The following is a 48,886-nucleotide window of genomic DNA, read 5'->3' as shown; positions in this document are numbered from 1 at the left end:
CAACCGGAGTAGGGTTAGCTGGTATTTTGGCATTTGACCCAGCAACAGCTCCAACCTATCCAGTAGGTCAAGTGGTGACATATGAAGGTGGAACTTATATCGTAAATACAGCGCCACCAACTGGCACACCAGATACGTCTCCAGATTATACGTTATTGGCAGCCGCAGGTGTGACAGGCGCCACGGGAGATACAGGAGCGACCGGAGTAACCGGAGCCACAGGTGTAACGGGAGATACGGGAGCGACCGGAGTAACCGGAGCCACGGGTGCAACGGGAGATACGGGAGCGACCGGAGTAACTGGAGTCACAGGTGTAACGGGAGATACGGGAGCGACTGGAGTAACGGGAGCTACAGGTGCAACAGGAGATACGGGAGCGACTGGAGTAACCGGAGCAACTGGCGCTACGGGAGATACAGGAGCGACCGGAGTAACCGGAGCTACAGGTGCAACGGGAGATACGGGAGCGACCGGAGTAACCGGAGCCACGGGTGCAACGGGAGATACGGGAGCGACTGGAGTAACCGGAGCCACAGGTGCAACAGGAGATACGGGAGCGACTGGAGTAACCGGAGCCACAGGTGCAACGGGAGATACCGGGGCAACCGGAGTAGGGTTAGCTGGTATTTTGGCATTTGACCCAGCAACAGCTCCAACCTATCCAGTAGGTCAAGTGGTGACATATGAAGGTGGAACTTATGTCGTAAATACAGCACCACCAACTGGCACACCAGATACGTCTCCAGATTATACGTTATTGGCAGCCGCAGGTGTGACAGGCGCCACGGGAGCAACCGGTGTCACCGGAGATACAGGTCCAACAGGAGCGACCGGAGTCACAGGCGCCACAGGTGTAACAGGAGATACGGGTGCAACAGGGGCTACAGGAACAGGCGCCACGGGAGCAACCGGTGCAACAGGCGCCACAGGTGCGACAGGATCAAGTGCGATTATTCCATTTGCATCTGGTACGCCAGCTGTTTTAACCACAATCGCAGGCGGTCTAGTTGGAACATCTAGCTTGGTCGGATTCGGTAACTCAGCCACTGGTGTCAGTATTGTAGGAGGAATCATTGATTTAACCGGAGCAGCAGGAACATTGTTAAACATGGCATTCTCCGTTCCAAGAGCTGGAACCATTACGTCATTTGCTGGCTATTTTAGCACGACTGCAGCCCTTTCTTTAGTTGGCACGAGTATTACTGTAACTGCTAGTCTGTTTGCTTCACCAACACCAGATAACAGCTTCACTCAAGTAGCGAGCGTTACATTGGCTCCAGCGTTAACCGGTGTTTTAACGATAGGGGCTATTACAAACGGTATCGCTACTGGTTTAAATGTACCAGTCACACCGCAAACAAGATTGCTTGTTGTATTCTCGGCAACAGCTACTGGTCTTTCCTTAGTGAATACTGTAGCAGGCTATGCAAGTGCTGGTTTATCCATCACGTAATAGGCACACAGGGATGACTCAATACTGAGTCATCCTTTTTTGTCTGTGTGAATTTTCTCTTAACTTCATGAGAAAAAATGATATGATTTTCTTAGAGTCTATTCGGGTGAATCTACTGAATTAGGGGTTGTGGCGGTGAGGATGGGCAAAAGGAAAGTCACTTTACAAACAAAAATTTTGGGGTTAATTATTGGTCTTTTGCTTGTTGTTATTGCCTTATTGACCATTTGTTTTGGTTTTTTGCAGACATCAGAAAGGCAGAGTCAAGCTGAACAGCTGGCGGTGCAAACTGCTAGAACGATATCTTATATGCCGCCCATTAAAACATCGGTGGCTACGGGAGATTCGCAAAATGAAGAACAGGCTGTGCTTGAGCAAATGAAAGAGCAAGTAAGAGCGCATGCCATTTTTATCACCAATCAAAAAGGAAAGGTTCTTTTTCATACGAATCATGAGGATGTAGGGAAAACCATCAGTGTGTCGGAAGGAAGAAGTACACTGCTATTTGGAGGAACTTCCATATCAACGGGTGATTCTGATGGTGAAACCGTTGTCAGAGGAAGTGCTCCGATCATGAAAGAAACTGGCAGTTATGAAGAGATTATTGGGACAGTCAGTGTCGAATTTTTAAAAAGAGATATCGACCAAGCGACAGCTCATCAACTATTCAAATTAAGTTATATTGCCCTTCTTGTGCTCTTGCCTGGGGTTTTTGGAGCGATTTTTTTAACAAGGAGTATTCGAAAAGATATATTAGGGCTTGAACCGCATGAAATTGCTTCATTATATCGAGAAAGAGAAGCGATGCTGCATGCGATTAAAGAGGGAATCATTGCATTTGACCGTAAAGGTGCCATTACGATGATGAATACGTCAGCTGAACAGATGCTGCGCGTCTCTTCAACGCTGCCTCTTCATATTGATCAAGTGTTGCCAAATGCCAATCTTCTTTCCTATCTAAAGGTAGAGACGATTGAACCTAACATAGAATCAGTCGTCAATGATAAAACCTTCGTGCTAAATGTCAAAAAAGTGGTGCAGGACAATCGGGTATTTGGAGGAATTGTGAGCTTCAGGGAGAAAACCGAGCTGACAAAGCTGCTGGATACATTGACAGAGGTCAGTCAATATTCAGAAGACCTTAGAGCACAAACACACGAATTTTCGAATAAGCTGTACGCTATTTTAGGCTTGCTTGAGTTGAAACAAGTGGATGAAGCCATTGAGTTAATTAAAGAAGAGTATACACTTCAAAATCGCCAGCATGATTTACTCATGAAGCAAATTCGCTCTCCGAAGATACAAGCCATTTTACTTGGGAAGTTAGGAAAGGCATCTGAGAAAAAGGTTCATTTTCACATTGATGAAAATAGTTCATTGGAGCCGCTCCCAGCCCATTTAAGTTTATCTCACTTTATTACCATCATTGGCAATCTCGTAGACAATGCGTTTGAGGCTGTATTGAATAAGGAGAAAAGAGAAGTCAGCTTGTTCATCACAGATATTGGATTTGATATTATCATAGAGGTATCTGATTCAGGGGATGGTGTAGATGAAGGAGCCATTTCACAACTTTTCACAAGAGGACATTCATCAAAGGGAGAAGGGCGAGGTTATGGACTTGCCAATGTCAAAGAAGTGCTAGATGAACTTGGGGGCTGGATTGAAGTTGCGAACCAAAAAGAAGGCGGTGCCATCTTCACTGTTTACATACCGAAAGGCACAAAGGGGGAATAGGTTGTGATAAAGGTACTCATTGCGGAAGATGATTTTCGAATCGCTGCGATTCATGAATCTTATATACAAAAGGTACAAGGCTTTCAAGTGGCCGGCAAGGCAAAGAGTGCAAAGGATCTGTGGGAGGCACTTCAAAAAGAACAAGTGGATCTCATTTTGCTTGATGTCTACATGCCTGATGAGCTCGGCACGAACCTTTTGCCGCTGTTAAGAGAGCGCCATCCTGAAGTGGATGTGATCATTATCACGGCTGCAACGGAAACGATGCTGTTAAGAGACGCACTGCATTATGGAGTCGTTCATTATTTAATCAAACCAGTGACCGCACAAAAATTCACGCAGGTTTTAACCGAATATAAAGAGAAGAGAGAGTTAATCAATTCAAAAGATGAAGTCAATCAAACGATGATTGATCTGTTTTTTGGTCAAATACAGGAAGAATCGCAGCAAAAGGATGAACGAGACTTGCCAACAGGCATTAATTCATTAACTTTGGACAAAGTGAAAACATTCATGGCAGCAGAGATGAACGGAATTACAGCGGAAGAACTCGGAGAAAAAATGGGCGCATCACGCACAACAGCAAGACGATACGTAGAGTATCTTGTGACAACGGGAGAATGCCGGGCAGAGCTGGCGTATGGAATCATTGGTAGACCAGAACGAAAATATTATCCCGCCAAAAAACAAACGGAGTCATAAAAATGAAAAAAGGAATACTCTTACTCATTTTGGTCTGCCTTTGTACAACGCTCACCTTTAATGAAAAAACAGCAAAAGATTCTTTTCTGGAGCACAGCCCATTATATATTGTGGTATCAGGTGTACCTGACGGCGGATTTGACCAAACAGCTCAAGTGATGAAAACCGTGCTAGAACAAGAAAAGCTAGTGGAAGAGCCTGTGCATATTCTTTATCAAAGAGGCGGAACCGTTGATAAAGGATGGACCTATATGATGGAGCGAGATGCCAATTATATCAGTTTAAATTCAAGCTTATTATTAAGCCGTAATTTGCTGGGCAGCAGTAACGTGACCATGAATGATGTTACCCCGCTCGCTATTCTTGCGGAAGAGTGGCAGGTAGTCGCAGTGCCAGTTGATTCTCCTTTCTCAAATGGAAAAGAGCTATTACACGCACTAAAAAAGAAACCGGATTCCTTAAAAATTGGGTTTGCCCCGGACTTTGGAAATGATGATCAAATCTCATTCGCACGGGCTGCCGAAATGGCAGGGATAGATCCGTACCGCATTCAGTTTTTAAAATTTGACAGTGCAGATGATTTATTCCAAGCACTCATTGACCATGAGGTAGATGCGGCAACTACAACCATTACGGAGGTTCGCCACGATTATGAAAAGAAAAGACTGAAGCTTGTTGCGACCACAACGAATCAGCGTTTAGAAGGATTCAAAGACGTGCCCACTTGGAAAGAACAAGGGATTCCGCTCATTTTCTCTCATTGGCGTGGTGTGATGGGACCAAAGCAAATGAATCAGCACGACATTCGAGCATGGGATCAGCTTCTTCAAAAAATGACGCAAACGAAGTCATGGAAAAAGCAGTTAAAACAAAAAGGCTGGACAGGCCGTTATATGAATAGTAAAGAAGCAAAGGTCTATATGGAAGATCAATTAAGGCGTTATGAGCAATTTATACAAGGAGAAAAAGCGGTCAAATGAGACCGCTTTTTTCATGGAACCAACAAAGAACAACAATTGCACAAAATGAACAAAAAGCATTTATCGACCAAAAAAGAATTAAAATTCATAATATTTACTTCAATTAAGGCGTCAGATATCATGACAGAAAGGGTTGGAAATGGGATACCAACATTTAATGAAAGCGTATACAACATAAGGGGTGAACGAAATGTTAGCGATCTTAGGATTTCTTATGATGATTGTATTTATGGTTTTAATTATGACGAAACGTATGTCTGTTTTAACGGCATTGGTATTAACACCGATTGCATTTGCTCTTATTGCAGGTTTTCATTTTACAGAAATTTCAGACATGATTGTCAAAGGTGTACAGCAAGTTGCACCAACGGCGGTCATGATCATGTTTGCCATTTTGTACTTCGGGATTATGATTGATGCAGGTTTATTCGATCCAATGGTGGCGAAAATTTTAAAGATCGTCAAAGGCGATCCATTAAAAATTGTTGTCGGAACAGCCGTCCTGACGATGCTTGTCGCACTTGACGGTGATGGAACCACAACGTACATGATTACAACAACAGCCATGCTTCCACTATTTACACTGCTTGGCATTCGTCCGATTATTTTAGCGGGTATTGCCGGAGTCGGCATGGGGATTATGAATACGATTCCATGGGGAGGGGCAACACCTAGAGCGGCAAGTGCACTTGGCGTTGATCCATCACTTTTATTTGGCCCGATGATTCCAGTCATTGGTGCAGGGGTTTTGAGCATGATTGTGGTGGCATACTTTCTTGGGAAGTCTGAAAGAAAACGTCTTGGTGTTATTGAGCTCGAACAGCCGATTCATGCAAATGAAATGGCAGCAGCGCTGCAAGATGATATTAAGCGACCGAAACTTTGGTGGTTTAACCTGACACTGACTTTGCTTTTGGTTCTCTTGCTTGTGTCTGGAAAAGTAAGCTTAACGGTTCTGTTTGTTCTTGCCTTCTGTGTCGCCATTATCGTGAACTATCCGAATTTAGAGCAGCAGCGTGAGCGGATTGCGGCTCACTCAACCAACGTCTTAGCGATTGCTTCCATGATCTTTGCAGCAGGTGTTTTTACAGGTATCTTAACTGGGACGAAAATGGTTGATGAAATGGCGATTTCGATTGTTTCAGCTATTCCAGAGCAGCTTGGCGGGTTTATTCCAGTCATTGTCGCGCTAACGAGCGGGATCTTCACTTTCTTTATGCCAAATGATGCATACTTTTATGGGGTACTGCCGATCCTATCAGAAACAGCGGCAGCGTACGGTGTCGATAAAATTGAGATTGCGAGAGCATCTATCATTGGTCAGCCGATTCATATGTTAAGCCCACTTGTTCCATCGACTCATTTACTTGTGGGACTCGTTGGGGTATCACTAGATCAGCATCAGAAATTTGGCATGAAATGGGCGGTTCTTGCAGTCGTCGCCATGACAGTGATGGCGGTTCTCATTGGGGCCATTTCGATCTGGTAATGAGAAGAGTGTCTGTTGCTCATGCAGGCGCTCTTTTTTAGGTCCTATTGCAGGGCAAGCTCCATTCATTTGCCCTAGATAAAGACATGCATGATTCCTCCAAAAGATATATTTTTGAAAAATGCTGACACTTTTGCTGTTTTTTTCTTTATAATGCAAATCAACGAAGGGAGAGGATAGCATGTCCAAACAGAAAAGTACCATTCTTTTTGCTGCTGTATGCCTCATGGCAGGAAGTTTGTCGATGGTGACACCAGCTTCAGCGAATGCAGAGACCCCTTATTATGGAAAAAGCTATGAGCAGCCAGCCTCGGTTCAAAAACTGTATCCTGAGCCTGACGAAACGTTTGATACCCCTGCCTTTCAGAAAAAAGGAGAAGCATTTACCACACAAGAAGAGCTTCAAGATTTTTTACGTGACATTGTCAGTAAAAGTCCTTACGCCACGCAAAAACAGATTGGAACATCCATTGAAGGCAGGTCCATTCCAGCTCTCTATTTTACAAAGGATCGTCACATCTCTCCACTGTCAAAAAAGCCAACGATCTGGCTTCAAGCACAAATACACGGAAATGAACCAGCCTCCGGTGAATCTGCCCTTGTCATCGCCAAACGACTAGCAGGTGATGAAGGAGAGCGTATACTGAGCCATGTCAACGTCATCATTGTTCCAAGAATCAATCCAGATGGTTCTTATGCATTTGACCGCAGGCTTGCAAACGGAATGGATGGCAACCGTGACCACATGACACTAGAATCTCCAGAGCTGACAGCCCTTCATCAAGAATTTAATCGCTTTGCACCCGAGGTTGTCATCGATGCCCATGAATATGATGTTGGTCAAAAGCAGTTTGAAGACATCGGTGCATCAGGTGCTCTCAAGTATCACGATTTGCTGATATTATCCGGTAAGAATTTGAACATTCCTGAAAGCATTCGTTTCACGTCGAATGAATTGTACGTCAACGGAGTGCGTGAAACATTGACGAATAAGGGATTTTCCAACGATTTATATTATACAAACACAAGAGGGAAGGACGGAAAAATCGATCTTTATGAAGGCGGAACTGATGCACGAATTGGCCGAAATGCCTTAGCGCTTTCACCAGCTTTATCCTTTCTTGTAGAAAGTAGGGGGATTGGAATTGGCAGAGAGGACTTTACCCGGCGCGTGGCAGCACAAGTCACCACTCATGAAAAAATCATTGAGACAACAGTGAAGCATGCTAAGCAGGTGAAGCAGCAAATGGTGACGGAGCGGCTGAAACTTGTGAAAAAAGGTCTTCAATCCAACGATGATGATCAAGTGGTCATTCAAGATGCTTTCAAGGCGCCTGTGAACGATTCACTTGAAATGGTGGATATTGAGAAAGGACAAACCACCAATGTCCCGGTACGTTTTCATAGTGCAAGTGATGCGATTCCTGTCTTAACAAGAGAACGGCCGACAGCTTATCTCATTCTCCCAGGGCATGAAGGGGTAGATAGAAAGCTCAGAACTTTAGGGTTAAAAAGTGTGACACTTCCTGTTGGCATGAAAGTGCCAGTTCAAGCCTATCAGGTAACAAAACGAGTGGAAACAAGCAAAACAGATATTCAGCTTGAAACGAGACTCGTTGAAAAGAAACGTCAACTGCCAAAAGGAACAAAGGTATATGTGACGGCACAGCCAGAGACCAATTTGTTGTCACTTGCCCTTGAACCAGAATCAAAAGACAGTTATATGTCATCGGGTTTTATTGCATCAAAAGTAGGCGATGAACTACCAGTTTACCGATTCTTGTTATCTCAAAAGACGTTAGGTATGAAATAAAAAGGACTAAAATCAAGTTCATTTTAGTCCTTTGTCAACCATCTAGAAGCGGCACAGTGCGTGCCGCTTTTTCTATTTTCGTCCAGCTCTGATCTCATCGGTCATGCCTTCATACGGTGCTTCTGCGATAATCGTTTCATCGTTTACCCCAGCATGGTGGATGTACGTAATGTCTGCGAATTCTGGTACGACATATTTCGGATAGGTTTCATATTTTTCACGGGATTCTTTCATGAGGTCGATATAGTCATTTTGATAGCAAACGGTGATATCTGGACGTTCATGCACCCATTTTGGGAAGAAAATGACGCCATGCATGCGTTTTTCCTCAGGCATAAAGTTTAAAGACACGTCTGTCCCAGTCGGTTCCGTCCAGGAAACTTTGTATACCCCTTTTGTCAGTTTCACAATATTCACTTCTTGATCACGAACCCAGCGGCCTCCAACCATTCCGCTATGAATGCGGTAATCAATGGTGTGATCATTTTTAATGTAAATCTCATATTCCCAGCCATTTTCATACGTATAAATCATATGAAGTCCAACGAATTGATCCATGTTTATTCCTTCTTTCAATTAAAATGATGTTGTTTAAAACATGTAATGATTTACATGTTTATTTTAGGATGTATGGTATACTATTGTCAAAGAATATGCGTTGGAGGCATGTCATGAGAGTACTGAAATACGCCATTCTTGGCTTACTAGATCAGCGTGAGCTGACAGGATACGATATGAAGAAACACTTTGAAGATTCCCTTGGACAGTTTTGGAGTGCGAAGCATAGTCAAATATACCCTGAATTAAAGCGTCTAACAGAAGAGGGTTTTATTGAATTTGATATTCACATACAAGGAAAGAAGCTAGAGAAGAAGGTTTATCAAATCACTGATGCAGGAAAAAGAGAACTGCATGAGTGGTTAAGGAAAAAAGGCCCGATTCCAGACACAACAAAAGATGAATTTATGTTAAAAACGTTCTTTATCTCATCTATGGATCAAAAAGAAGCGGCCGGTCTCTTCTCACATCAGCTGCAGGAGCGAACAAAGAAAGTAGAGATGCTTGAACAAAAACTGAACATTTTAACAGAAGAAGATCCATCTGCCCAATCACTGCATTCAACTCAATTCGGGCATTATTTAGTGCTGACAAGAGCAATCGAAAGGGAAAAAGGGTATGTTCGCTGGCTCCAAAAGACCCTTGAAGTCATTGATTCATCCATTGTCTAAGGACAATCGTCGCACGATATGATAAAAAATGGTTTGAAACAAGTGAATTTATCAATAGAAACCGCTACAATGGATATATTCGTATTAAAGTGAGGCGAGTATGTTTGAGTAACCAAGAAGCGTTGTGGAATGAAGCAGAAGCTTTTATTTCTGTATGCTATGAAGAATTAGGCAAGTCAAATGAAGAAAAAGCAGCACGTCTGCATGAAATAAAACAAGAAATTGAGTCTGACGGTATGTATACTCATACGCAGGAAGAATTAGCTCACGGGGCAAAAATGGCATGGCGCAACAGCAACCGGTGCATTGGGCGCTTGTTTTGGTCAACACTGCATGTGCATGACTGCCGGCACGTGACAACAGAAGATGAGGTGAAAGAGGCACTCTTTCATCATATTGAGTATGCGACAAATGGGGGTAAAATCAAACCGTCCATTACCATCTTCCCACCAGAGAACAAGGGACGGAAGGAAGTCGTTATTTATAATCATCAGCTCGTTCGTTATGCGGGATATGAGTCGGAATATGGCATCATTGGGGACGAGGCATCACTTGAATTAACCAAGTTGTGTGAAGCGCATGGCTGGAAAGGCGAAGGCACGCATTTTGACCTTCTGCCACTTATGTTTCAGCTAAAAGATCAGCCGCCGGTTTTGTATGATCTTCCGAAAGAAATCGTTCAAGAGGTAGAGATCACTCATCCTGAATATGATGGGTTCGGTGATTTAGGACTGAAATGGTATGCTGTTCCGATTATTGCTGATATGAAATTAGAAATTGGCGGCATTCATTACAATGCGGCACCGTTTAATGGATGGTATATGGGAACAGAAATTGGCGCACGTAATCTAGCTGACGAAAACCGCTACAATATGCTGAAAAAAGTTGCTTCTATTTTAGGGCTCGATACAACAAAAAATTCGTCACTTTGGAAAGACAAAGCCATTGTCGAATTGAATGTCGCGGTTCTCCATTCTTACAGGGAAGCAGGGGTGACCATTGTGGATCATCATACAGCAGCCCATCAGTTCAAGCAGTTTGAAAAACAGGAAGAAAAAGCTGATCGTAAGCTGACTGGTGATTGGACATGGCTGATTCCGCCAGTATCACCAGCTGCTACGCATATCTTCCATCGTCACTATGACAATACGATCGTGAAACCGAATTATTTTTATCAGGAAAAACCCTACCACGGGACGGAAAGAGCCTAGCGAAAAGCTAGGTTTTTTTGTATGAAATGAGTCTTTGGAATGTTGTTTGATTTGGAAAATGATGGTTTAATGGCGGTGAAATCAAAAAGGGGGAATATAGATGAAAAAAATGACGTTGCTCATATTTTTGGCTGTATTCAGTTTCAACGGATTTCTACCACTAGGTGATGAAAGAGCTAAAGCAACGACTGTAGCAATGGTTCAGAATGACATCGATTTAAAGGTGACAACCGATCGTTCAACTTATACTTCGCTTCATCCTCAGGTCAACGTCAACATGACAGCAATAACAAATGAAACACTTTATTATACAGCTGCTATTCGAAAACTTACTTTCCCAGTGACACCAGTCTTTACACACGAAGGGTCTATCTCTGGACAAAACGCTTTCGCAGCACCTACTCGTTTATTACTTCCTAACAGTGGATCAGTCAACTATGATGTTCATGTGAGTCTCTACAAAGATGCTTCACGTACAACCTTGATTGGTTATTATGTTGCAAACCCATTTACTGTTGTGAAATAAAGGATACACATCAACTATCCTTTAATCCGAAAGTCTTGATAATGGGCGAACTTGGTGAGCGGCTCCATGTCCAAATGTGTGACTTTTGAAAAAGGACTACCTTTACGGACGGTCTCTAAAAAGTCAAACACCTCCTGCTGCTCTCCTTCTACTTTTAACTCCACGTGACCCTCATCTGTGTTGCGTACCCAGCCTTTTATCCCTCGATTGACGGCTTCTCCTTGAACAAAATAACGAAAACCGACTCCTTGAACTCGTCCTTTTACAATAGCGTGATAATGAACCAATGTCATCTCTCCTTTTTTCTCATCGTACCATAACCTGTCTCGTTCCTTCACGTACCGACTATGATTTGACTGTCAAACCATGTAAAATAAAAGCAATCAGACAATCAAAGGAGATGGCGAGAGTGGGGCAGACAAGGTACGACATCGAAGGAATTCAAGTAGGACAACCTATCACCACCTATGTGAATGGAAAAGAAATCAAAACAGCCATCAACAAAAAGCGTATTCACGAGCCTGTTTATTTGAGTAAGCTCAATTTTGATGGAGATGGACAAGGTGATTTGGTCCATCACGGAGGTGATGATAAAGCCGTTTGCGTCTTTCCATATGATCACTATACTTACTTTGAGCAATTTTTAGGGGTGCCGTTACAGGAGGCAGCCTTCGGTGAAAACGTGACCGTGCATCAGCTTGTAGAGACAGAAGTTCGTATTGGAGATGTGTTTCAGCTTGGGGATGCGCTAGTTGAGGTCAGCCAGCCAAGACAGCCGTGTGTGAAGCTCTCTCTTAAGCATGGAAACATGAAGCTTGTGAAGGAAGTGCAGCAAACGGGATATACCGGTTTTTATTTGCGTGTGCTGAAAGAAGGAATGGTCTCTCCTGATGAAGCTCTTGTGTTAGTCGAAAAAGCGCCCCATCCCATCACAGTCCACGAAGTCAATGAAGTCAAATACCGTCAAGTAGATCAAAACAGGCTGAAAGCAGTTCTTGAAGTAGATGCCTTAGCAGATGTGATCAGGAAGTCTTTAGAAAAACGTGTTCAGCCCATATAAAAAAGCCGTACATCTGCTATGGATGTACGGCTTTTCAACATTTAAGAGCTCGTTTTCTTTTGCTCAAGAAGATTTGCAAGGAAATAAGTTTTAAAGCTTTGAAGCTTTCTTCCTTCATGCTTGGTCACACCAAGCTTCTTTAATTCTTCGACATACCAGCCTTTGCTACCATAATGCATGATAGAAAACTCCTTTCAATGGAAACTGCCTGCATTGTAACATCTCAAAAAAGGACGTGAAAAGTGTGCAGGTGTTTAGAAATGAAAACTGATTCTATCTGCCTATGATCCATGTATATGCTGGAAATAATTATTTATGAATTTGGCGGGTTGAGGGTAACGATGATCATGCCCACTGTCATAATCATGATGACAATACCGAGGTAGGTCATCATGGATTGTTTTTTCTTAATACCTACAACCGTTAAAATAATACTTTCAATAAAGAAGATAACACCGATGATGATGAACCACATATCAAATAAGACCCCTTTCGCATATCTTTGCCTATTTTACCACAGGCATTTTTGTTTAGTCGTGACAGATTCGTGAAAGGGATTGTCTACACGCTGAAATCCCCTCCAGTGAAGGAGGGGACCCGCTTACTTACAGCTTTGTTAAAATAATCGGTTCGTCTTTTGTGATCACAATCGTATGTTCAATCTGTGCGACCAGGCTCTTATCAGGTGTTTTAAATGTCCAGCCGTCATCCGCTTGATAAATCGATTCAGCATTTGTTGAAATGAAAGGTTCAAAGGCGATCACTGTCCCATTCTTAAACAAAGCATTATCGAATGGATCATAATAGTTCAAAATATGGTTAGGTGCTTCATGCAGGCTTTTCCCAATGCCGTGTCCTGTCAAGTTCTTAATGACGGTAAATCCTTGTTCTTTCGCCGTATTGTAGACTGCACGGCCAATTTGATTTTGTCTTTTTCCGGCTTTCGCGTGCTTTAATCCTTCAAGGAATGCATCCTCTGCACACTGGCATAATGCTTCAAGACGAGCATCTCCTGTACCTAAAACGAATGAAATCCCTGTATCGGAATAATATCCATCAAGCTCTGCTGAGATATCAATATTAATGAGGTCGCCCTCTTGTAAAATGGTTTTTTCACTTGGAATGCCATGTGCGACTTCATCATTGACACTGATGCAAGTCGTACCGGGGAAATCATATTCTTTTTCAGGAGCTGAATTGGCTCCATGTTCTTCTAATATTTTTTTCCCAATCAAATCTAATTCTTTTGTAGACATGCCTGGGTTCGCTTGGCTTTTCATTTCTTCTCTTGCCAAAGCGACAATTCGGCCGACTTTTTTTAAGGCTTCTAACTCATGATCATGTTTGACAATCACTGTTCATTCCCGCTTTCTATAACTTCATTCTATTCAATAGCTTACCACATTTTACGCCAAAAGAGTAAAGGCTGAGATTCGGGTGAGATGTGGACAAATTGGTATAGATAACTAGATGTGCATATGATATATTTTTTATGAACATCATGAGAGATTTGTTCATGATGATGACGAAGGGGGGAGAAATAAGATGGTGTTTCAGTTTTTTCAAAAGTTAGGAAAATCATTTATGCTTCCAATCGCTGTGCTTCCTGCAGCGGGTATCATTTTGGCTATTGGGCGAGAAGATGTATTCAACATCCCATTTATTCATGCGGCAGGAAATGCAATTTTTGCGAATTTGGCTTTAATTTTTGCTATGGGTGTAGCGATTGGTATTTCAAAGGACGGTAACGGGGCAGCGGCGTTATCTGGAGCGATCTCTTATTTTATTTTGTCAGCTGGTACCATGTCGATCAATTCGACCAACAACATGGGGGTATTGGGTGGTATTTTGTGCGGACTTTTGGCAGGTTACGTTTACAATAAATTTAAGGACACGAAACTGCCGGAATACTTAGGTTTCTTTAGTGGAAGACGGCTTGTGCCAATTATGACAGCACTTTTTACCATTCTATTAGCAGCCGTTTTTGGATATGTATGGCCTCCAATTCAAAGTGTGATCAATGATTTAGGGGAGTGGATTTTAAGTCTTGGAGCAACGGGTGCCGGGCTGTTTGGCTTCTTTAACCGCTTGCTCATTCCATTAGGACTTCACCATGTGCTGAATAATCTATTTTGGTTTCAATTCGGTGAATTCAGCGGAGCGACAGGTGATTTAGCGCGGTTCTTCAAAGGCGATCCAAGTGCAGGTGTCTTTATGACTGGTTTCTTCCCAGTGATGATGTTTGGGCTGCCGGCGGCATGTCTCGCGATGGTTGTGACCGCAAAGCCTGAAAAACGAAAAGCAACAGCCGGTCTTATGATTGGAATGGCACTGACGTCATTTATTACAGGAATCACAGAACCAATTGAATTCTCATTTATGTTTTTATCTCCACTTTTATATGGTGTTCATGCGATATTAACTGGTCTTTCGCTCTTTATTGTCAACACCTTAGGCATTCATAGCGGTTTCGCTTTTTCAGCGGGTGCGATTGATTACGTTTTAAGTTTTGGAATTGCGCAAAAACCAATTCTGTTACTTGTGGTTGGGGTCATCTATGGCGTGATTTACTTTGTTGTTTTCTATTTCCTGATTAAATTGTTAAAGCTAAAAACACCGGGCAGGGAAGATGATGACATCGAAGATATCCCAGGGGATGATACACATACTGCCGGAGCAAGTATGCTCGTAGAGGGACTAGGCGGCAAAGGCAATATCACCACAATTGACCATTGTGCGACCCGTCTTCGTTTAACAGTAGAAGATACCGATTTATTAAATGAAGGTACATTGAAAAAAGCAGGTGCCAAAGGGGTACTGACGTCAGGGAAAACTTCTGTACAAATCATCATTGGAACAAATGTCGAATTTGTCGCCGATGATCTTCGCAAGGAAGTCGCTCGGGACTAAAAAAAGCGTTCAGCCAGATCAAATGGGCTGAACGTTTTTTTGTTTTCGCTGTTCGATCACCAGTACAATGCTGATGACAACAAGTAAAAACCATGAACTGATTTTACCAAGGTGGACGAGAGACCAAGCATGCTGCTGATTTGGATATTGCCATGCTCCTAAAAATGTCGTGACATTTTCGGCCACCCAAATAAAAAAGCCAATCAGCAAAAACGAGATAACAAGCGGCATGCGAAAGGTCGATGAACCGACCTGAAAGGAAACGGCTGTTTTTGGATATTCAACAATTAGGAGCAAAAAAATCTCATTCACCCTTATATTTTGAATATAACTTTGGTATATTTGTATTTATTTTGATTAAATTTAAGGAGAAAAATATGAAAATTAAAAAAGTCATTCTTCTATCAACCATATTCATTCTATTTATTACCGCAACATGCGTAATAATTTATGCGAAAAACAATTACCCAAAATTCATGGGTGAAAGTAAAGATCAGTATTGGAAAGCAGAACTAACGAGAAGTGACAAGACAAGTATAGGCCCAAACTATTATTTGGAACTTTATTGGAAAGGAAACAAAAATATAGAAAAAGAAATAAAAATTAAAACATTAAAACTAAAAATAGATGGAAAAGTATATGAAGAAAATGAGAACTATGACTTGGCGGAATATGCCACAGATAAATCTGAAAATGCTCCAGATCATATAACAACATTTGATTTCATACCAGAAGAAAAAATAAAAGGACACAAATTAGAAATAGAGATAGAGTGGAAAAATCAAGATTCTGAAAAGTCATCTAATATAAAAATAAAAGAAAAAAACATAGTAAATCTTAATTAATAAGATCTTTGTTATCAAAGACAAAAAAGCAGGCTCCAGTCAGCCTGCTTTTCCTTAGCAACTATTTAATTATTGATACCAACAGCCAATGCGCAATGACTTCAAAAGTCTCATTAGTTACCTCATCATCTTCAATCCAGATCAGATCCCAGCCTCTGCAATAATGTTTTCATACAAAATGTAACCCCTTTTCACTGTCTGAATTACTGAGACGGTGATAACGAGAGAAAAGTTTACCTCGACTAGATATTCATGAACAATTTGTGAATATACATGTGAAAAGGATCACAAATGATATTTACATAGTATAATAAGATCATAAAGAAAATGTGAAATATTTCACATAATTTAAAAGGAGGCATCATCATGTTTACAAAATTCTTACAAACGAATGTATGGGCAGCGGTTATCCTTTTGGCAGCAAGACTTTATATCGGATGGACTTGGCTGACATCTGGTATTGGAAAACTAACAGGCGGATTCGATGCATCAGGATATTTGCAATTTGCCATAGCTGAACCTGTTGTGAAAGATGGACATCTTGTTTATCCGTTCTATGTCTGGTTTTTAGAAAATGTCGCGTTGCCAAATGCCGGACTCTTCAGTGCCATGGTCATGTGGGGAGAAATCTTAGTTGGTCTAGGACTAATTGTTGGATTGTTCACAACAACAGCAGCCTTTTTTGGAAGCGTGATGAATGTCTCTTTCTTACTAGCTGGAACCGTTTCTGTTAACCCGCTTCTTCTTCTGATCGCCGTCTTCATTATGGCAGCGAAAGGAAATGCCGGAAAACTTGGCCTTGATTATGTAGCAGGTCCAGTCCTTAAGCGAAAACTGAAAAGAAAGCCGCATTTAGAAGTGGCATCTTAATAAAAGAAAGCATCCTGAGCGAAAACTCAGGATGCTTTTTATTTAAGAATCACTTTTTATAAGGTTGATATGCAAGACTGTTAACGAGTGCTGACTGATATCTGGATCATGTCCGACGACAAATTCGAGCTCATAATCACCGGTCTGATAAACGTATTTTTTCTCTTTTGTTTGCGGGATGGTGCTGACTGAATCTGCTGGTCCAAGCTGTTTCTTTAATAGGGAAGGAGTCATTCCTCCGATATTCGTTTCTTTTTCTACATTTGTTCCAAAATAACGGATTTCGTTAATCTTGCCTTTTTTGTCATAGTGAAAAGCAAATCCAGGGTTGCCCATTTCGGCATGATACAAATCAAAGCCGCTTTGATCCGTTTCTGGATAAGGCTGTCCTAGTTTATGCCGAACGTCTTTTTTTGTTTGAACCCCTATTTTGAGTCCTTCTGCATAGTATGGCATTTGTCCTTTATGCGCCAGCTGATAGATGCTGTTTAGCGCTGCATTCGGCCCTTGAGGAATGGACTGTTCTGCCTGCGTTTGGGTCATGGCGTGCGCTGAAATCGATGGGCTGAAAGCAAATAAGGTGGAAGAAGCGAGTGAAGCGGTCACGACAAAAGCTGCTGTTTTTTTCATGATTAATCAATCCCTCCTTCTTCAACTATACCCGGTGTCATGCGGATCAAACGTAAAAAGCCCCAGCTGATCTTGGATCGGCTGGGGCCTTAAATGAGAAAGTTATTTGGAAGACGAGCTGGATTCATCTTTGGCGGAAGAGGAATCTTTTTCATCCTGTACTTTCTTTGTGTAGTCATAATCATTTCGCTCAATTGGTGTAAAGCCTTTAGGTTTGTAGAAACGGAGTAAATCTTCCGTGACAATCTTATCAGATGTCTCTAGCATCTTTTTCACCGTTTCGTTTTCTTGTGATGCCTTTTCAGTCGGCTCGATTTTTTCACCTGTTTTGTTGCTGTAATAATTGTTGCCTACTTTCGTGTAGTCCTTAGACACGAAGTCTCCATTTCTAAATGGCACAAGCTCTTTAAAGTTCTTCGATAAGATATCAGAACCAGACATTAAATAGTTCTTCGTATCATCTCCGAGCAGGTGGAGAAGGGTAGGCGCAACATCGACTTCACCAGAGTATTTATGAATCTGTCCGCCTTTTACGCCTGGCACATGGATAAAGAGCGGCACACGCATAAGCTGGGCATTTTCATAATCTCCAATTTTTTCGCCAGTCACTTTTTCCATCGCTTCATTATGGTTTTCTGAAATGCCGTAATGGTCACCGTACATAATGACGACGGTATTGTCATAGAGACCGGATTTCTTCAAGTCATTAAAGAACTGTTCAATGGCTTCATCTAAATAATGAGCAGATTGGAAGTAGTTATCAACGACGGAGTCTCCGAAGTCGCCAGGTTCAAAATCGGTATCACCTTCATCCATACCAAATGGGAAGTGGTTTGACAGCGTAATGAATTTCGAATAAAACGGCTGTTTTAGATTTTCAAGCATTGGCATGGATTCTTTGAAGAAAGGTTTGTCTTTCAATCCATAGTTCTTCGTATCTTGTTCATTCATATCGTAGTACTCAGAATCGTAAAATCTGTCATATCCAAAGGACTTAAACATTTCATTTCGGTTCCAGAACGTTTTCGTATTTCCGTGGAATTCAGCGGACGTGTATTGGTCCTTTTTCAAAATGCCAGGAAGCGCCTGATATGTGTTTTGAGCTTTGTTAATAAACACAGAGCCTTGTGATAATGGGAAAAGCCCCGTATCCATCATAAATTCCGCATCAGATGTCTTTCCTTGTCCTGTTTGATGGAAGAAGTTATCAAAATAAAACGTTTTGTTGTCATGGGCTAATGAATTGAGGAAAGGAGTGACCTCTTTTCCATTCACCTTGTAATCAATGACAAAGTTTTGCAGTGATTCAAGAGAAATTGTAATGACGTTCATGCCTTTCGCTTTCCCGTAATAAGCCGGGTTTGGATCAGCGCTATTCGCCTTTAGATAATTCTCTACATCTGTTACGTCACTTGAATTTGCCAGGGCACGCTGGCTGTTTGATTTCACATTTTGAATGGCATCAAACACCGTAAAATTATAAGCACCCAAGTATTTGACTAAATAATTGCGGTCGAACGATCTTGATAAAAGCTCTGGGCGATCAATTTCTGCTGCGATTAAGTTGACAACAAAAATCAGAACAGAGGACACAAGAACGAGTCTAAACGATTTTGTTTTTTGAACAGGTACTGTCGCTGTACTTGTTTGCTGCTGTCTTTTCATGCGGACTGCGAGTACGATCAAGATGATGGTATCGAGAAAGTAAAACATATCAGTCCAACGCATGAGTGAAAATGCACTATCACCTAATTGTCCGCCATTCGTTCCTGCCTGCATCACTGTAGGCAGCGTGATAAAGTCATTGAAGAATCGATAGTACACGATGTTTGCGTAAAGTAAAAAAGACATGAAAAAGTGAATCACAATGATAGCGGCAGGCTGCCATTTTTTCTTGAACAATAAAGCAAAGCCAAGAAAGAACAAGCTGGAGCTAATAGGATTCACAAAAAGCAAAATATGCTGAAGCACATTTGATATACCAAGTTTAAATTCGATTAAATAAGCTGTATACGTCTTGAGCCATAACAAGATGGCTGCAATTACAAAGAAGCCGAGGCCCCTTTTTTGAATAAATGTTTTCATTTAAACACTCCTTTTCTCCGTTAAACGGAAGAGGCGGAACGAAAGAAAACGAACCATTAGAATATACCATGAAATGCACAAATAGAAAAGTCATAACCGGTGAGCACCTAAGGCAACCTGTCCGAGCTGGAGTTGGGAAGACATCGAAAATATTCGATCTCCGAAAAACTTTTTGTGAAATTCATCCTAATAATTACAGAAAATTCTGTATTTTTCCTGTTGCTATATCAATAAAACAGGTAAAAAGACACAAGTCTAAAGAATTAATTTGATTTCTACAATGGTGTATTTAGGCGTATTTCCAGTGTTTATTAATGTTTATGCAGGTTAAGTAAAAAAAATGAATGAATAAACCGCTGAATTGTCTGGATAATAATTCCTTCAAGAAAGTATATTGATATATATTGTTGTTTCACAAACATAATGGTTTTGATGTGTATTGTAAGGGTTTTATTCTTTTTGTTGGGTGAACAAATTATCTAAATATACTTAAGTGAACAGTTCGACACTATAAACTTTTGAAACGAGGTCGATATAGACAGTGACAGGAAATCTTCCATTGAAAGGATTGATAGTATATGACTGTACGAGTACAGAACCTCGTTCAGAACTGGTTTCCGAGTGAGGACGGAAATGCAGAAGAGCGGAAAGAACTCATTAAATTAATGGAACAGATCATTTCAGGGGTCGATGACCTGAAGGATCCGAACCGTGCTCACCTAAAAGGTGAAAAGAATCGCGAGGAGGACTTTTACAAAAAGCTCACTGAAACAAGTCAAATTCCGATGAACGGACAACAAGCGGAACTTGTGAATGAAGAATTACTGAAGCTTTTACATAATCATCCATACCACACGAAGTATTTCTTCACGAACATTTTGCCAATGGCAAGTACACCAGGAATTCTAGGCATGCTGACGGCTATGCTGGTTAACGGAAACAACCTATGGGATGTGTATGGACCAGCAGGCGCTGAAGCTGAGGTCAGAGTGGTCTCAATGATGTCTAAGCTCATCGGATATGATCCAAATGTGAGCGGGGGCTACACAACATGGGGAGGTCAAGGGGCTATTTTCTCGGGGCTTCGTTTAGCGATTGCGAAAGTTGCACCGGAGTCATTACGAAAAGGTGTCCCGCAAAATCTTTATGCGTTTTGTTCTGATGCAGCACATTACAGTTTATTTAAGTCGATGGAAGCAACAGGGATTGGCACAGACAACTTAATCAGAATTAAGACGAATAAAGATCATTCGATGGATATGGAAGATTTGCGTTGTCAAATGGAACGTGTTGCCCAAAATGGCGGAATTCCCGTTTATATTGTGGCAACAACCGGAACAACAGATGCCATTGCAATTGATGATGTAAAAGGGGTGCGTGAAACGGCAGAAGCCATTGCTGAGAAGTATGGTCTCAAGGTGCCGCATATTCATGCAGATTCGGCGCTTGGTGGATTCTTTGCTTTCTTTAATGAGTATGATGTATCTGAAAACCCGCTGCAATTCTCAGACGGTGTTCTTCGTATGCTAAAAGAAATCAAAGCGAAATTCCAGCATCTTTCTCTTGCTGACACGATGTGTTTTGACTTTCAAAAACTCGGACAAACACCATACACATCTAGTTTATTCTTAGTGAAAAACGCTGCTGACTTAAAGCGTTTAGATCTGGAAGAACAAGAGACACCATACGTTGGTCATAGAGGCTACGGCGAATACCATACGGGTTATACACTGGAATGCTCAAGAATGGGAAGCTCCATCAGCATGCTAAGTGTGCTGCTAACGTTTGGAATTGAAGGATACCAGCGCTTGCTCGGTCAATTTTTAGAGGTGAACCTTGCATTTAGAGAAGCACTTCGTCAGGAAATTCCGCAAGCAGAAGTCGTCAATGATGACAATGTCGGAATGGCTACATTGTTTAGAATTTACCTAGACGGCTCTCCTCGTTTTAAGGAAGAAATATCTGGAGAAGCAACTGCTATGGAAATTGAGCGCAACAATGATTTGAACAAAATCCTCTTTGAAAAGCTTGGAGAGAAAAGAGACGAAATGTTCTTTGGCGATACAACGAAGTTTTTACAAGTCAATGCCAAAGAAGGTCAAGAATTCTATCTAAGTGTGAGTAAATTTTTTGTGATTTCACCTTATACGTTACCGGAGCATATCCCTCATATCGTATCTTATTTAAAAGATGTCATTGCATCTGTTTGTGGACAATTTGAAAGTGTAGAGGCTTAAATTAAAATTGAGAGTGGAGATGTAGAAAAAAATGGCGAAACAAAGGAAGTTTGGAGGACTTACGATATCCTCCAAAATCATGTCAGTCGTTGTCGTAACATTACTCGCAACCGTTGCATTATTCGTTCTAACATTTTATTTAGTTAGCCAGGATTTATCTTCCCAATTATTAAAGCAATTTGATTATCGATTAACAACAGATATTGATACAGCGAAAAAAGAAATCGATAATATTGATGGAAATGTCCTTAGCATTAGCGGGAAGGATGATCCCATTTATGTGGAGATCAAAAAGAAATTCACAGAACTACAAAAAGATCATACGCTTGAGAACTTATACGTGTTATCAAATAAGGGCGGCAAAGAAAGAATCATCGTACTAACAGGGGAAGACAATGATTTTGATCAAGATTATGTCTTTTCAGATGAAATGAAACAAGCTCTTTCTGAAGATAAAATGGTCAAAAGTGACATTTATGTTGATTCGTATGGGACTCATAAATCCGTCTTTTTACCAATTAAAGATTCAGGCGGTGAACTCACGGGGATTTTAGGAATTGACTTAGATGCGTCTGTTGTTCCAGCAACAACGAAAAAGCTGACAATTTATATTACAGTAGCATCTGCGATTGTGCTCATCGGCGGATTACTCTTCTCATTCTTCATGGGAAGAAGAATTGCAAAACCAGCACGTTCATTAATGGAATCAGCGGATCGAATTGCAGATGGTGATTTAACTGGCATGGTAGAAGTTCAAAGTCAAGATGAGATCGGTCAATTAGCGGCTTCCTTCCAGAAAATGCAGGGACGGATCAAAGAGCTTATTGGAAAGATCTCAAACTCATCAAGTGAAGTGTCGAAAATGTCTTCACAGCTTCGCACAGTGACAACGGAATCTAGTCAAAGTGCACAACAAGTGTCAGAAGCGATGACGAATATGAGTGAAGGAATCAATGATTCAGTCGCAAACATTACAGACTGCACAACATCTGTTGCGGAAATTGATACTCAAATCGAAGGCGTGACAAAAGAAGTGGATGAAATGAAATCTGTTTCATCAGAAGTACAGGAGCAGTCAGAATCTGGTCAAAAATTGGTGCAGCATGTGCTTGAACATCTCAACATGTTACACGACATGATGACAAGCTCAAAGCAGGCGGCAGAAGAATTGCAATCACATTCAACAGAAATTGAAAGTGTCATCTCCATTATTACGGACATTTCAGCGCAAACGAATCTGCTTGCACTGAATGCTTCTATTGAAGCCGCACGTGTAGGAGAAGAAGGAAAAGGATTTGCTGTTGTGGCTGATGAAGTCCGTAAGTTAGCTGAACAGTCAGCTGATGCAGCTAAAACGGTCTCAGACTTAGTCATTGGCACACAGGAAAATAGTCAGCGTGTCCTTGAAAGCGTGGAGGAAAGCAGTAAAGCAGTGGAAGAAGGCCGTGAGCAAATGAAAGGCACCTCGCAGAACTTCGCTGGTATTTATGATGGAGTGTCTCAATTTGCAAGCAGAACGAACAATTTGCTTCAATCTATTAAGCAGGTAGAACGAGCTTATCAAACAATTTCTACATCGATTGAACAAATTTCGGTCGTGTCAGAAGAACATGCGGCAAGCTCTCAAGAAGTAGCGGCAGCAACAGAACAGCAAAGTGCTGGCATGCAGCAAATTTCAAGTGCGATTGAACAGCTCTCTGACATGTCAGAGGACTTGGCACAAATGGTATCTACTTTTAAAATCGACAAAAAATAACGAGAAAGCTGGCTCTTGTGAGAGAGTCAGCTTTTTTGCTATGCTTAACCAAAATATCAGACGATCTGAAAGGAGACGTGTCATGGATTTTGCGCAGAGATTGTCAGAAGAACGGATCAAAAAGGCGATGGACCATGGAGCTTTTGAAGGACTAGCAGGTTTTGGGAAACCTCTGCCAAAGGATGATGCTGCTCATGTACCTGAAGAACTGAGGATGGGCTATCGAATCATGAAAAATGCTGGCTTTGCCGGGGAAGAAACCGCTTTGAAAAAAGAACTAATGACGGTCAAAGAATTACTGAAAACGAGTATAGATGGAGAAGAAAGAAAAAAACTCTCTCTCATATGTGAGGAAAAACAGAAACGCCTCGATGAACTCACATCCAAGCGCCAAACGTTTGCTCGTCCAGCCTCCTCCTTTTATAAGAATAGGGTCTACGAAAAACTAACGGAGCATAAAAAAGATGATGACACGCTGCCTCTCTGAGCACATTGAGGGAGCTTTTTTTATGAAAGCGCTACATTTTCTTATTGACTACATGTATATACAAATATAAAATATGAAGTGAACATGTATATACAAGTTTTGATTCTTTTTTCTTATAAAAAAACGATCTCGGAGGGGATATCATGGCTGATTATCAGGCAGCGGCAGATCAGATTGTGAAAGCCATTGGCGGCAAAGAAAACATTGATCAAGCCACACATTGTGTGACAAGACTTCGTTTTGTGCTAAAAGATGAAGCTAAGGTGGATGAGAAAGCACTAGAACAAATTGATGAAGTGAAGGGATCTTTCTCAGCGAATGGCCAATACCAAGTGGTCATTGGTCAAGGAGTGGTGAATCGGGTTTATGCCGAAATGGTCAAACAGACGGGAATCGGCGAAGCGACAAAAGAGGACGTCAAGCGTGCCTCTGATCAGAAATTAAATCCTTTACAGCGTGCGGTGAAAACGCTTGCAGATATCTTCATTCCAATCCTTCCAGCTATCGTGACAGCCGGTTTATTGATGGGTATTAATAATATTTTAACAGCTCCTGATATTTTCTTTGATCAAAAATCCATTGTGGATGTGTATCCGGCATGGGCGGATTTAGCAAATATGATCAACTTGATTGCAGGCACTGCCTTTACCTTTTTGCCAGCATTAATTGGCTGGTCGGCTGTCAAGCGGTTTGGAGGTAATCCACTTTTAGGGATGGTCCTCGGACTGATGCTTGTACATCCAGATCTGTTGAATGCTTGGGGGTATGGAGCGGCGGAAAAGACAGGTGACATTCCTGTTTGGAATTTGTTTGGACTTGAAGTACAAAAGGTAGGTTACCAAGGGCAGGTTCTTCCGATACTCGTCGCCTCCTATTTACTCGCAAAGCTCGAATTATTTATAACAAAACGGACACCTGAAAGTATTCAGCTGTTAGTTGTTGCACCAATTACATTATTACTCATTGGATTTTTATCATTTATCGTCATTGGTCCCGTTACATTTGCGATCGGAAACGTTTTAACATCTGGACTCGTCACCGTATTCCAGCAATTCGCAGCACTTGGTGGTCTTTTATATGGCGGATTGTATGCAGCGTTAGTCATTACAGGGATGCATCATACGTTCCTAGCAGTCGATATTCAGCTGATTAACTCAAAACTGCACGGCACGTTCCTATGGCCAATGCTCGCCCTGTCTAATATTGCTCAAGGATCAGCGGCACTTGCGATGATGTTTGTCTTAAAAGATGAAAAGCAAAAAGGGCTCTCGCTGACATCAAGTATTTCTGCTTACTTGGGCATTACTGAACCGGCGATGTTTGGGGTGAACTTGCGCTATAGATTCCCGTTTATTTTTGCCCTGATCAGTTCAGGGATAGCTGGTATGTTTATTGCCTCACAAGGGGTACTGGCAAGTTCAGTCGGCGTTGGAGGCATTCCAGGAATCTTCTCGATCATTCCGAAATATTGGGGGGCATTTGCCATCGGAATGGTGATTGTGCTGATCGTCCCATTCATTGGTACCCTTTTATATGCAAAACTTAAAAAGAAGGATGTATCACAAGAACTTAACTAGTGGTGGTGAAGGAAATTGAATCAACAAACAAACGAACCGTGGTGGAAAAAAGCCGTGGTCTATCAAATCTATCCGAAGAGCTTTTTAGACACAACAGGCTCTGGTACAGGTGATATCAATGGCGTGACGAAAAAGCTCGACTATATCAAAGAGCTAGGGGCGGATTGTATTTGGCTGACCCCTATGTATGAGTCACCACAGCATGACAATGGTTATGATATTAGTGATTATACAAAAATCCATGACATGTACGGCACAATGGCTGATTTTGAGCACATGCTGAAAGAAGCACATGAACGAGGGATCCGTGTCATCATGGATCTAGCCGTGAACCATACGTCGATTTTCCATGAGTGGTTTCAAGCCTCCCGAGAGTCGAAGGAGAACCCGTATCGAGACTATTATATTTGGAAGGAGCCGAAAGCGGACGGCTCTCCTCCGAATGACTGGCAGTCAAAGTTTGGCGGCCCAGCGTGGGAATTAGATGAAGCGACAGGTGACTATTATCTTCATTTATATGATGTTACCCAGGCAGACCTCAATTGGGAACATGATGAAGTGCGCAGGAAAGTATATGACATCATGCACTTTTGGTTTGAAAAAGGGATCGATGGATTCAGACTGGATGTCATCAATAACATTTCAAAGGATCAACGCTTTTTAGATGATGCCGGGCAATCAGTGCAAGGTGATGGACGTATGTACTATACAGATGGGCCGAGAATTCATGAATTTTTGCATGAAATGAATCAGGAAGTGTTTTCGAAATACGATAGCATGACCGTGGGGGAAATGTCTTCAACGAATATTACAGACTGCATTCGGTATACAAGACCTGATCGGCAGGAGCTGGATATGACGTTTAATTTTCATCATTTAAAAGTCGACTATCCTAACGGTGAAAAGTGGGCCATTGCGCCATTTGATTTTCTAGAGTTGAAATCAATTCTATCAGAATGGCAGACGAAAATGCATGAGGGCGGCGGCTGGAACGCACTCTTTTGGTGCAACCATGATCAGCCACGCATCGTGTCTAGATACGGTGATGATGGCACGTACCATCAGCAATCAGCGAAGATGCTGGCGACCACCATTCATTTGATGCAAGGCACTCCTTATATTTATCAAGGTGAAGAAATTGGGATGAAGAATCCTCGCTTTGAGGACATTTCGTCATACCGCGATATCGAATCACTCAATATGTACGAAGTCATGCTTGAAAAAGGGAAAACAAAGGAAGAAGCTTTGGCGATTTTACAGGTCAAATCAAGAGATAACGCAAGGACACCTATGCAATGGACGTCGGAAAAAAATGTGGGGTTCTCAAAAGGTACGCCTTGGATTGAACCAGCTCAAAACGATATTTCAGTAGAAGCTGCCTTAAAAGATGAGACGTCGATTTTTTATCATTATCAAGCCCTTTGCAGACTTCGCAAAGAACTTGATGTAATCACCTATGGGAGCTTTACTTTACTGCTTTCAGATGATCCAAAGGTGTTTGCATATGTCCGAGAAGGCAAAGATGAGAAGATCCTCGTGATCAACCATTTTTATGCAGGCGAGACGGACTTTACACTTCCAGATGAGCTTGCAAAGGATGTCAATGAAATGGAAGGGCAAGTCTTGCTGTCCAATTATGAGGATGTGCCGGCAGATATCAAGGGATTTACGTTGCGCCCATATGAGTCAATCGTTTATCATTTAACCAAACGCTAGTAAATGGGGCGGAGGGAAAATGAAAGAGAATAAGTTTCGAGTGATTTATGATCAGCTCGCTAGACGAATTGAACAAGGTGAATGGCAGGATAAAGGCATCCTCCCATCAGAACATGAGCTGTCTGTCATGTATGACACATCCCGTGAGACGGTGAGAAAGGCATTAAACATCCTTGTGCAAAATGGCTATATCCAAAAAATTCGCGGGAAAGGCTCAGTATTGCTGAACCGAGAGAAAATGCAGTTCCCAGTTTCGGGTCTTGTCAGCTTTAAAGAGCTTTCCCAAACGCTTGGGCGCAAGACGGTAACAACGGTTCATGAGTTCGGTTTAATCAAGCCAGATCAGTATATTCAGTCTCAGCTGAAAATCAGTGGGCAGGAGGACGTTTGGGAAGTCATTCGCTCTCGCAATATTAGCGGAGAAGAAGTCATTTTAGACAAAGATTACTTTTTGCAAAAACATGTGCAGGTCTTGTCTAAGGACATTTGTGAAGGATCGATCTACGAGTATATTGAAGGAGAACTTGGGGTCTCGATTAGTTATGCTCAAAAGGAATTTGTTGTCGAGCCATGTACTGAAGAAGATGAAAGGTATCTCGATTTGAACGGATTTGATCATGTGGTGGTGGTGAAAAATTATGTGTTCTTGGAGGATACGAGTCTATTCCAATACACCGAAAGTCGCCACCGCCTAGATCGTTTCAGATTCGTGGATTTTGCTAGAAGAGAGAAGTAGACAGGGCCGAGGCTCTGTCTATTTCAGGTTGTAGGGAAACAAGAGCAACATTCTAGGAGGACAAATGATCAGACTGAATAGACCATTAAAATTACGAGATTTAGAAATTTTTAGCGTGATGAAAGATCACAGGATTTTATGTTATGTCATCATTGAAGACACACGAAAACCGTTTACGGAAGAAGATAGAAAATTAGAGCCATTATGTGATATGGATGAAGAAGACATTCAAGCGATTTTGAATGTGTTTCATATTTCAATTATCAGTGATGAAACATTAAATGAAGAAGATTTAACCCTAGTGAAATCGTACTTTGCTGAATTTGTGAATAACACGAACTTAACGAATTTCATTACGAGAGAATATGTTCTAGAGGATTTATATGCCGTTGATGATGAAGATGACATCACGTTCTTTAATAGAATGCTGCGTCATATAGGGTCAGATGATGTGAAAGAATTTGATGACCGTCATTGGATGTATTTATCCCAAGATTGATAGTGAGATGGAAAAAGGACAGAGCCAATGCTCTGTCCTTTTTCTATTAAGATGATACTTTGTTTCGTGTGCGCTTGCGCTGGTAGTAATAAAGGATACCGCCTGAGGCGAGCATGAGTAAGCCAATCAATACCGCTGTATACATCATCGTTGCCGTATTCGGCAGTGTGCCACCTGGCATGCTGCTTCCATCCTGATTTGGATCCGAACCGCCTGGAGCAGAAGTTCCACCGTCTCCGCCATTTTGGTCTGGAGCTGTTCCAGCCGCTTCACTTTGATTGAGTACGGTGTATTCACTAAAGTGCTCCGTTTTACCTGAGACAATCCCGTTTTCGAATGAACCGTTACTTGTTTTGGCATAGTGGTTTTTCTCACGATCGACATAATAGACACCTGGTTTCTTCGCTTTTTCAGGCGCGTCTAATGTAAAGAACAGTGTGACGGGATCTTTAAAGGTAGACACATTTTTCTGATCTTGTTTGATTTGGAAATCGTATGTGTCGGTTAATGCGTTTTTCACCTTATTTGTTTTTGCCATCGATATATCTGCATGTTGCTCTGACAAATTGGAGAGCGGTAATGCTAGACCGACTTTGTCATGATAGATGGTGACGTTTGGATCTTGCTCTCGTTTCTTCAGTTCAGCTACTTGCCCTTTTGATAGAGACAATTGAACCTTTTTCGCTTCGGTTGCTTTGTCTAAATAGAGCAATGCTTTGTTCGTATGCTGCACATACGTTTGGAATTTCTCATCATCTTGAATGTCATAGGCGCCTTTTCCTTTCAAGCGAGGAAGGAATACTTCTTTCACTCGATGGTCGATGACTGGAGAAATATGACCGTCTGCCTGTTCAATTTGCTCTTTGAAAATTTCATAGTCAACATAGCCTAAGTCTTCACCATGAGACGCTTCTGTAAAGACGCTGTAGCCATCACCGCCTGTGCCGACAAATGCATTAGTCGCCACGCGGTATGTTTTCTGATCATCAATGTCAGTCAGATTGCCCTTTTGATCTTTCAATTTGACATCAATCAGTCTGCTGCCAGCCGGTTTACTCAGTGTAAACGTATATTCAATGCCAGCTACATGAGGGAATGCGCCTCCGCCTTCTTCAATGCCTGAAAGACCTTGTTCAAGCGCTTTTTTAATTTGACTGCCTTTTAAATCTGCGACATATAGTGTGTTTCCAAAAGGCATCACAGTTAAAATATCCCCTAATGTGATATCTCCTTTTTCAATGCTGCCTCGAATACCGCCACCGTTTGTAATGGCAAGGTCAGCACCAGCAGATTCTTGTGCTTTCTTTAACATGCCATCTGCAATAAAGTTTCCAAGGTTCGTTTCCTTTGCACGGACGTGTTCACGCTGTCCATCTAAGAAGACATCTGACGTCCCGACTTTTTCGGTTTTTAAATCTTGGATATCTGCTTTGTACTGATCAAGAATCGCTTTTGCGTCCGCATCTTCTTTCACAGAGTCGTCGATCGTGATGAGGTCAAAAGTAGATTCTTTTGGCTGTACGACGCCTTTTTTGTCAAAGGCCACGTCTACTTTTCCTAAAAATTGTCCGTAGTCTTTTACTTGTGCAACAATCGTTGGTTCTTTTTTATTGATGACCTTTAATTTTTCAACAAGGGTGTGGGTGTGACCACCAATGATGAGATCAATGCCATCTACTTTTTGAGCCAGCTCTAGATCACGGTTATAGCCAATATGTGTGAGCGCAATAATTTTATTGATTTTTTCTTCAGTTTGAATGGTTTTGACTGTTTCTTTTGCTTTTTTGTATGCATCTTGAAATTGAATGTTGGGACCACTGCTGGATGTAATGGCTGTGTCTTCAGTGGTGAGACCGAATACAGCGACCTTTTCACCATTTACATCAAGCAGAATGTAAGGGTAAATGCCAGCTTCTTTTTTCTCACCAGCTTTAAATGTTGCTGGTTTTTTCACTAAGTCGCTTAACTGTTTTTCCTTAGAGACATTCACGTTTGATGACACGATCGGGAAGTTCGGTTTTTCAAACTGATGACGGTTTTGAGCATCTACGCTGGATGCATCACCTGTCAGGAATTGACGAAGGACAGATGGACCTTTGTCAAATTCATGATTCCCAAACGTCATGGCATCGTATTTCATTAAGTTCATCAGTTTCAGATCGGCAAGTCCTTGCCATTTTGTGAAATAGAGATCACCAGAGAAGACATCTCCAGCGTCTAATAAAATATTGTTTTCGCTTTGGGCGCGAACTTCTTTGATCTTGGTTGCGCGTCTTGCTGCATCATCCAGATGGGCATGTGTATCGTTTGTATGCATCACCGTTAAATGCCAATTGTCTGTTGCAGGTGGTTCTGTTGTACCATCATCTTTAAACGCTAGCTTGTACACGCCAAGTCCGTCTGTGCTGGCATTCCGAATAAAGTCGACGCTGCTTGATTTCTCTGCGAACGGTTTGGCTAAAAGAGAAGATTCAAAAGTGACGGTTGCGCCTTTGATCGGTGCAATGGACCAGTTTTGATCTGCGCTTGGGTTAATGGTTTTTTGTTCAATAATATAATCCATCAGCACTTGGCGGTTCTCATCTGCTGAGGCAAGCACGACTTTATCTTGTGTGAGGTGCGGGAAGCCTCCGCCGCCAGATGCACGGTAGTTGTTTGTCACGACTAAAAATTCTTGATTGTCAGAAACGGGTTTTCCGTTGTAAGACAAGTTTTTGATGCGGTTCGCACTAGCGTTAACAAGTGTGCCCGTTGTGCTGTATTTAGCAGGCTGTGTGACATCTACTTGGTACGTCACACCATCGATTACATCAAAATTATATGAGCGGTATTCTTCGTTTAAAATAGGCTGTTCATTTGAAGTGTTTGGTTTGATTTGGTTAAACTGACCAGCAGACATTTCAAGCCAGTCTTTTACTTCACTGCCTTTTAGTTTTACAATCTGTACGGTGTTATCGTAAAGATAGAGATCGCCGATGTTTTTAATCGCTAAATCACCTTTTGCGATATTTGTATAATAGTTCACACCGTTGCGTCCGCCGGCTTTAAATGGCGCACCCGCAGAGAGAATCGGCAAGTTTTTGTACGAAGTATCTTTCATTTTTTCTTGTGCATACCATTTCTGGGCATCTGTCACGATTTGAATAGAAGGGTCATCCATCACTTGAGCGAAAAAGCTGTTAATGTCTGCTTCTGTTTTTCCAACTGGCTTTCTGACGTAATCTAGGGTGTTTTGGTGAGTTGTTTGAATGGCATTTTTCACTGTACTGTTTTGAGATGTCACCCCGGCAACGGATTCGATTTTGCCTGTTCCGTCTGTGACTTTCCAGTTGCTTCCGTCTGGTTCTAGCGTTAAATCAATGACCCCGAGGTAGCTTCCCCAGTTTTTTGACATGACGACAGGAATGCCATTAATGGTTCCCTTTGCGACATCAAATTTGTCAACGCCGCTATATTCAGCGCTTGGGAATGTGCCATGCTGGTGGCCAGACACAATCGCATCAATGCCTTTTGTTTTCGTGGCAAGGTCAAAGATCATATTTTCTGATCCTTTAGGTGAAGCTGTTTTTTCAATTCCTGTATGAGCAAGAGCGACGATGACATCTGCGCCTTTTGCTTTCATTTCTGGAATGGTTTCATTGGCAGACTCCACAATATCTTGCACTTGAACTTGTCCATCTAAATGTTTCTTATCCCACGTCATAATTTGTGGTGGTACGAATCCTATGTAACCGACTTTCACAGTTTGGGAGGCTCCGTTTGCATCTTTAAAGGTTTTATCCTGAATGACATAAGGAGTAAATCGGTGTTCTCCGTTTAACTTTTTGACGTTCGCATTGACAATCGGGAAGTTGGCGCCCGCAATGGTACCGTCAAGAAAAGATAAACCATAGTTAAATTCATGATTGCCGAGTGTACCTGCATCATATTTTAATTTGTTGAGTGTATGAATAATGGGGTGAACCTTTGTTTGATTGATGATGCTGTCTTTTTCATTTTTATAAACGTATTCTCCAAGAGGGGTTCCTTGAATCAGGTCTCCGTTATCAACAAGGAGTGTATTAGGATTTTGTGAACGGTGCTTGTCAATCAGCTCGGCTGTTTTTGCCAAACCGAATTCATTTGTTTCTTTGTCGCTGTAATAATCGTAATTCATCATGTTCGCATGAACATCCGTTGTGGCTAAGATACTGACCTTTACGGCGCTGCCGCTTTCTGTTTCTGCATGAGTAGGTACTGCTGGGAGAATGAGACTAATCAACATCATGGAAGTGAGCAGAATAGACAGGTTTTTCCTTCGTTTAGACCTATGTGCTTGCTTCTTCACCTGATCTCCGCCTTTCTAATTTTTTTGACCACAATACCTATTGTAGAAATGTTTCGTTAACTTTTGTAGTTATTTTTTGCAGATTATTGTAAAGATAACATAAATCATACGAATTACCTTGTTAAGGGAATGTGAATGAGTCTAAATGCTTATTTTTATGAAAGGGGGTTTTCTCATAGGGATAGGATGTTTGATTTCAATTGGTGGGGGTATAGTGTGTAGTGTAAACGATAATCAAGCAGGAGGGTTTCTACATGGGTAAGAAAATTGCAGTTGTCTTAACAGATTACTTTGAGGATGTTGAATTCACCGAGCCTGCAAAAGCCTTTAAAGACGCAGGCCATGAGATCACAGTAATTGAAAACGAAAAAGGAAAAACAGTGAAAGGAAAGCAAGGAGAGGCAGAAGTAAGAGTCGATGCGTCTATCGATAACGTGAAACCAGAAGACTTCGATGCACTTCTGATTCCTGGCGGCTTCTCACCAGACATTCTGCGTGCGGATGATCGCTACGTGCAATTCACAAAAGCCTTTATGGACGAGAAAAAACCAGTATTTGCGATCTGTCATGGACCGCAATTGCTTATTACAGCGAAGACGCTGGAAGGAAGAGGCGCGACCGGCTATACATCCATTCAAGTAGATATGGAAAACGCAGGCGCCAAATTCAAAGATGAAGAAGTTGTCGTTTGTCAGGATCAGCTTGTCACAAGCCGTACACCTGATGACATTCCAGCATTTAACCGTGAATCATTAAAACTGCTCGCAAAATAAGTAGTTTTGACAGGATAAACAAAGCCAGCACCTTGCGAGGTGCTGGCTTTTTCTGTGCATGGATGTAAGAAAGCGGCGTCAACCGCAATTCAGTATCAGGTGCACGATTATTTTCTTAAGCTTTTCAGCTCGCTTGCAATGGCTTGCATTTCACTTGGGCTGAATGAAGATTTTTTCATCACCATTTGGTGAAGAAATTCAATATCTTCATACTTATCTGGACTGAAGTCTTCGGCTTTGATGACTCCAATATTCAGCATATTGAGCTTTTGCGAAATGTCTTCAATCAGCTGATTGACTTCAGCCGCTTTTTGCTGTGACAAGGGCGGCACGTCCTTTCCTGCATGTGTCGAATAATATGTCTATTTTAACAGAAAAGCAAAAGAATAAAAGGGCTATTATGACGACACTGAAATGTTTTTTTCCTTTTTCTCCTCTTTGATCTTATCAATGATTCGTTTGGATTCAAACACCACAACACCTGATAAACCGATGAGTCCAATTAAGTTTGGAATGGCCATCAGTCCATTGAGCATATCTGCTACGCCCCAGACGAAGTCATTCTTAAACACGGCACCGAAAAAGACAGCTATCACAAACACGATACGATAATACATGACGTACGAATCCTTCGCCAAATATGTAAAGCATTTTTCCCCGTAATAGGACCAGCCAATGATGGTTGAATAGGCAAATAGGAGCAGCCCGATTGCCACGATGGTTGAGCCAGCTGGACCGAGGAAGTGAGCAAAGGATAACGAAGTCAGCGCATCACTTTTTTCTGTTAAATACATATCTGCCATAACAATCGTAATGCCAGTGATAGAACAAACAATGATGGTGTCAATAAACACTTGCGTCATAGAGACGAGCGCTTGACGGGCAGGCATATCCGTTTTCGCAGCTGCAGCAGCAATTGGTGCTGATCCAAGTCCAGCTTCATTGGAAAAGACGCCTCGCGCGACACCCCAGCGAATAACGGTTCCAATCGCACCACCTGCCACGGCTTGACCTGTAAAGGCATCTGAGAAAATAAGACTGACTGCGCCAGGAACAAGATCAGCATTCATGACAAGAATGATGAGTCCGCAAATGACGTAAAATAAAGCCATGACTGGTACAAAAATAGATGTCACTCGGCCGATACTTTTAATTCCGCCTAAAATCACGAGTGCCGTAAAGGCAGTAATGATGATACCTGTTACCCATGTTGGAATTTGAAAAGTAGAATTCATGACGCCTGAGATGGAATTAGACTGTACCAGGTTGCCGATCCCAAAGGCAGCACTGGCACCGAAAACAGCAAATAGCACCCCTAGCCATTTCTGTTTTAAGCCATGCTCTAAATAATACATAGGTCCGCCAGACATTTCGCCTTTTTCGTTTTTGACCCTGTATTTCACAGCAAGAACAGCTTCTGCAAACTTGGTGGCCATCCCGAAAAATGCAGCAAACCACATCCAAAATACTGCACCAGGACCACCTGCAATGACAGCTGAGGCAACACCGACGATATTCCCTGTACCGACAGTTGCAGCAAGCGCCGTCATTAATGCTTGGAAATGGGAGATATCTCCCTCTGATGTTTTGTCTTGTTTTGAAAAAGCGAGCTTTAAAGAATAAGGAAGTAATCTAATTTGAATGAAGAGAACGCGAAAGGTGAGGTAGATTCCAGTACCAACAATTAAAATTAACAGGGGAGGCCCCCACAAAAAATTGTTCATCGTCGTGACAAATTGCTCAATGATTCCCATCTAATGTCCCCCTTTGTTTGTGTAATTCTCCTAAAGTTTCTCCTGTTTTTGTGTAATTTGTCAATGCCGATGGGAGTTTTTCTTGCAAAGTTTCCAAAAGAAAAAGGGCTTGATATGATAGAGAAAAGGTTTTCCAATGGGACTCTTAGGGAAAAGATAGGAGGAGAATGAAGGATGATTCATGTATTATTTGTGTGCCTCGGCAATATTTGCAGGTCACCGATGGCAGAGGCGATGTTTAGAAAACGAGTCGAAGACGAAGGGCTGAGTGAACACTTTGTGATTGATTCAGCAGGCATTGGCGGCTGGCATCAAGGCAGTCCTCCGCATGAAGGAACACGTAAGCTGCTTGATGAAAAGGGCATCAGCTATGAAGGAATGACTGCAAGACAAATCATGGATAAGGATATCACCACATACGACTATATCATTGCGATGGATGCTGAAAATGTAGGCGCCCTCCGCAGTTTAGCCGGCTATGGAAAACATCACTTTATTGGCCGTCTTCTTGACTTTGTAGAAGACGACGATCGAGACGATGTGCCAGATCCTTATTACACTGGGAACTTTGAGGAAGTACATGATTTAATTGAAACAGGAATTGATCGTTTTTTGACGTATGTAAAAAAAGAGAAACACCTTTAACTGAAAGGAGTCAGATGAGATGGAAGAGAACAAACAAATCGTGCTTCGGGGAGCTGTTATAGGCGCAGCCTGCGGCATATTGCTGACATTATTTCATCGTCCAACAAGAACTGCACTGAAAGAAAAATGGAATGACTGCCAGCAAAAGCTGGATGAATACCGCCTGGAGCCTGGCAAGATGTCTGCTTGCGTGAAGGAAAAAATGGAAGAAACGAAGCAATTGATGAGAACGGTCTCAGATGATTTGTCTTTTCTGAATGAACAGGTGAATCAGTTAAAGGAAACAACACCAAAGGTATTAGAGATTATTGAAGAAACAAAGGATCACTTTCAAAAGAAACAGAAAGATTGATCATTGGAGATGAGGCGTATGGGTTTTGTTAAAGCGTTAATTGAACGCTTTTTGCTGCATGAAGGACCGGCAAAATCAGCTGAACTTGCGTATTTCTTTTTGCTTTCATTATTTCCGTTTCTCATCTTCGTGCTGACGCTTGTTGGTTATTTGCCGCTGACATCAAAGGATGTTCTAAGCGTCATTTCTGGTTATGCGCCAGAGGGAGCGCTTTCGATGATTGAATCCATTGCCGAAGAGACGCTGAATAACCGTAACGGCGGATTGTTGTCATTCGGGATTATTGCGGCACTCTGGTCTGCATCCAACGGTATTAATGCGGTTGTCAGAGCATTTAACCATGCTTACGAAGTTGAGGAAAATCGTTCCTTCATTCTCGTACGTTTAACATCGATTATCTTAACCATTGCGATGGTGCTTACGATTATTTTTGCCTTGATGCTGCCTGTCTTTGGAAAAGAACTTGGCTTATTCGTTGCCAAATTAGTAGGGCAGTCAGATGCGTTTCTCACCATTTGGACCGCCATGAGATGGATTATTAGTCCACTGATTTTACTAATTGTTTTTACATCCCTATATTATTTTGCCCCTAATATCAGGCTGAAATTGAAATTTGTGCTGCCGGGCGCCATATTCGCATCTGTTGGCTGGATTCTCGTCAGCATGCTGTTCTCATTTTATGTAGGCGAATTTGCCAACTATAGTGCGATGTACGGAAGCATTGGGGGAATCATTATATTAATGATCTGGTTTTATTTAACCGGCATTATGATCATCCTCGGCGGCGAGCTCAATGCGCTTTTACATAAGCGTAAAATCGTACCAGGCAAGGTGTGAAAAAAACCGGGCATCCTAAAGAAGAACGAACTTGTTCAATCTTAATGGATGGGGGAATACCGAATGTCTAAACAATCGAAAAAAGGCGGAAGCAACACAAAACAAAACAAAGGCCATCAGCCAAAGCACAAAACAAGTGGAAGTGCGAATGGGCAAAATGGGTATCACTAGATGAAAAAACTCCTCTGCATAGGTGCAGGGGAGTTTTTAATGATTCAATTTCCGAATATAACGCTTCAGGAGAAAAGTTGCATCAGGCTTTGGCTGATAGTTTGGATCGAGCTGAAAGCCTGCTTTCATCGCAACACGTTCACTTCTGACATGCCCAACAGGACAAAAGATTTCAAATCCATCGACTTCAGGAGCAAAGGCATCTGTCATACATTTCACTGTTTTGGTCACAATACCTTTCCCTTGCGCATCTTCACCAATCCAATATCCAATATTGCCTATCCGATGCTGAAACGTCATGCGGAATACACCGATTAATTGATTGTTTAATACGATACCCGCTTCTATATCTTTTTTTTCAGCATAGGCAGTGCGGGCAGATTGAATAAATGATTGAACATCTTCTATGCGATGACAGTGATTCACCCAAGGTAGCCACTCTCCCAAGTGATCTTTATTCTGCTGGATAAGTGCAAATAATGCCTCTGCATCGGCTACTTGTAAACACGCCAATTTTAAGTCATCTGAAATGTTAAATGTAAACAAAATAGATCCTCCATTTAGTTACTTTCAACCACTGCCAGCGTCTTCCCAAATCGAACACAACAAAACACAAATAAAATCACAATGCTGACAAGGTAAAGTAAATTCATGCCCTCGAACGTCTGCACAAAGAATCCGCCAAGAACCGGACCGAGAATACTTCCTGCACTAAACGCCATCCCGCACATCAAATTCCCAGCAGGCAGCAGATGCTTTGGCAATAAGTCTGTCATATAACTGATGCCAAGTGAGAAGGTCGAACCTACAGCCATACCTGCGATAAAGAAACAGATCGCAACAGCCAAAACGGACTGAATGAAAATCCCTGCTAAAAGGAAAAAGAATGAACCGACGAGTGTCACAACTAAAATCATGCGTCGTCTGCCGAAACGGTCACTCAGCATCCCGAGAGGAAGCTGAAAAACAATACTCCCAATCGCAAACGCAGGTAAAATAAACGCAACAGCATCTATCGTCACCCCGCTTCTCAGCGCATACACAGGGAAGTTACTATTGAGCGTCGTTTCTAAAAAGCCATAGCAAAACGGCATCATAAACGCTACCCAGCCAAATTGAAACGCCTTCTTGAAGCGCTTCAAACTATTTGTCTGCTCTGACGTCTGCATTTCACCTGTATCAGGATATGTATTTTTTAAAACAAACACAAGCAGCCAAATACACAAACTAACTGCACCAGACACAATAAACGGCAAGGATGGATTGATTTCAATGAGTGGTGTTAAAAAAGGGCCAGCGGCAAAACCGAGTCCAAAGGATAACCCATACAATGAAATATTTCGCCCGCGATTTCTAGATGAAGAGGCATAGGTTACCCACGTCTGTGTGGAGAAATGAAGCATATGATCACCGATGCCGATCATCAGCCGCAAGAAGAACCAGACGACATAAGATTCAATAAAGACAAAACTAAATAAACTTAAAAAGACAGCAGCGCCCCCAATGACGATCAATGGTTTAAATCCGAAGCGGCGCAGCGGCGCTTCCATAAAAGGAGACGCAAGCAGCACGCCGAGATATAAGCCGGTGGCATGCAGTCCGTTTAACGTCGGGGAAGTGCCGGCATGTTCGAAAATAATCGAAATAACTGGCAGTAACGCTCCCTGCGAAAAACCAGATACGGATACAAGTAAAATTAAAATCATAAAATGAATTCTCGACATAAGAAGCTCCTTACAAGTTCATGCTTTCATCGTACAATGGAACCATAGGGGTTTCAATAGAAAGGTGGAAAAGGAATGAAGCTGATATACGAAAATGATCGGTGGGTCGCAAATGCTGATCATAGGCAGCTGCCTATTTCGGGAAATGAAGAAGCGGGATACAGGCCGTATCAATTGTTCACCTCGGCTATTGCGGGCTGTTTTGGAGAAATGGTCATTCATGTATGTCGGAAAAAACGAATATCCTATCAAGGGCTGACCATTACACCTGAAACGACAAGAGAAGGAACTGTAAACAAAATCACTCATATTCATTTACATATGATCTTTGAAAGCATCAGCACCTCTGATGAACAGCTGGAAAAAGTAATGAAACTTGCGTTAAAGCATTGCTCCATGGTGCAATCCGTGAAAGGAACGATTGATATCACCCTTTCACACGAACGAATCTAAATGTATATGATGCCGGCACTCACGAAAGAATAACAGTCAGATATGATGTAAAGGAGATTGGCTGTATGAATCGTTTGTTTCTTGTGATTGTCGCAATCGGTGTTCCATTATCTGTGATTGGCAGTTTTCTTCATTTCCCGCAGGCTGTCATGTTCGCCGTCTATTGTATCGCCATCATCGGTCTTGCAAGTTATATGGGAAGAGCGACAGAGAGTCTTGCCATTATAGCGGGACCAAGAATTGGTGGGTTATTAAACGCTACTTTTGGAAATGCAGTGGAATTAATCATTTCATTTTTTGCATTAAAACAAGGACTCACCGCTATTGTCCTTGCTTCACTCACTGGCTCAGTGATCGGCAATTTACTGCTCGTGGCTGGACTGTCTTTTTTCGTTGGCGGATTGAAATTTAAACGACAAGAGTTCAATGTCCACGATGCAAGGCATAACTCTGGGCTTCTTATGTTTGCGATTATTGTGGCATTTGTCATTCCAGAAGTCTTTTCCATAGGGATGGCAGAAAATCGTCAATTTGTTTTAAGTATCGGCATTAGCATTGTGATGATTTTGCTTTATGTCGCAGCACTCTATTTCAAACTGGTCAGCCACAGGGGTGTGTATGTTGCCAAGCAGGAAATTGCGGAAGGGGAAGCAGCGACGGAAGAAGAAACACCAGAATGGTCTGGGAAGTTTGCCACGGCGATTTTACTCCTTGCGACAATTGCTGTGGCGTATATTTCAGAGCGGCTCGTCCATACATTTGACACAGTCGGAGAACAGTTTGGCTGGAGTGAGCTGTTTATCGGGGTCATCATTGTTGCGATTGTCGGTAATGCAGCAGAACACGCATCTGCCGTCATCATGGCGTATAAAAACAAAATGGATGTCGCGGTCGAAATTGCTTTCGGTTCTACGCTTCAAGTCGCCATGATGGTCGCACCGATCCTTGTGATCAGCTCTCTGTTTTTTGAAAAGCAAATGCCACTGATCTTCTCATTACCAGAGCTCATTGCCATGGCATCCTCTGTTTTACTAACCGTGATCCTTTCAAATGATGGGGATACGAACTGGTTTGAAGGTGCTACATTGCTCGCTGCCTATTTCATTATGGCGATTGGATTTTTCCTTTTATAATCTTTTGTGGATAAGGGACGTCTTTCGGGAAAATACTATGGAAAAATGAATGAGAAAGAGTGATGATATGAAAAAGATGCCCCGCATCATGTTTGTTGTTCTCTTATCCTTAAGTTTCCTATACAGTTTTCCAGCCGAGGCAGCAAAGCCGTTTAAGGTGCCATCGTCTGTCGCCAGTATCTCAAAGGAAAATACGTATCCAAATGCTTCACAAGATCAACCGCTGCTACAGCCGAGCGAGCTGACGGCCGAATTATTTAAAACAACAAGTGTACCAATTGAAAATACACATTTAATTAAAATGCTGAATGAATCCAGTATCTCAGGTACACCGCTAGCAGTTGGCTACAGGGCAACGATTTTTCTTGGAAGATGGGCACTCAGCTATGATTCAAACGAAACCGTCGCCAATTGGGAATACAAAAAAGTGAACACGAATCACATTGATAATAGAGGCGGAAACAAAACAGCCATCGGCAAATATGTGCAAAAGCAACAAGTAAAAGTAAGTGGAGGGCTCACAGCAAAAGTACCAAACCCAGAAGATGTGAAAACATTGATGATGCAAAAAGCCATCCAAAAAACAAAACTTCCGCTCGCCTTCGACACAGTGATTGGTGCAGGAACAAAGCGAGATCAGTCCTACCACGTATCTCCGAAAAAAGCAGCAACCCTGCATGCATACGCTCCAGCGATTAACGAAAAAGGAAAGGTTACTTACGGAGAAGTGTATCTTGTGCTCAAGGGAAATAAACGCAAACTTGTCGTAAAAAATGTGACCTCACAAGGAATCGGCGCTTGGATTCCTGTTCAGGATCACCTGACGTTTGGGTTTCAAGGGATGAATTAAAAACAGTCATCTCCTCTTACCAAGGGGAGATGACTGTTTTTTGATTAAGATGTCCTATCTTTTTTCTTTTTCACTTCATGAATGTAAAAATCAAAGGCGTTATATAAAAGATATACAAAGAAAAGAAAGAGAAAGACTTTCGTGAATATCGTCAAATTTTTGAAAATTAAGCATAGACCAATAAAAGGGAGGATCATAAAGCCATAATACGAAAACCACCATGTTTTAAAAATGAAACTCAGCTCCTTGGTTATTTGTGGAAACGACTCTTTCTTCATATTACATGGTCTTGAGTAGAACGTAAACCTTACCAAGAAAATAAAAAAGCCAACGCAGAAGTTGAATGAATCCAACAACTCGATGGCTTAGCTGATTATTCCCCTAAATCCACATTATGATAAACTTGCTGCACGTCTTCAAGCTCTTCTAATACATCGATGAGTTTTTCAAATTGTGCTTTCGATTCATCATCTAATGTCACTTCGTTTTGAGGCAGCATTGTGATTTCGGCGACAGTAAATTCTTCTACGCCTGCCTGTTTGAACGCTTCTTGAACTTGATGGAATTGATCTGGTTCAGCGTAGACGATCACCGTATCATCTTCTTCCATAATGTCACGTACATCAATGTCTGCTTCCATTAAAAGTTCAAGCGTTTCTTCTTCACTTTTCCCCTCGACACCGATCACCGCTGTTTGGTCAAACATGTAAGCAACAGATCCACTGACGCCCATGTTTCCACCGTTTTTCCCAAATGCCGCACGAACATCTGACGCTGTACGGTTCACGTTATTGGTGAGGGCATCAACAATCACCATAGATCCGTTTGGCCCAAATCCTTCGTAACGCAGCTCATCGAAGTTCTCTTCTGCGCCGCCTTTTGCTTTTTCAATCGCACGGTCCACAATGTGTTTTGGGACACTATATGTTTTTGCACGTTCTAGGACAAAGCGAAGTGCTTGGTTTGATTCTGGATTTGGCTCACCTTGCTTGGCAGCCACATAGATTTCACGCCCGAATTTTGCGTAAATACGACTTGTATTGGCATCCTTTGATGCTTTCTTTTCTTTAATGTTGTTCCATTTACGACCCATCTTATTCACTCTCTTTCAATTAGTAAATACACAGTATGAGGGTCCCCATGCTGCATGAAATCAATCTGCTTTCTATTATACATGAATCAGTCAAGAGGATAGAAGTAAGACGGCTGAAAAGAAAAGAATTCCTTAGCTGATATGTCCAAGTTGTTCAAGCGTCTTATTTTTCTCATGCGGTCTAGTCAGCTCATCACACCGAATGATTCTACCATCTAATAAAGTAAATAACGCCATCACATCTATTAGACCATGGTCTCCTGTGGACAGCTCAACATGTACAGTGTAACGAAAACACCCTTGCTGAGTCTCTTCATCAAACAACATATCATGAAAGGCGGGGATGTCGAGCTGTTTGGTCATGACTTTTAATGTGGAGAGATGCTTTTTAAATTCATCAAGGGAAGAGACCTTTCCATCAGTGACTTGCTGATAATCTGAAGAAAAATAAGTCTCCACCTTTTCTATATCTAATTGGATTAACACCTCTTGATACATTTGCTTAATAAAAAAAATCGCTTCAGTTTTTCTCAATGTAAACATCCTTTCTTTTAGTTAACCGGTGAACTATATAATATTATAATTAACTGGTTAACTAAAAACAATCAAAAAAATAACCTCATCACAAATGAGGTTATTTTGTAGGCTGTGGATAGACGAGATCCTCAAGCAATTTCACATCATGCTGATGAAGTTGTGTGATCATTTCTTTTCGCACAGCGAGGGCGGCTTCAAAGTATTTTTCATCCTCGACCATTCCTTTTACGGTGATCTCAATCCCGCGATTCAATTTATTGAGCCCCATAATGCCATGAACCTGAAAAGGTTCAATGGCGTTTTGGAATTCATCTTTTTTGAGTAAATCATGATGCATTTGATTTAAGTGATCACATGCTGTTTCTAGCGCCTTGAAAGCAATGTCAGGATTTTGGTTTGCGCTGATCAAGACTGACTCTGTGATACGCATGTAGTGCATATTGTAGTTTTGGATTTGACGAATGTCTCCGTTTGAAATGGTTAACAGCTTGCCGCTCCATTCTCTAATTTGCAGAGACCGGAGACCAATTTCTTCAATGGTTCCGTTAAAAAGATTATTGACCGTCACATAGTCACCTTTATGAATTTGCCTTTCATAAATGAGGAAGATGCCAGCTAAAATATCACGAATCAAGGTCTGAGCGCCAAAACCAATGACAATTCCAGCAACACCAGCCCCCGCAAGGATTTTCCCAAAGTCATGAAAAAATAGAGAAATCACATATAAGACAAAACATATGGAAGCTGTATACTTTGAAACCGATTTGACCAAGCTCTCAATCGTTTTTTTCTTTTTATCTTCAATGAATTCAGTTCGTTTAAAGAAAATCTGAAGCGCTTTGTTGATCATAAAGACGGCAAGCCAAAGAATGAGTCCAACAAGGAGAATTTCAATGTATTTGTTCTTGACCACTGTCAGAAATGTTTCGTCCATCTATCGGTTACCCCCTGGCTGTACGAGAAGTAAAATCAACATCTTGATAATAACTGTTTTTCACAAGAACATTTGGACCAAGGCATTGCACACTTGGGCAATGACAATTCAGTTCTTTTGCCAATTTTGTGTTCATCCAGCGTGTATAAGCTGATTGCAACGTATCGGTTTCAATATTTCCTAATGGCGGTGTATCGCCAAAGTCTGTCACAATAATATTCCCATCAAAAATATTCACATTCAACCGTGAACGGCCATCAGGGTCATTTCGTACTGTCACATTTTTCGCTTGACGCAATCGAGTCAAGAGGCGCTGGTCTTCTTCATCTGTGCTGCATGAATAAAATGGCAATGTGCCAAACAGCATCCATGTGTTCTCATCACGAACATCGAGCAACTGATGAATCGCATCCCGCATTTGTGGAAGCGACAATGATTCAAGGGCGCTCGCAAAATCACTTGGATACATCGGATGAACTTCGTGGCGCTGGCATTTCATCTCGTCCACGATTTGACGATGAATGTGTTCAATATAAGGAAGCGTACGCTTATTCAGCATCGTTTCAGCAGATACGGTTACACCCGCTTTCACAAGGGCCTGACTATTCTCAATCATGCGGTTAAACAATTTCTCACGCTGCTCAAAGGTTGGCTTTCGGTCCATCATTGCAAAACCAACCGTAGCAAACTCTTCGACCGTCCCCCAGTTATGTGAAATGTGTAGGACATCCAAGTATGGAATAATCTCTTCATATCGAGCCAAATCAAGTGTTAAATTCGAATTAATTTGGGTACGGACGCCGCGTTCATGGGCATACTTTAATAAAGGAACGACATATTCCCGTACAGATTTCAGAGACAGCATCGGCTCTCCGCCTGTAATGCTAAGGGAACGCAAGAGCGGTACTTCATCTAAACGGCGAAGCAGTAAATCGAGTGGCAGTGCATTCGGATCTTTTGGCTGCAAAGTATAGCCAACCGCACAGTGCTCACATCTCATGTTACACAACGTCGTTGTCGTCAATTCAATATTTGTCAGCTTCATTTCTCCGTAATCCTGCACATCGAGATAGGCTTCCCAAGGGTCGAATGCAGGTGTAATCGGACGAAGTGCTGTTTTTTGGTTCATGGTATCTATCTCCTTTTCATTCGGGCAAACATAGACCCGCCAACAGTTAATTTTAAGCCCCATCACCGTTATACGCAAGAGGGGACACAATTGATTTACAAAGGAAAAAAAGATAAGCTATAAACAAATGCTAAAGGGAGTGTATCTATGGGCAAGGCAGCAGACAGCAAAGAGCAGCAGGTTGATTATTTAAAGAACCGATTAGATATGTTTATGAATGTGATTGATTCATTAGATCCTGAATCCACAGACGTTGAGGATATAGACAGACTCATCCAGATGATTGACGACCTGGAAGCGAAATATGAACGGTTTAAAACCGATTGGAAGGAAGAATAGCTCGCGCTGATGCGGGCTTTTTTCTTTAAATTGGCAGGTCAAAAAGTGTATGAGTACCCGGTATATTCTGCACAATAGAAGAAAAACCGGGAAGTGACGTAAATGAAAAAATGCATACTGATCTGTTTATGTGCGCTTTTTGTATCGATGCCTTTTTCCAACCTAGAAGCCGTGTCTAATCAGCCGATTCATTGGGGATTTGCTAAAAGCAAAGAGCACAAGCCAGCAGATGCCGGCAAGGAACTGACGACACTCTTAAAGAAATATGATGCTTTCTATTTAGGAAATACGAAAAAGAAAGAGATTTATTTTACATTCGACAATGGCTATGAGAATGGATACACACCCAAAATCTTGGCCGTGCTGAAAAAACATCAAGTACCGGGCACCTTTTTTGTGACTGGGCACTTCGTAAAGGACCAGCCTAAGCTCATCAAACGTATGGCAGAGGAAGGTCATATTATTGGCAACCATTCCTATCACCATCCAGATTTAACAACAAAGAGCACGAAAGAAATCAAAGAAGAGCTGGATCGTGTCAATGAAGCGGTATACAAAATCACAGGAAAACAAGATAACCTCTACCTTCGTCCACCGCGCGGAGTGTTCAGTGAAAGGGTACTAAAGGAAACGAAACAGCTTGGCTACCAAACCGTTTTCTGGTCAGTAGCGTTTGTAGATTGGCACATCCACCATCAAAAAGGAAAACAGTATGCGTACAATCAAATGATGAAACAGGCGCATCCGGGTGCCATTTACTTACTTCATACCGTCTCAAGGGACAATGCCGAGGCACTTGATGATGCCATCACTGCTTTAAAAAAACAAGGATATACCTTTAAAAGCTTAGACGATCTCATGCTTGAAAAAGTATGGCATCTCCCTCAGCTATAGAAAAAAGCTTGCAGACACTGCAAGCTTTTTGACTTACCCTTCTCTTATTTTACGCTGGAACAAAAGGGGACGATGACGAGTAAAGGAGTCAATCAAGCCCTCACCGAAAATCGTGATGCTTTGCTCCCAAGGATGTCCTAGTAAACCCCAGGTCATCTCTTTCGATAAAAAGAAATAGTAATCCCCATTTGGGAGCACAGGAACTCTCCATTCTCCAAATTCATCTTTTTCAAATGAGCCGTATGGTGTAATCCAATAGCATTCGTGCTGCCAATCAAGTACCTGCATATATTCGTCCGTTCCGGTGATATTCTCCTGAAAAGACAGCAGTGCCTTCTTTTCAAGGTCTTCATCCCCACTTAGGAGAGAAGGGTCCTCGAAATAAGCAGAGATATCATATGTGATGTAAGGAGATGGTGCTTGAAAACCGGGAAAGCGAGAGATGCTTGGGTTAAATTTAAACTTTTGATCAAATGTTTTCCATGCGTACTTTAGTTCTTTGTCTGTCAGTGGAATCCAGTTTTCCATAGTATCTCCCTTTCAAGCACTTCTCTCAAAAAAACTATTTGAAAATCCTAAACCATCCTTTATGTTTAAACCACAAAAGCATCCCTGAGACAAGCAAACCCATGAAAATCAGTACGCCAAAATAGCCATATTTCCAGTGTAATTCAGGCATGTTATCAAAGTTCATCCCATACACCCCAACAATAAAGGTCAGTGGAATAAAAATCGTCGAGACAATGGTCAGTGTCATCATGATGGCATTCATTCGATTGGAATTTAGTGTTTGATAGCTGTCTCGTAAATCGGCTGTCATATCACGGTTTGACTCAACGATTTCTGTTAGTTTCAATAGATGATCATAAATATCATTAAAATATGCTTGCCGGTTTGCATCGCTTTTCATCATATTCGTGTTCACAATTCGATATAAGAGGTCCCTCATCGGGATAATGGTTCTGCGCAGTTTGAGCAAATCGGATCGAATCCCGAATACTTCGTTCATTAATGTACCATACGTTTTATGCCCTTCTTCATCCTCGATTTCATTGAGCCTGTCCTCAATTTGATAAATAATAGGAAAATAATCATCGACGAGCTGGTCAATCAGCATATAAGCCATATGCTCTGGACCGCTCTCTCGTGCTTTATCAGACCCTTTGAGCTTTCGAATGACGCGATCAATGTAGGGCGCTTCCTTCAAATGAAAAGTAACGATATAGTTTTCTCCAACAAACAGGTCGACTTCTTCAGATCGAAGTGTTTTTTGATTGAGGGCATGAAGGACGAAAAATAAATACCCTTCATAAAAATCAAGCTTTGGCCGCTGTAAATAATGGAAGCAATCTTCAATCGCAAGCGGATGGAACTGAAAAAATTCCTTTAACAGTGCTGCTTCCTTTTCCGTTGGCGCATAAAAATCAATCCAATACCAGGCAATATCGGGGCTTGAAAGCTGCTGCAATGTTGCATGTTCAATCAAGTCGCCGTTTTTTGTCACTGCAAGTTTTTTCAGCATGTGCACCCCTCCAGACTTGCATTATATCATGAAGCAGCAGCGGTGAACTTATACGTTTTCACCATAAAAAAGCCGATCTCAGCGATGAGATCGGTCCAATGTGCGTGTATGATTGATGGATAAAGCGAGAATTAAGGACGATGGAACGTAACGAATTTATTTTGACGGTCAAACCAGCCTCTAAATGCCCAGTTATCCCAGCCGCCATCGCCGTTGTTTTTAAATGTACCGCTCTCAAAAACCCAAATACCGTAAACAACATTACCAAGGTTAGCAGTAGCGAAAGTTTTCACGCCATTAAAGCGGTCTTCATAGTTTTGGCTTAGGTTAAAGACCATGACGTTATATCTGCCGCCAGCAGCATAGAATGTGCTTTCCATTACACCTTTAACGAATCCAGAACGGTTGGCATTTGCATTTACTGCGTTAATGATTGCATTGGCAATTCCAAGGACATCGAAATTGACGTTAACATTAGGACTAGCTTTAGTTCCAGCTTTACCTTCAGCAGCTTTGTTTAAAACAGTTTGCTGTAGTGTAGTAGAGACGGGTGCTGATGATGTTTTTTCAGCAGCGTCAGCGAATACTGGTAGTGTCGAAGAAACAGCAGTGGCAAGGGCAACAGAAAGAATTGTTTTTTTCATTGGTCGGATCTCCTTTGTTTTTAAATTTTGGGTCTTCTTTTAGTAAAACGTGAAACTAGGTGAAGCCGGTTATCAATGAGGTAAATATGTTCCTGCAAGATGAAACAAATGATTGCCTAATCCGCTAATTCCTTTGTTCACCTCCTTGATATGTCATAATTATACAAATATTTTCGAAATAGAAGATATCACCCATAGGTTCTATTTCTAATTTAAGGAAAAAGCT

General features: G+C 41.8%; 49 protein-coding genes. 29 read left to right on the top strand and 20 right to left on the bottom strand.

The genetic code is table 11. The features are described from left to right. The 6 genes from ACTJKA_RS14205 to ACTJKA_RS14180 all read left to right on the top strand — a co-directional run. Nucleotides 1–1,454: exosporium glycoprotein BclB-related protein (locus tag ACTJKA_RS14205; RefSeq protein WP_440607807.1), on the top strand; the 1,454-nt coding region annotated here is incomplete at its 5' end. 141 nt (nt 1,455–1,595) lie between these two features. Further along, nucleotides 1,596–3,191 carry a sensor histidine kinase gene (locus ACTJKA_RS14200; protein ID WP_046342934.1) on the top strand — a complete coding sequence of 532 codons (1,596 nt, stop codon included), beginning with the start codon at nt 1,596–1,598 and terminating at the stop codon, nt 3,189–3,191. 3 nt (nt 3,192–3,194) lie between these two features. Continuing rightward, the gene (locus ACTJKA_RS14195) at nt 3,195–3,893 is read left to right on the top strand and encodes a response regulator (protein WP_041506621.1); all 699 of its coding nucleotides are present in this window, start codon (nt 3,195–3,197) and stop codon (nt 3,891–3,893) included. Nucleotides 3,894–3,895: 2 nt separating this feature from the next. After that, nucleotides 3,896–4,873, top strand: coding sequence for a tripartite tricarboxylate transporter substrate-binding protein (locus ACTJKA_RS14190; RefSeq protein WP_046342937.1), 978 nt, complete (start codon nt 3,896–3,898; stop codon nt 4,871–4,873). A gap of 190 nt (nt 4,874–5,063) precedes the next feature. Next, nucleotides 5,064–6,362, top strand: coding sequence for a citrate:proton symporter (locus tag ACTJKA_RS14185; RefSeq protein ID WP_008341779.1), 1,299 nt, complete (start codon nt 5,064–5,066; stop codon nt 6,360–6,362). Between the two features lie 181 nt (nt 6,363–6,543). Next, complete coding sequence (locus ACTJKA_RS14180; RefSeq protein WP_440607806.1) at nt 6,544–8,175, top strand: M14 family metallopeptidase; 1,632 nt, start codon at nt 6,544–6,546, stop codon at nt 8,173–8,175. A gap of 72 nt (nt 8,176–8,247) precedes the next feature. Here ACTJKA_RS14180 and ACTJKA_RS14175 read toward each other — a convergent pair whose 3' ends face one another. Beyond that, the gene (locus ACTJKA_RS14175; RefSeq protein WP_008341777.1) at nt 8,248–8,733 is read right to left on the bottom strand and encodes a phenolic acid decarboxylase; all 486 of its coding nucleotides are present in this window, start codon (nt 8,731–8,733) and stop codon (nt 8,248–8,250) included. 113 nt (nt 8,734–8,846) lie between these two features. Between ACTJKA_RS14175 and ACTJKA_RS14170 the strand changes: the two genes are divergently transcribed. The 3 genes from ACTJKA_RS14170 to ACTJKA_RS14160 all read left to right on the top strand — a co-directional run bounded on the left by ACTJKA_RS14170 (nt 8,847) and on the right by ACTJKA_RS14160 (nt 11,141). Further along, a complete protein-coding gene (locus ACTJKA_RS14170) occupies nt 8,847–9,404 on the top strand; it encodes a PadR family transcriptional regulator (protein ID WP_041506617.1) in 558 nt (185 codons plus the stop codon). A gap of 104 nt (nt 9,405–9,508) precedes the next feature. Continuing rightward, nucleotides 9,509–10,615, top strand: a complete 1,107-nt coding sequence (locus tag ACTJKA_RS14165; protein WP_007496564.1) for a nitric oxide synthase oxygenase — start codon at nt 9,509–9,511, stop codon at nt 10,613–10,615. Between the two features lie 100 nt (nt 10,616–10,715). Beyond that, nucleotides 10,716–11,141: a hypothetical protein gene (locus ACTJKA_RS14160; protein ID WP_336750336.1), complete on the top strand. Its 426-nt coding sequence runs from the start codon at nt 10,716–10,718 to the stop codon at nt 11,139–11,141. Nucleotides 11,142–11,155: 14 nt separating this feature from the next. Here ACTJKA_RS14160 and ACTJKA_RS14155 read toward each other — a convergent pair whose 3' ends face one another. Then, complete coding sequence (locus ACTJKA_RS14155) at nt 11,156–11,428, bottom strand: acylphosphatase (RefSeq protein ID WP_035391366.1); 273 nt, start codon at nt 11,426–11,428, stop codon at nt 11,156–11,158. A 122-nt stretch (nt 11,429–11,550) separates the two neighbouring features. On the opposite strand from ACTJKA_RS14155, the gene ACTJKA_RS14150 reads away from it, so the two are divergent. Continuing rightward, complete coding sequence (locus ACTJKA_RS14150) at nt 11,551–12,201, top strand: MOSC domain-containing protein (protein ID WP_336750337.1); 651 nt, start codon at nt 11,551–11,553, stop codon at nt 12,199–12,201. 41 nt (nt 12,202–12,242) lie between these two features. Here the strand turns inward: ACTJKA_RS14150 and ACTJKA_RS14145 are convergent, their stop codons facing one another. The 3 genes from ACTJKA_RS14145 to map all read right to left on the bottom strand — a co-directional run bounded on the left by ACTJKA_RS14145 (nt 12,243) and on the right by map (nt 13,556). Beyond that, on the bottom strand, nt 12,243–12,380 hold the full coding sequence (locus ACTJKA_RS14145) for a YflJ family protein (RefSeq protein ID WP_008341771.1): 138 nt from the start codon (nt 12,378–12,380) through the stop codon (nt 12,243–12,245). A gap of 134 nt (nt 12,381–12,514) precedes the next feature. Further along, nucleotides 12,515–12,676, bottom strand: coding sequence for a hypothetical protein (locus ACTJKA_RS14140; RefSeq protein WP_008341770.1), 162 nt, complete (start codon nt 12,674–12,676; stop codon nt 12,515–12,517). 130 nt (nt 12,677–12,806) lie between these two features. Then, complete coding sequence (gene map / locus ACTJKA_RS14135; protein ID WP_345912149.1) at nt 12,807–13,556, bottom strand: type I methionyl aminopeptidase; 750 nt, start codon at nt 13,554–13,556, stop codon at nt 12,807–12,809. Nucleotides 13,557–13,746: 190 nt separating this feature from the next. Here map and nagE point away from each other — a divergent pair, with 190 nt between their 5' ends. Continuing rightward, nucleotides 13,747–15,111 (top strand): N-acetylglucosamine-specific PTS transporter subunit IIBC, encoded by a 1,365-nt coding sequence (gene nagE / locus ACTJKA_RS14130; protein WP_345912150.1) that lies wholly within the window; start codon nt 13,747–13,749, stop codon nt 15,109–15,111. Nucleotides 15,112–15,129: 18 nt separating this feature from the next. Here the strand turns inward: nagE and ACTJKA_RS14125 are convergent, their stop codons facing one another. Continuing rightward, entirely contained in the window at nt 15,130–15,459 is a 330-nt protein-coding gene (locus tag ACTJKA_RS14125) for a DUF817 family protein (protein WP_428004188.1), read from the bottom strand. Between the two features lie 29 nt (nt 15,460–15,488). On the opposite strand from ACTJKA_RS14125, the gene ACTJKA_RS14120 reads away from it, so the two are divergent. Both ACTJKA_RS14120 and ACTJKA_RS14115 read left to right on the top strand, forming a co-directional pair. Beyond that, entirely contained in the window at nt 15,489–15,956 is a 468-nt protein-coding gene (locus ACTJKA_RS14120; protein ID WP_008341766.1) for a DUF4944 domain-containing protein, read from the top strand. Between the two features lie 366 nt (nt 15,957–16,322). Next, nucleotides 16,323–16,826, top strand: coding sequence for a DoxX family protein (locus tag ACTJKA_RS14115; RefSeq protein ID WP_007496570.1), 504 nt, complete (start codon nt 16,323–16,325; stop codon nt 16,824–16,826). 42 nt (nt 16,827–16,868) lie between these two features. Here the strand turns inward: ACTJKA_RS14115 and ACTJKA_RS14110 are convergent, their stop codons facing one another. Continuing rightward, nucleotides 16,869–17,456 carry a YjgB family protein gene (locus ACTJKA_RS14110; protein WP_017358780.1) on the bottom strand — a complete coding sequence of 196 codons (588 nt, stop codon included), beginning with the start codon at nt 17,454–17,456 and terminating at the stop codon, nt 16,869–16,871. A 102-nt stretch (nt 17,457–17,558) separates the two neighbouring features. Beyond that, entirely contained in the window at nt 17,559–19,541 is a 1,983-nt protein-coding gene (locus ACTJKA_RS14105) for an LTA synthase family protein (protein ID WP_017358781.1), read from the bottom strand. 578 nt (nt 19,542–20,119) lie between these two features. Between ACTJKA_RS14105 and ACTJKA_RS14100 the strand changes: the two genes are divergently transcribed. From ACTJKA_RS14100 to ACTJKA_RS14070, 7 genes are all read left to right on the top strand, one after another. Further along, entirely contained in the window at nt 20,120–21,778 is a 1,659-nt protein-coding gene (locus ACTJKA_RS14100; RefSeq protein ID WP_056703306.1) for a pyridoxal phosphate-dependent decarboxylase family protein, read from the top strand. 31 nt (nt 21,779–21,809) lie between these two features. Beyond that, nucleotides 21,810–23,534, top strand: a complete 1,725-nt coding sequence (locus tag ACTJKA_RS14095) for a methyl-accepting chemotaxis protein (protein WP_216943056.1) — start codon at nt 21,810–21,812, stop codon at nt 23,532–23,534. Between the two features lie 82 nt (nt 23,535–23,616). Next, complete coding sequence (locus ACTJKA_RS14090) at nt 23,617–24,021, top strand: J-domain-containing protein (RefSeq protein WP_146271605.1); 405 nt, start codon at nt 23,617–23,619, stop codon at nt 24,019–24,021. Nucleotides 24,022–24,164: 143 nt separating this feature from the next. Further along, nucleotides 24,165–25,598 carry a PTS system trehalose-specific EIIBC component gene (gene treP / locus ACTJKA_RS14085; protein WP_035703666.1) on the top strand — a complete coding sequence of 478 codons (1,434 nt, stop codon included), beginning with the start codon at nt 24,165–24,167 and terminating at the stop codon, nt 25,596–25,598. 15 nt (nt 25,599–25,613) lie between these two features. Then, nucleotides 25,614–27,314: an alpha,alpha-phosphotrehalase gene (gene treC, locus ACTJKA_RS14080; protein WP_035391352.1), complete on the top strand. Its 1,701-nt coding sequence runs from the start codon at nt 25,614–25,616 to the stop codon at nt 27,312–27,314. 19 nt (nt 27,315–27,333) lie between these two features. Next, entirely contained in the window at nt 27,334–28,050 is a 717-nt protein-coding gene (gene treR / locus ACTJKA_RS14075) for a trehalose operon repressor (protein ID WP_007496585.1), read from the top strand. Nucleotides 28,051–28,114: 64 nt separating this feature from the next. Next, the gene (locus ACTJKA_RS14070) at nt 28,115–28,549 is read left to right on the top strand and encodes a hypothetical protein (protein WP_058214344.1); all 435 of its coding nucleotides are present in this window, start codon (nt 28,115–28,117) and stop codon (nt 28,547–28,549) included. A 46-nt stretch (nt 28,550–28,595) separates the two neighbouring features. On the opposite strand, the gene ACTJKA_RS14065 is transcribed toward ACTJKA_RS14070, so the two are convergent. Then, nucleotides 28,596–32,876 (bottom strand): multifunctional 2',3'-cyclic-nucleotide 2'-phosphodiesterase/3'-nucleotidase/5'-nucleotidase, encoded by a 4,281-nt coding sequence (locus ACTJKA_RS14065; protein WP_440607805.1) that lies wholly within the window; start codon nt 32,874–32,876, stop codon nt 28,596–28,598. A 254-nt stretch (nt 32,877–33,130) separates the two neighbouring features. Between ACTJKA_RS14065 and ACTJKA_RS14060 the strand changes: the two genes are divergently transcribed. Continuing rightward, nucleotides 33,131–33,649, top strand: coding sequence for a type 1 glutamine amidotransferase domain-containing protein (locus tag ACTJKA_RS14060; protein WP_007496591.1), 519 nt, complete (start codon nt 33,131–33,133; stop codon nt 33,647–33,649). Nucleotides 33,650–33,756: 107 nt separating this feature from the next. On the opposite strand, the gene ACTJKA_RS14055 is transcribed toward ACTJKA_RS14060, so the two are convergent. Beyond that, nucleotides 33,757–33,972: a DUF1128 domain-containing protein gene (locus tag ACTJKA_RS14055; protein WP_008341757.1), complete on the bottom strand. Its 216-nt coding sequence runs from the start codon at nt 33,970–33,972 to the stop codon at nt 33,757–33,759. Between the two features lie 75 nt (nt 33,973–34,047). Next, nucleotides 34,048–35,403: an alanine/glycine:cation symporter family protein gene (locus ACTJKA_RS14050; protein WP_007496593.1), complete on the bottom strand. Its 1,356-nt coding sequence runs from the start codon at nt 35,401–35,403 to the stop codon at nt 34,048–34,050. 174 nt (nt 35,404–35,577) lie between these two features. Here ACTJKA_RS14050 and ACTJKA_RS14045 point away from each other — a divergent pair, with 174 nt between their 5' ends. From ACTJKA_RS14045 to ACTJKA_RS14035, 3 genes are read left to right on the top strand one after another with little or no spacing between them, the layout of a single operon-like run. Continuing rightward, on the top strand, nt 35,578–36,048 hold the full coding sequence (locus ACTJKA_RS14045) for a low molecular weight protein-tyrosine-phosphatase (protein ID WP_008341755.1): 471 nt from the start codon (nt 35,578–35,580) through the stop codon (nt 36,046–36,048). 19 nt (nt 36,049–36,067) lie between these two features. After that, nucleotides 36,068–36,400, top strand: coding sequence for a hypothetical protein (locus ACTJKA_RS14040; protein ID WP_035391343.1), 333 nt, complete (start codon nt 36,068–36,070; stop codon nt 36,398–36,400). Between the two features lie 18 nt (nt 36,401–36,418). Then, nucleotides 36,419–37,237 (top strand): YihY/virulence factor BrkB family protein, encoded by an 819-nt coding sequence (locus tag ACTJKA_RS14035; protein ID WP_046527357.1) that lies wholly within the window; start codon nt 36,419–36,421, stop codon nt 37,235–37,237. Between the two features lie 207 nt (nt 37,238–37,444). On the opposite strand, the gene ACTJKA_RS14030 is transcribed toward ACTJKA_RS14035, so the two are convergent. Further along, nucleotides 37,445–37,954, bottom strand: coding sequence for a GNAT family N-acetyltransferase (locus ACTJKA_RS14030; protein ID WP_072367758.1), 510 nt, complete (start codon nt 37,952–37,954; stop codon nt 37,445–37,447). Between the two features lie 14 nt (nt 37,955–37,968). Then, the gene (locus ACTJKA_RS14025; protein ID WP_008341750.1) at nt 37,969–39,132 is read right to left on the bottom strand and encodes an MFS transporter; all 1,164 of its coding nucleotides are present in this window, start codon (nt 39,130–39,132) and stop codon (nt 37,969–37,971) included. A gap of 75 nt (nt 39,133–39,207) precedes the next feature. Here ACTJKA_RS14025 and ACTJKA_RS14020 point away from each other — a divergent pair, with 75 nt between their 5' ends. The 3 genes from ACTJKA_RS14020 to ACTJKA_RS14010 all read left to right on the top strand — a co-directional run bounded on the left by ACTJKA_RS14020 (nt 39,208) and on the right by ACTJKA_RS14010 (nt 41,568). Then, a complete protein-coding gene (locus tag ACTJKA_RS14020) occupies nt 39,208–39,585 on the top strand; it encodes an OsmC family protein (protein ID WP_039168023.1) in 378 nt (125 codons plus the stop codon). Nucleotides 39,586–39,650: 65 nt separating this feature from the next. Then, nucleotides 39,651–40,718, top strand: coding sequence for a calcium/proton exchanger (cax, locus tag ACTJKA_RS14015; RefSeq protein WP_268358968.1), 1,068 nt, complete (start codon nt 39,651–39,653; stop codon nt 40,716–40,718). A gap of 67 nt (nt 40,719–40,785) precedes the next feature. Further along, nucleotides 40,786–41,568: a YfkD famly protein gene (locus tag ACTJKA_RS14010; protein WP_017366830.1), complete on the top strand. Its 783-nt coding sequence runs from the start codon at nt 40,786–40,788 to the stop codon at nt 41,566–41,568. Nucleotides 41,569–41,941: 373 nt separating this feature from the next. Here ACTJKA_RS14010 and ACTJKA_RS14005 read toward each other — a convergent pair whose 3' ends face one another. The 4 genes from ACTJKA_RS14005 to yfkAB all read right to left on the bottom strand — a co-directional run bounded on the left by ACTJKA_RS14005 (nt 41,942) and on the right by yfkAB (nt 45,261). Next, nucleotides 41,942–42,661 (bottom strand): YebC/PmpR family DNA-binding transcriptional regulator, encoded by a 720-nt coding sequence (locus ACTJKA_RS14005; protein ID WP_007496614.1) that lies wholly within the window; start codon nt 42,659–42,661, stop codon nt 41,942–41,944. 132 nt (nt 42,662–42,793) lie between these two features. Continuing rightward, nucleotides 42,794–43,204, bottom strand: a complete 411-nt coding sequence (locus ACTJKA_RS14000) for a nuclear transport factor 2 family protein (protein ID WP_224562626.1) — start codon at nt 43,202–43,204, stop codon at nt 42,794–42,796. A 91-nt stretch (nt 43,205–43,295) separates the two neighbouring features. Further along, a complete protein-coding gene (locus ACTJKA_RS13995; RefSeq protein ID WP_046527360.1) occupies nt 43,296–44,132 on the bottom strand; it encodes a mechanosensitive ion channel family protein in 837 nt (278 codons plus the stop codon). 7 nt (nt 44,133–44,139) lie between these two features. Further along, the gene (gene yfkAB, locus ACTJKA_RS13990) at nt 44,140–45,261 is read right to left on the bottom strand and encodes a radical SAM/CxCxxxxC motif protein YfkAB (RefSeq protein ID WP_017358799.1); all 1,122 of its coding nucleotides are present in this window, start codon (nt 45,259–45,261) and stop codon (nt 44,140–44,142) included. A gap of 147 nt (nt 45,262–45,408) precedes the next feature. On the opposite strand from yfkAB, the gene ACTJKA_RS13985 reads away from it, so the two are divergent. Together ACTJKA_RS13985 and pdaA are read left to right on the top strand one after the other, a co-directional pair. Then, nucleotides 45,409–45,600, top strand: a complete 192-nt coding sequence (locus ACTJKA_RS13985; protein ID WP_003218031.1) for an SE1561 family protein — start codon at nt 45,409–45,411, stop codon at nt 45,598–45,600. Nucleotides 45,601–45,702: 102 nt separating this feature from the next. After that, complete coding sequence (gene pdaA / locus ACTJKA_RS13980; protein ID WP_268358966.1) at nt 45,703–46,494, top strand: delta-lactam-biosynthetic de-N-acetylase; 792 nt, start codon at nt 45,703–45,705, stop codon at nt 46,492–46,494. Between the two features lie 33 nt (nt 46,495–46,527). Here pdaA and ACTJKA_RS13975 read toward each other — a convergent pair whose 3' ends face one another. The 3 genes from ACTJKA_RS13975 to ACTJKA_RS13965 all read right to left on the bottom strand — a co-directional run bounded on the left by ACTJKA_RS13975 (nt 46,528) and on the right by ACTJKA_RS13965 (nt 48,660). Then, entirely contained in the window at nt 46,528–47,022 is a 495-nt protein-coding gene (locus ACTJKA_RS13975) for a DUF2716 domain-containing protein (RefSeq protein WP_099496392.1), read from the bottom strand. Nucleotides 47,023–47,056: 34 nt separating this feature from the next. Continuing rightward, the gene (gene corA / locus ACTJKA_RS13970; protein WP_007496624.1) at nt 47,057–48,016 is read right to left on the bottom strand and encodes a magnesium/cobalt transporter CorA; all 960 of its coding nucleotides are present in this window, start codon (nt 48,014–48,016) and stop codon (nt 47,057–47,059) included. Nucleotides 48,017–48,147: 131 nt separating this feature from the next. Next, entirely contained in the window at nt 48,148–48,660 is a 513-nt protein-coding gene (locus ACTJKA_RS13965) for a hypothetical protein (RefSeq protein WP_008341732.1), read from the bottom strand. Nucleotides 48,661–48,886 lie beyond the last annotated feature (226 nt).

The sequence above is a fragment of the Bacillus sp. 22190 genome (assembly GCF_052045575.1).
Classification (GTDB): Bacteria; Bacillota; Bacilli; order Bacillales; family Bacillaceae; genus Bacillus; species Bacillus altitudinis.
Note: the sequence above shows the minus strand (reverse complement) of the source record. Positions and strands in the feature narration are given on the sequence as shown.

Coding starts and splice junctions, on each gene's coding strand:
- ACTJKA_RS14175 (WP_008341777.1), bottom strand. CDS start 8,733: ATGGATCAATTCGTTGGACTTCATATGATTTATACGTATGAAAATGGC.
- ACTJKA_RS14170 (WP_041506617.1), top strand. CDS start 8,847: ATGAGAGTACTGAAATACGCCATTCTTGGCTTACTAGATCAGCGTGAG.
- ACTJKA_RS14110 (WP_017358780.1), bottom strand. CDS start 17,456: ATGAAAAAAACAGCAGCTTTTGTCGTGACCGCTTCACTCGCTTCTTCC.
- nagE (WP_345912150.1), top strand. CDS start 13,747: ATGGTGTTTCAGTTTTTTCAAAAGTTAGGAAAATCATTTATGCTTCCA.
- ACTJKA_RS14185 (WP_008341779.1), top strand. CDS start 5,064: ATGTTAGCGATCTTAGGATTTCTTATGATGATTGTATTTATGGTTTTA.
- ACTJKA_RS14160 (WP_336750336.1), top strand. CDS start 10,716: ATGAAAAAAATGACGTTGCTCATATTTTTGGCTGTATTCAGTTTCAAC.
- ACTJKA_RS13965 (WP_008341732.1), bottom strand. CDS start 48,660: ATGAAAAAAACAATTCTTTCTGTTGCCCTTGCCACTGCTGTTTCTTCG.
- cax (WP_268358968.1), top strand. CDS start 39,651: ATGAATCGTTTGTTTCTTGTGATTGTCGCAATCGGTGTTCCATTATCT.
- ACTJKA_RS14115 (WP_007496570.1), top strand. CDS start 16,323: ATGTTTACAAAATTCTTACAAACGAATGTATGGGCAGCGGTTATCCTT.
- ACTJKA_RS14070 (WP_058214344.1), top strand. CDS start 28,115: ATGATCAGACTGAATAGACCATTAAAATTACGAGATTTAGAAATTTTT.
- treP (WP_035703666.1), top strand. CDS start 24,165: ATGGCTGATTATCAGGCAGCGGCAGATCAGATTGTGAAAGCCATTGGC.
- ACTJKA_RS14025 (WP_008341750.1), bottom strand. CDS start 39,132: ATGTCGAGAATTCATTTTATGATTTTAATTTTACTTGTATCCGTATCT.
- ACTJKA_RS14005 (WP_007496614.1), bottom strand. CDS start 42,661: ATGGGTCGTAAATGGAACAACATTAAAGAAAAGAAAGCATCAAAGGAT.
- ACTJKA_RS14000 (WP_224562626.1), bottom strand. CDS start 43,204: ATGTTTACATTGAGAAAAACTGAAGCGATTTTTTTTATTAAGCAAATG.
- ACTJKA_RS14010 (WP_017366830.1), top strand. CDS start 40,786: ATGAAAAAGATGCCCCGCATCATGTTTGTTGTTCTCTTATCCTTAAGT.
- ACTJKA_RS14100 (WP_056703306.1), top strand. CDS start 20,120: ATGACTGTACGAGTACAGAACCTCGTTCAGAACTGGTTTCCGAGTGAG.
- ACTJKA_RS14095 (WP_216943056.1), top strand. CDS start 21,810: ATGGCGAAACAAAGGAAGTTTGGAGGACTTACGATATCCTCCAAAATC.
- ACTJKA_RS14180 (WP_440607806.1), top strand. CDS start 6,544: ATGTCCAAACAGAAAAGTACCATTCTTTTTGCTGCTGTATGCCTCATG.
- ACTJKA_RS14190 (WP_046342937.1), top strand. CDS start 3,896: ATGAAAAAAGGAATACTCTTACTCATTTTGGTCTGCCTTTGTACAACG.
- yfkAB (WP_017358799.1), bottom strand. CDS start 45,261: ATGAACCAAAAAACAGCACTTCGTCCGATTACACCTGCATTCGACCCT.
- ACTJKA_RS14035 (WP_046527357.1), top strand. CDS start 36,419: ATGGGTTTTGTTAAAGCGTTAATTGAACGCTTTTTGCTGCATGAAGGA.
- ACTJKA_RS14050 (WP_007496593.1), bottom strand. CDS start 35,403: ATGGGAATCATTGAGCAATTTGTCACGACGATGAACAATTTTTTGTGG.
- corA (WP_007496624.1), bottom strand. CDS start 48,016: ATGCTGAAAAAACTTGCAGTGACAAAAAACGGCGACTTGATTGAACAT.
- ACTJKA_RS14200 (WP_046342934.1), top strand. CDS start 1,596: ATGGGCAAAAGGAAAGTCACTTTACAAACAAAAATTTTGGGGTTAATT.
- ACTJKA_RS13995 (WP_046527360.1), bottom strand. CDS start 44,132: ATGGACGAAACATTTCTGACAGTGGTCAAGAACAAATACATTGAAATT.
- treR (WP_007496585.1), top strand. CDS start 27,334: ATGAAAGAGAATAAGTTTCGAGTGATTTATGATCAGCTCGCTAGACGA.
- ACTJKA_RS14140 (WP_008341770.1), bottom strand. CDS start 12,676: ATGTGGTTCATCATCATCGGTGTTATCTTCTTTATTGAAAGTATTATT.
- ACTJKA_RS14045 (WP_008341755.1), top strand. CDS start 35,578: ATGATTCATGTATTATTTGTGTGCCTCGGCAATATTTGCAGGTCACCG.
- ACTJKA_RS14040 (WP_035391343.1), top strand. CDS start 36,068: ATGGAAGAGAACAAACAAATCGTGCTTCGGGGAGCTGTTATAGGCGCA.
- ACTJKA_RS14020 (WP_039168023.1), top strand. CDS start 39,208: ATGAAGCTGATATACGAAAATGATCGGTGGGTCGCAAATGCTGATCAT.
- ACTJKA_RS13975 (WP_099496392.1), bottom strand. CDS start 47,022: ATGGAAAACTGGATTCCACTGACAGACAAAGAACTAAAGTACGCATGG.
- ACTJKA_RS14105 (WP_017358781.1), bottom strand. CDS start 19,541: ATGAAAACATTTATTCAAAAAAGGGGCCTCGGCTTCTTTGTAATTGCA.
- ACTJKA_RS14120 (WP_008341766.1), top strand. CDS start 15,489: ATGAAAATTAAAAAAGTCATTCTTCTATCAACCATATTCATTCTATTT.
- ACTJKA_RS13985 (WP_003218031.1), top strand. CDS start 45,409: ATGGGCAAGGCAGCAGACAGCAAAGAGCAGCAGGTTGATTATTTAAAG.
- ACTJKA_RS14060 (WP_007496591.1), top strand. CDS start 33,131: ATGGGTAAGAAAATTGCAGTTGTCTTAACAGATTACTTTGAGGATGTT.
- ACTJKA_RS14090 (WP_146271605.1), top strand. CDS start 23,617: ATGGATTTTGCGCAGAGATTGTCAGAAGAACGGATCAAAAAGGCGATG.
- pdaA (WP_268358966.1), top strand. CDS start 45,703: ATGAAAAAATGCATACTGATCTGTTTATGTGCGCTTTTTGTATCGATG.
- ACTJKA_RS14145 (WP_008341771.1), bottom strand. CDS start 12,380: ATGCATTATGGTAGCAAAGGCTGGTATGTCGAAGAATTAAAGAAGCTT.